This window comes from Phenylobacterium sp. (assembly GCF_030646615.1).
Taxonomy (GTDB): Bacteria; Pseudomonadota; Alphaproteobacteria; order Caulobacterales; family Caulobacteraceae; genus Phenylobacterium.
Window position 1 is genome coordinate 1 of sequence record NZ_JAUSLG010000081.1, and the last position, 41,101, is coordinate 41,101.

General features: G+C 68.7%; 32 protein-coding genes. 12 read left to right on the plus strand and 20 right to left on the minus strand.

The genetic code is table 11. The features are described from left to right. Both Q7S93_RS14650 and Q7S93_RS14655 read left to right on the plus strand, forming a co-directional pair. Window positions 1-1,799: vitamin B12 dependent-methionine synthase activation domain-containing protein (locus Q7S93_RS14650; RefSeq protein WP_304714660.1), on the plus strand; the 1,799-nt coding region annotated here is incomplete at its 5' end. A 122-nt stretch (window positions 1,800-1,921) separates the two neighbouring features. Beyond that, window positions 1,922-2,359 (plus strand): hypothetical protein, encoded by a 438-nt coding sequence (locus Q7S93_RS14655; RefSeq protein WP_304714661.1) that lies wholly within the window; start codon window positions 1,922-1,924, stop codon window positions 2,357-2,359. 68 nt (window positions 2,360-2,427) lie between these two features. Here the strand turns inward: Q7S93_RS14655 and Q7S93_RS14660 are convergent, their stop codons facing one another. From Q7S93_RS14660 to Q7S93_RS14675, 4 genes are all read right to left on the minus strand, one after another. After that, window positions 2,428-5,322: a TonB-dependent receptor gene (locus tag Q7S93_RS14660; RefSeq protein ID WP_304714662.1), complete on the minus strand. Its 2,895-nt coding sequence runs from the start codon at window positions 5,320-5,322 to the stop codon at window positions 2,428-2,430. A 527-nt stretch (window positions 5,323-5,849) separates the two neighbouring features. Beyond that, window positions 5,850-8,834, minus strand: a complete 2,985-nt coding sequence (locus Q7S93_RS14665) for a TonB-dependent receptor domain-containing protein (RefSeq protein WP_304714663.1) — start codon at window positions 8,832-8,834, stop codon at window positions 5,850-5,852. A 484-nt stretch (window positions 8,835-9,318) separates the two neighbouring features. Next, on the minus strand, window positions 9,319-9,960 hold the full coding sequence (locus Q7S93_RS14670) for a hypothetical protein (RefSeq protein WP_304714664.1): 642 nt from the start codon (window positions 9,958-9,960) through the stop codon (window positions 9,319-9,321). Between the two features lie 25 nt (window positions 9,961-9,985). Beyond that, window positions 9,986-13,561, minus strand: coding sequence for a hydantoinase B/oxoprolinase family protein (locus Q7S93_RS14675; protein ID WP_304714666.1), 3,576 nt, complete (start codon window positions 13,559-13,561; stop codon window positions 9,986-9,988). 74 nt (window positions 13,562-13,635) lie between these two features. On the opposite strand from Q7S93_RS14675, the gene Q7S93_RS14680 reads away from it, so the two are divergent. From Q7S93_RS14680 to Q7S93_RS14695, 4 genes are all read left to right on the plus strand, one after another. Beyond that, window positions 13,636-14,328, plus strand: coding sequence for a J domain-containing protein (locus tag Q7S93_RS14680; protein ID WP_304714667.1), 693 nt, complete (start codon window positions 13,636-13,638; stop codon window positions 14,326-14,328). 99 nt (window positions 14,329-14,427) lie between these two features. Then, window positions 14,428-14,727, plus strand: a complete 300-nt coding sequence (locus tag Q7S93_RS14685; RefSeq protein ID WP_304714668.1) for a hypothetical protein — start codon at window positions 14,428-14,430, stop codon at window positions 14,725-14,727. Between the two features lie 94 nt (window positions 14,728-14,821). Beyond that, window positions 14,822-15,112, plus strand: a complete 291-nt coding sequence (locus tag Q7S93_RS14690) for a putative quinol monooxygenase (protein ID WP_304714670.1) — start codon at window positions 14,822-14,824, stop codon at window positions 15,110-15,112. A gap of 159 nt (window positions 15,113-15,271) precedes the next feature. Next, window positions 15,272-16,372, plus strand: a complete 1,101-nt coding sequence (locus tag Q7S93_RS14695; RefSeq protein WP_304714672.1) for an NADH:flavin oxidoreductase — start codon at window positions 15,272-15,274, stop codon at window positions 16,370-16,372. Window positions 16,373-16,430: 58 nt separating this feature from the next. Here Q7S93_RS14695 and Q7S93_RS14700 read toward each other — a convergent pair whose 3' ends face one another. Continuing rightward, window positions 16,431-17,342, minus strand: coding sequence for an SMP-30/gluconolactonase/LRE family protein (locus Q7S93_RS14700; RefSeq protein WP_304714673.1), 912 nt, complete (start codon window positions 17,340-17,342; stop codon window positions 16,431-16,433). 74 nt (window positions 17,343-17,416) lie between these two features. Further along, on the minus strand, window positions 17,417-17,935 hold the full coding sequence (locus Q7S93_RS14705; protein ID WP_304714674.1) for a dihydrofolate reductase: 519 nt from the start codon (window positions 17,933-17,935) through the stop codon (window positions 17,417-17,419). A 184-nt stretch (window positions 17,936-18,119) separates the two neighbouring features. On the opposite strand from Q7S93_RS14705, the gene Q7S93_RS14710 reads away from it, so the two are divergent. Continuing rightward, the gene (locus Q7S93_RS14710; RefSeq protein WP_304714675.1) at window positions 18,120-19,295 is read left to right on the plus strand and encodes a hypothetical protein; all 1,176 of its coding nucleotides are present in this window, start codon (window positions 18,120-18,122) and stop codon (window positions 19,293-19,295) included. Between the two features lie 34 nt (window positions 19,296-19,329). Here Q7S93_RS14710 and Q7S93_RS14715 read toward each other — a convergent pair whose 3' ends face one another. After that, a complete protein-coding gene (locus tag Q7S93_RS14715; protein WP_304714676.1) occupies window positions 19,330-20,160 on the minus strand; it encodes a thymidylate synthase in 831 nt (276 codons plus the stop codon). A 101-nt stretch (window positions 20,161-20,261) separates the two neighbouring features. After that, window positions 20,262-20,816, minus strand: a complete 555-nt coding sequence (locus Q7S93_RS14720; protein WP_304714677.1) for a DUF924 family protein — start codon at window positions 20,814-20,816, stop codon at window positions 20,262-20,264. Between the two features lie 192 nt (window positions 20,817-21,008). Between Q7S93_RS14720 and ilvC the strand changes: the two genes are divergently transcribed. After that, window positions 21,009-22,028 carry a ketol-acid reductoisomerase gene (gene ilvC, locus Q7S93_RS14725; protein ID WP_304714678.1) on the plus strand — a complete coding sequence of 340 codons (1,020 nt, stop codon included), beginning with the start codon at window positions 21,009-21,011 and terminating at the stop codon, window positions 22,026-22,028. Between the two features lie 81 nt (window positions 22,029-22,109). Here the strand turns inward: ilvC and Q7S93_RS14730 are convergent, their stop codons facing one another. Next, complete coding sequence (locus Q7S93_RS14730; RefSeq protein ID WP_304714679.1) at window positions 22,110-22,841, minus strand: M23 family metallopeptidase; 732 nt, start codon at window positions 22,839-22,841, stop codon at window positions 22,110-22,112. 190 nt (window positions 22,842-23,031) lie between these two features. Continuing rightward, window positions 23,032-23,799 carry a tRNA1(Val) (adenine(37)-N6)-methyltransferase gene (locus Q7S93_RS14735; protein WP_304714680.1) on the minus strand — a complete coding sequence of 256 codons (768 nt, stop codon included), beginning with the start codon at window positions 23,797-23,799 and terminating at the stop codon, window positions 23,032-23,034. 109 nt (window positions 23,800-23,908) lie between these two features. Here Q7S93_RS14735 and Q7S93_RS14740 point away from each other — a divergent pair, with 109 nt between their 5' ends. Then, a complete protein-coding gene (locus tag Q7S93_RS14740; RefSeq protein WP_304714681.1) occupies window positions 23,909-24,919 on the plus strand; it encodes a polyprenyl synthetase family protein in 1,011 nt (336 codons plus the stop codon). A gap of 11 nt (window positions 24,920-24,930) precedes the next feature. Here Q7S93_RS14740 and Q7S93_RS14745 read toward each other — a convergent pair whose 3' ends face one another. After that, entirely contained in the window at window positions 24,931-25,536 is a 606-nt protein-coding gene (locus Q7S93_RS14745) for a DUF3617 domain-containing protein (protein ID WP_304714682.1), read from the minus strand. An 80-nt stretch (window positions 25,537-25,616) separates the two neighbouring features. On the opposite strand from Q7S93_RS14745, the gene Q7S93_RS14750 reads away from it, so the two are divergent. After that, window positions 25,617-25,892, plus strand: a complete 276-nt coding sequence (locus Q7S93_RS14750) for a GNAT family N-acetyltransferase (RefSeq protein WP_370652175.1) — start codon at window positions 25,617-25,619, stop codon at window positions 25,890-25,892. Window positions 25,893-26,125: 233 nt separating this feature from the next. On the opposite strand, the gene Q7S93_RS14755 is transcribed toward Q7S93_RS14750, so the two are convergent. The 4 genes from Q7S93_RS14755 to Q7S93_RS14770 form a co-directional block, all read right to left on the minus strand. Next, window positions 26,126-26,422 carry a hypothetical protein gene (locus Q7S93_RS14755; protein ID WP_304714685.1) on the minus strand — a complete coding sequence of 99 codons (297 nt, stop codon included), beginning with the start codon at window positions 26,420-26,422 and terminating at the stop codon, window positions 26,126-26,128. A 277-nt stretch (window positions 26,423-26,699) separates the two neighbouring features. After that, window positions 26,700-29,933, minus strand: a complete 3,234-nt coding sequence (locus Q7S93_RS14760; RefSeq protein WP_304714687.1) for an autotransporter outer membrane beta-barrel domain-containing protein — start codon at window positions 29,931-29,933, stop codon at window positions 26,700-26,702. A 302-nt stretch (window positions 29,934-30,235) separates the two neighbouring features. Next, a complete protein-coding gene (gene uvrB, locus Q7S93_RS14765; protein WP_370652176.1) occupies window positions 30,236-32,488 on the minus strand; it encodes an excinuclease ABC subunit UvrB in 2,253 nt (750 codons plus the stop codon). 262 nt (window positions 32,489-32,750) lie between these two features. Then, window positions 32,751-32,930: a hypothetical protein gene (locus Q7S93_RS14770; RefSeq protein WP_304714690.1), complete on the minus strand. Its 180-nt coding sequence runs from the start codon at window positions 32,928-32,930 to the stop codon at window positions 32,751-32,753. Between the two features lie 382 nt (window positions 32,931-33,312). On the opposite strand from Q7S93_RS14770, the gene Q7S93_RS14775 reads away from it, so the two are divergent. Beyond that, complete coding sequence (locus Q7S93_RS14775) at window positions 33,313-34,383, plus strand: cell wall hydrolase (RefSeq protein WP_304714691.1); 1,071 nt, start codon at window positions 33,313-33,315, stop codon at window positions 34,381-34,383. Here the strand turns inward: Q7S93_RS14775 and Q7S93_RS14780 are convergent. Next, complete coding sequence (locus Q7S93_RS14780) at window positions 34,380-35,345, minus strand: GlxA family transcriptional regulator (protein ID WP_304714692.1); 966 nt, start codon at window positions 35,343-35,345, stop codon at window positions 34,380-34,382. The genes Q7S93_RS14775 and Q7S93_RS14780 overlap by 4 nt on opposite strands. Window positions 35,346-35,428: 83 nt before the next feature. Between Q7S93_RS14780 and Q7S93_RS14785 the strand changes: the two genes are divergently transcribed. Further along, the gene (locus Q7S93_RS14785) at window positions 35,429-36,121 is read left to right on the plus strand and encodes a DJ-1/PfpI family protein (RefSeq protein WP_304714693.1); all 693 of its coding nucleotides are present in this window, start codon (window positions 35,429-35,431) and stop codon (window positions 36,119-36,121) included. Between the two features lie 3 nt (window positions 36,122-36,124). On the opposite strand, the gene Q7S93_RS14790 is transcribed toward Q7S93_RS14785, so the two are convergent. The 4 genes from Q7S93_RS14790 to nadA form a co-directional block, all read right to left on the minus strand. Continuing rightward, complete coding sequence (locus Q7S93_RS14790) at window positions 36,125-37,786, minus strand: glycosyltransferase family 4 protein (protein ID WP_304714694.1); 1,662 nt, start codon at window positions 37,784-37,786, stop codon at window positions 36,125-36,127. A gap of 37 nt (window positions 37,787-37,823) precedes the next feature. Next, a complete protein-coding gene (gene nadC / locus Q7S93_RS14795) occupies window positions 37,824-38,669 on the minus strand; it encodes a carboxylating nicotinate-nucleotide diphosphorylase (protein WP_304714695.1) in 846 nt (281 codons plus the stop codon). Beyond that, window positions 38,666-40,195 carry an L-aspartate oxidase gene (locus Q7S93_RS14800; RefSeq protein WP_370652177.1) on the minus strand — a complete coding sequence of 510 codons (1,530 nt, stop codon included), beginning with the start codon at window positions 40,193-40,195 and terminating at the stop codon, window positions 38,666-38,668. The genes nadC and Q7S93_RS14800 overlap by 4 nt, the downstream gene beginning before the upstream one ends. After that, on the minus strand, window positions 40,192-41,101 hold a 910-nt coding region (gene nadA / locus Q7S93_RS14805), incomplete at its 5' end, for a quinolinate synthase NadA (protein WP_304714697.1). The genes nadA and Q7S93_RS14800, both read right to left, overlap by 4 nt.

Here is a 41,101-nt window from a genome sequence, read left to right on the forward strand (position 1 = left end):
GGCTGGTGGAGCTGGCGCCCAAGTACAAGGGCGGCAAGAGCGAAGCCAAGGGGCCTGACCTCGCCTGGCGTGAAGCCGAGGTGGCCGAGCGGCTGAAGCACGCCCTGGTCAAGGGCGTCACCGAGTTCATTGAGGCTGATACGGAAGAGGCCCGCCAGCAGGCCGAACGGCCCCTGCACGTCATCGAAGGCCCGCTGATGGCCGGGATGGACGTGGTCGGCGACCTGTTCGGCTCAGGCAAGATGTTCCTGCCGCAGGTGGTCAAGTCCGCCCGGGTGATGAAGCAGGCCGTGGCCTATCTGATGCCCTTCATGGAGGCCGAGAAGGAGGGCAAGCCCCGTGAGGCCGCCGGCAAGAGACTGATGGCCACGGTCAAGGGCGACGTCCACGACATCGGCAAGAACATCGTCGGCGTGGTCCTGCAGTGTAACAATTACGAGGTCATCGACCTGGGCGTCATGGTTCAGGCCGACCGCATCCTGGACGAGGCCAAGGCCCACGGGGTCGACATCATCGGCCTGTCGGGCCTGATCACGCCCTCCCTGGACGAAATGGTTTTCGTGGCGAGCGAGATGGAGCGTCGCGGCTTCGACATCCCGCTGCTGATCGGCGGGGCGACCACGTCCAAGACCCATACGGCTGTGAAGATCGCGCCGTCGTACAAGGCCGGCTCCACCACCTATGTGCTGGACGCCAGCCGGGCGGTCGGCGTGGTGTCGGGTCTGCTGTCGCCCACCGAGCGCGACCGCATCCAGGCCGAGACGGCGGCTGAATATGTGAAGGTCCGCGAGCAGTACGCCCGGGGCCTGACCAACCGCGCCCGCTCCAGCCTGGCCGAAGCCCGCGCCAAGGCCTTCTCCATCGACTGGGCCGACTATGATCCGCCTAAGCCGAGTTTCACCGGCCTGCGCAGCTTCGAGGCCTGGGACCTCGGCGACCTGGCCGCCCACATCGACTGGACGCCCTTCTTCGCCTCCTGGCAGCTGGTGGGCCGGTTCCCGCAGATCCTGGAGGACGACGTGGTCGGCGAGGCGGCGCGCAACCTCTATGCCGACGCCCAGGCCATGCTGAAGACCATCGTTGCGGAGAAGTGGTTCACCGCCAAGGGCGTGGTGGGCTTCTGGCCGGCCAATGCCGATGGCGACGATGTAGTGGTCTATGCCGACGAGAGCCGGGTCACCGAACTCGCCCGCTTCCACACCCTGCGCCAGCAGATCGCCAAGACCGGCGACAAGGCCAATGTGGCCCTGGCGGACTTCATCGCGCCCATCGGGACCAAGCCCGACTGGATCGGCGGGTTTGCGGTCACCGCCGGTCACGGGGAGGCGGCCATCGCCGCCCGGTTCAAGGCTGCGGACGACGACTATAACGCCATCCTGGCCGCCGCCCTGGCCGACCGCCTGGCCGAGGCCGTCGCCGAGGCCATGCACCGCAAGGTCCGGACCGAACTGTGGGGTTTCGCGCCGGACGAGCCCTTCGACATCGACGCCCTGATCTCCGAAAAGTACCAGGGCATCCGGCCGGCCGCTGGCTATCCGGCCCAGCCTGACCACACGGAAAAGGAAACCCTGTTCCGCCTGCTGGACGCCACAGGGAAGACCGGCATCGAACTCACCGAGAGCTTCGCCATGACTCCGCCGTCCTCGGTCTCGGGCCTCTATTTCGCCCACCCCCAGTCGCACTATTTCGGGGTTGGGCGGATCGAGAAGGACCAGGTCGAGGACTATGCCCGCCGCAAGGGCTGGGACCTGAAGAAGGCAGAGCGCTGGCTCAGCCCTATCCTGAACTACGAGCCCTAGGCCGGCGTGGCCGCGCGCCCGCAGCCCATCTTTGTGGCCACCACCTGGGCCTTGAGGCGTTGAACTTCACTTGATGGCCCGGCCACCCCAGTGGCGCTCGGGCGCGATCCTGGAGGTTCGACTTGCGACGTCTGATTTATCCCGCGCTCTGCGCCAGCCTTGTGGCTCTCGGCGCCTGCTCCACCGAGCGGGCGGCCAGCGAAGACCCCTATGCCGGCCTGGATGAGGCCATCCGTGTCTGGCGCACCGATCTCGTGGCGAGTTCGGCCTGCCCTGCGCCAGGGCCCGACGCGCAGGTGGCGGGGCCGGGCGCGGCCGAAGGCTGCCGCGCGTTCAGCGTCGCCTGCAAGGTCGAAGCCGAGTTGACGGAGGCCGAGGCCGCTGAAGGCGTGGCCGCAAAGGCCCTGACCGCCATGCGATGGGAAGCCTGGAATCCCAACGACCAGGAGTTTCGCCAGACCTCGGCGGCGGCGGAGTTCGTGCGCACGGGGGAGACGTGGGAACGGACCGAGGCGGCGCCCGTCAACCTCTCGACCTGCAGCCCCCTGACGCCCCCCTGAGCTAGGCCAAGAAAAAGGGGCGGCGCACGCGGCGCCGCCCCAGTTCGTATCGCCGATGGCTTCTGGTCTTAGAAGCGCTTGGTGACGTTCAGCTTGTAGTAGCGGCCCAGCGGATTGGCCGTGAAGGGATCGTAGGAGAGGTCCAGGCGCGCGAACGGCGGGTCCTGGTCGAACGCGTTGATCACAGAGGCGCTGACCGTCGTGTCCCAGGGCAGGAACACGCGATAGGCGATATCGGTGGTCACGAAGGCGTCGATCTTCTGACCGTCCGGACCGTTGGAGAAGGTCGCCGAGCCCGCGCGGGTGTCGACCATGTTGTCGATGTAGCGGATGGTCGCCCGGATGTTGTGAATGTCGCGGGTGTACTCGGTGTAGAACGACCCGCGCCATTGCGGCTGAGAGCCGTAGCCGAGGTAGTCCATCGTACCGACATAGTCGGTGGCCGGCGCAACCTCGATGCCCTCGATGACATTGGCGTCAACGGCGTATTCCAGGACGTAGGTCAGGTCGACGCCGAAGTTCATGTCGCCGCCCAGCACATCCCTGGCCCGGTAGGTGGCCGAGACGTCGATCCCGCTGGTCTTCACGTCCGGCCCGTTGACGTAGTTGATGCGCACCCGGTTGATGGCCGAGGCGCCGCAGGCGCCGGTGAAGGTGATCCGCGACAGCAGGGCCGCAAACTCAGGATTGGCGCAGTTGTTCGCTCCGGCCGACCCGTTGGGGAAGATGGTGTTGACGATATCGGAGCCCGACTCGTTGTCGATCGGACCTTCGAAGTCGAACGCCCAGTAGTCGACCGAAGCTCGGAAGTCGCCGAAGTCGAACAGGGCGCCGAGGTTCAGCGTCACCGCTTCTTCCGGCTCCAGGTTCGGGTTGCCGAAGGTGTCATAGGCACGGTAGCCGCCGGCTGCCGTGGTGTAGGCCAGAGACGTGGTCGAAGACGACGTGATCTGGGTGATCGGCGGGGCGCGGAAGGTGGTGCCGGCTGAGGCGCGGAAGGCGAGCCAGTTCGCCGCCTGCCAGCGGAGCGCCACCTTGGGATTGGTGGTCGAGCCGACATTGCCGCCGTAGTCCTCGTGACGCACCGCCAGGGTGGCGGTGATGTCGTTGGTGATCGGAACGCTCAGCTCACCGAAGGCCGAGACCACCGACTGATCAAGATCGTAGTCAGACAGGGCGCCGAAGAAGCTGAACGGGCCATTCTGGTTCACGCAGGTGGCGGCCGGATTGATCGAGGAGTCGGGGCAGGGGCTGACGGCGACATTGGTGAAGTCGCTGTTCTGACGCTCCAGGCCGCTCCAGCGATACTGGGCGCCGGCCGCCCAGCCGATCTCGCCGCCGCCGAAGTCGATCGGCAGCCGGCCGTTGAACACCAGGTCGGCGGTGTAGAGCTGCGAGCGGATCGAATAGGCGTACTCGTCGAAAATGTAGTCGAGGACTTCGCGGCTGTTGGCCGTGCTGGCCACATAGTTCGGGTTGGTCCGCCCGTCGACCGCATTGGCCTCAATGCCGGAGGAGAAGGGGTTGAACCAGAGGCAGCCATTGGCGCCGGGAGTCGTGCCCGTGCAGTTGAAGCCGCCCAGGCCCTTCAGCGCCTGCTGAAGGCGACCCACCAGGATGTCGGGGGTGGCGACGTCGCTGGTGTCGTCCATGTAGGTCATGGAGGCGTCCCAGCCGATGCCGCTGCCGAACTCGAGTTCGCCCTTCAGGCTGGCCGAGATCCGGTAGGCGTCAAAGCGACGCTTGTCTTCCTTGCCCAGACCCTCGAACAGGTCGTTGCCGTCGACGCCGATCGGACGCCAGGCGACCGAGGTGAAGAGGCCCGCCGTGGCGGCCGAGGCCGGGATCTGGCCCGGATTGGTGGCCAGCAGGGCCTGGAGGCCGGGGTTGGCGGCCGGCACGAAGAAGCCGTTGCCCTGGGCCTTGGTGGTCAGGGTCGAGGACGGGAAGTTGTTCGGCGGATAGGACGGCGACGACGCTTCGTTCGACACGTCATGCCCGGCATAGAGGGCTTCCACGTGGAAGGTCGTGGTGTCGTTGATGTCGAAGTTGAACTCGCCGTACAGCTGCCATTGGTCTTCTTCCTCGATGAGGTTGTTGAAGCCGATGTACTGGAACTGGCAGAGCGTGCCGCCGGTCTGCGGGCCGGAGATGACGTTACACGCCGGGTCGGTGACCGGGCTGGTGTAGCTGGCGCCGCCATTGGTGCTGGCCAGGAACAGGCCGGGATTGCCGAAGGACGACCAGCCGCCCTGCGGGTTTTCCGTGTAGGGCCGGATCGCGAAGTCGCGCTCGGTGGTCGACAGCGGCGAGCGATGGCGATAGCCGGCGGTCAGCAGCATGCTGGACCGGTCGCCGACGTGGCCATAGGCGACGCTGGTGTTGTACTCGCCGTCCGAGCCGTCGATCGCCGAATAGCCGGCCTGGACTTCCAGGCCATCGAAATTCTTGCGGGTGATGAAGTTGACCACGCCGCCGATGGCGTCGGAACCGTAGGTGGCGGCCGCGCCGTCCTTCAGCACTTCGACCCGGCCAATGGCCGCGCTCGGGATCAGGTTGGTGTCCACATAGATGGAGCCAGGCGAGGTGGCCATGCGGCGGCCGTTGAACAGCACCAGGGTGCGCTCGGCGCCGAGACCGCGGAGGTTGGCGCTGCTCGTGCCCGTCGTCTGACCGGCGCCGAACTGGTTGGATTCACCGACGACGCCCTGCATGGCGGGGATCGACTTCATCAGGTCGACGGTCGAGGGGGAGCCTTGCTTCTGCAGTTCGTCATTGCCGATGACGTTGACCGGCAGGGCGGCGTCCTCGGGCGTGCCGGCGATGAACGAGCCGGTGACGACGATCTCTTCGACCACGGTGGGCGAGTTGCCGCCTGTGGCTTGAGCCGCGGCCTGACCGGCCGACAGGGCCGTGGCGACGGCGAGGACCGAAGCGGTCACCAGATAATGCGAGCTTCTCATGCGTTTCCCCGTATTGCTTAATTTAGCGGCAGAGCGATCAAATCTGACCGCCAGCGCGCTTAGTGGCGTGCCCGGCGGATAAAAATCAAGGTTCCTGCGCAGAGCGGCCAGAAAAGCGCGGGAATAAACTGCGCTGCAGCGTCAAAAATACTATGTCACATAGGTATACATAACGACGATCCGTCAAATACGGCCGACGCGCTGTGTGGTGTGATCAAAAAAAGACGCTATAAATCAACGACCGATAATCGTACGCAGCGTCAAAATGGCGACTGACGCCAAACTGTCGCATTGGCGCCACACCCCGCCAGGAAATTGACGCTGCGGCGCCGAAGAGGCCAGATCCGCACCTCAGGCTGGCCATACCCAATCCTCTACAGGTTCGCCAATCCGTGTGCTGCGAAGGAATCGACGCGGGGCAAAGGCCAGAACCCGCCGCCATTCCCATGGTGCGCTGCGCTGTCGCAGGCAAGAAAAAGGGGGCGGCCAGACTGGCCGCCCCCAAAGATCAGCCCGTGTAACCGGACTTAGAACTTCTTGCGCAGACCGAGCTTGAAGTTACGGCCATACACATTCCCGATCGCGGGATCGTAGGAATACTCAATCCGCGAGGCCGACGGATCTTCGTCGGTCACGTTGAGGATCGAGGCGGTCAGGGTGGTGTTCCAGGGCAGGAACACGCGATAGGTCAGGTCGAGGGTCGCGAACGGATCGACCTCCTGGCCGAAGGTGACCAGCTGGCAGCCCGTGGTGGCGGCCGCATTGGCGACCGTGCAGGGGACCGCCGAGAAGCCGGTGTTCACCACGGTCGGGCCGCGGTTGTCGGTCACGCCGTCGATGTAGTTGACCGTGGCGCGCATGTTGTGCGGGCCATTGTCGTACTCGGCATAGAAGGCGCCGCGCCATTCCGGGATGGTGCCGGGCAGGCGATCATAGTTGGCGAAGCCCACAGCCTCGTAGGAGTCGGTCACCATCACGCCATTGAGGATGAAGGCGTCCTGCTCGTATTCGAGGACGTAGCTGACCGTAGCGTTCAGGCTGACCTGGCCGCCGAAGACATCGCCCGGATAGTCATAGTCCAGGGTGACGTCGATGCCCGAGGTGCGCAGTTCCGGACCGTTGACCAGGTCCGACTGGATCCGGGAGATGTCCGACGCCATCGTCACGCCCTGAACGCAGGCGTTGTTGTTGGAGAAGGTCACCAGGTAGCGGAGCGGATCGGCGCAGTCGACGAACTGGGCGCCGTTGCCCGGACCATTGCCGACCGCATTGCCCACCACATTGGCCGGCACGCGGACGATCTGGTCTTCCAGCTTGATGCTCCAGTAGTCGACCAGGGCGCGGAAGTCGCCGAAGTCAGCCACGGCGCCGACGCTGTAGGTGAAGGCCTTTTCCGGGCCGATCGACGGGTTGCCGAAGGCGTCCACGGACTTGAAGGCGTTGCCTGCAGCCTGGATGCCCGCCAGGCCCGTCGCGCCGCCGGGAGCCCGGTCGGTCGGGGTCGGGCCACGGAAGGTGGTGCCGACCGAGCCGCGCAGGGACAGCCAATCGGTGGTGTCCCACTTCATCGACAGCTTGGGGTTGGTCGTGGAGCCGGTCTCGCCGCCGTAGTCCTCGAAGCGCACCGCCAGGGCGGCGTTGAGGGTGTCGAGGATGGGCAGGTTCAACTCGCCGAACACCGCGTAGATCGACTCGTCCACGTAGTAGGGCTGCGACTGCCCCAGGAACATGTAGGGGCCGGTCTGGATCGCGCAGCTCGTGTCGCCCGGCACGGGGCAGGGCGTGATGTTGCGGTCATAGAAGTCGCTGCCCAGGCGACGGGTCTGTTCGGACGAGCGCCATTGGCCGCCGGCCGCCCAGTTGACGACGCCGCCCGGCAGTTCGAAGCCGGTCGTGCCGTTGAACACCAGGTCGAGGACGTAGAGTTCGTTGGTGGTCTCGCCGATCTGGTCGTCATAGAGCCAGCGCGACAGGGCCGGGCTGTTGGCCTGGGCCGGGTTGTAGGTCGGGTTGGCGCCGCCCAGGATCGGGTTGCCCGGATAGGCGGTGGAGAAGGGGTTCAGCCATTCGCAGCCGTTTGCGCCGGGCGTATTGCCGGTGCAGTTCGGGCCGCCCAGGCCGCGCAGGGCGAGGTCCAGACGGTTGATCAGGATGTCGCGGGTGACCCCGTAGGCCTGATTGCGCGAATAGGTGAAGGCCAGATCCCAGCCGATGCCGCCGGCGACATCGAATTCGCCCTTCAGGCCGGTGGCGATGCGGAACAGTTCATAGGACCGCTCGCCCTTCTGGCCGTCATAGCCGAAGCCCGGATTGCCGCCGCTGGCGAAGGGACGCCACAGGGTCAGCTGCAGGCCCGAGCCCGGAAGCGCCGCATAGGCGCCCGCCGCCGCCGCGCTGGCGAAGATCTGCGGGTTGGCCGCCAGGAACGACTGGACATAGGGGTTCGACTTGGGCGCGAAGTACTGGGTGCTGCCCGGGCCGAACGGCCCCTGGGTCGGGGGATAGGACGGCGAGTAGCCGATGTTCGGCACATCGGTCTTCGAGTACATGCCCTCGAGGAAGAACTCGGTCGTCTCGGTGAGGTCGAAGTTCAGTTCACCGTACAGCTGATAGCGGTCGGTCTCTTCGATCAGGTTGGCGAAGGGAACATAGCTGTAATAGCAGGCCGGCAGCTGGCTGGCGCCCGACTGATAGACGCCCTCATAGCCGCCCACCGCGCCGCAGCTGGCTTCGCGGATCGAACCCACGGCGTCGCCGTAGTTGGGATCAGGCGTGCCCGGAATGGTCGGCAGGTCGGCGCCGAGGCGCGCGACATAGAAGCCCGGGTTGGACAGGAAGGACCAGCCGCTCGGGTTGGTGGTGTAGTCCTGGTAAGCCCAGTCCCGCTCCATGGTGTCGAGTTCGGAACGGTGCTGATAGCCGGCGGCGACGAAGGCGCTGCCGCGCTCGCCCTGCCAGCCCCAGGCGGCGCTCATATTGTACTCGCCGTCCGTGCCGTCGACGTAGCGGTACTCGCCCGACACCTCGAAGCCCTCGAAGGTCTTCTTGGTGATGAAGTTGATCACGCCGCCGATGGCGTCGGAGCCGTAGGTGGCCGCGGCGCCGTCCTTCAGCAGCTCAACCCGGCCGATCGCCGCGGTCGGGATCAGGTTGGTGTCGACGCCGGTCAGCGGGTCGGTCGACATGAAGCGGCGGCCGTTGAACAGCACCAGGGTCCGCTGCGGGCCAAGCCCGCGCATGTTGATCGAACCCGCGCCGATGGAGCCCTGGGCCGAGGTCGAGAACTGGTTGGTGTCGCCCAGCACCGGGCCGCTGATCGTCAGCGACTTGATGAGTTCGGTCGTGGAGGGCGAACCCTGCTTTTCCAGTTCCGCAGCGCTGATGACGTCCACCGGCAGGGCGGCGTTCTCAGGCGTACCGGCGATGAATGAGCCGGTGACAACAATTTCCTCGACCTCGGTCTGGGCTGAAGCCTGACCCGCCGCAAGGCTGAGAGCGAGGGCGACAGCCATGGTCGAGGCCGTCGACAAGTATTTTGAACTCCTCACACGTTTCCCCTTTGAGCTTTAGAAGCATCCTGGATCAAAACCGATCCGATGGGGCGTAATGAACGGCTGAAGGATAATAAATCAAGACCGCCATTTGGCGTATTTGCTCAATTACACTGTATATAGAATGCGGTTCCGTCAGATATAAACGAGCCGTTAACGTATATAGCGGTGATACGCCAAAATCGGCCCGACATTCGTCTACCGTTTTCGAAAAACCACAATGAAAACAGAGATGAAAAAAGGTCTCGGCGTCAAAATTCGAGGCGAGTCATGGCGCTGTCACGTTCCCGCCACACCAAGCCCGAAATCGGGCCAAAGGCGGCTTTTTTGCCCGGGATGAGGCCAAATGCGGCGTCGGAGCGTCATCCGCGCAGAAAAAAGCCCCGCGGCGGGACGAATCCGCGCCGACGGGGCGACTTGTCTTGCGAGGGCTGAGGTTTGCGGATCAGCCGCCTGGGGTCTGCTCGACGACGGCGTCGCGGTCTGCGCCGGCGTCTTCAGGCGCGACGTCCGGCTTGCCCGCGCCCGGCGCCTCAGGCTCTGCGGTAAGGTCGAAGGCTGGGCCCATCAGGGCGGCCCGCTGCTCCAGGACCGTGGCTGTGGCCTCGCACCGGGCCGGCAGGGTCCAGCTCATCCATTCCTGCGCCAGGCGCGCCTTGGGCAGGTCCTCGGCCCGGCTCCAGGTGATGCGCCCCCGGCGGATGGCGTCGGCGCCCTGGGCGTTGATCGGCCGCGGGCTCGCCTTCTCAGCGGCCTCCATGGCGCGGCTGAACAGGGCGAGATTCCGGGCGCTCAGTTCGTCGAGCTCGTCGTAGACCCTGAGGTCGTCGGCCAGGGAAGATCCCGGACGGCGGAAGGCGGTTTCGATGCGGGTGACTTCCGGCATCACCTGGTCGCGCAGGCCCTTGTGCGCCGATAGGGCGCCATAGCACCAGGCCACAAGACCGTAGGGATCGCGGGGCGCGCCCGGCGGGAAGGCCGCTTCGACGGTTTCGGCCGCCGCTTCGGGGGGCGCCGCGGCGATGGCTTGGGCGGCGTCGGCGTCCTGCGCCAGGAGCGTCAGAGCAAAAAGGAGCGGGGAAATCACGGAGAGTCACCTCGGAAGATCTGGGTCAGTCGGCCGACGCCGATCCGTATCCCCCGCCCCCGGGAGTCTGGATTTCGATGGCGTCGCCGGGCTCGACCTGAATGGAAAAACAGCCCGGCAGGTCCTTTACCTCGCCCGCCGCGGTGATCAAAGCCTGCCGGCCCGGCCGACCGGGCCCGCCCCCGGCCAGACCCTGCGGCGCATGGGTCCTGCGGGTGGACAGCAGGGCGGCTTCCATGCGGCTCAGGAAACGCAGCCGCCGCACCACGCCGTCGCCCCCGCGGCGGGCGCCCTGGCCGCCGGAATTCGGCGCCAGCGCGAAGGTCTCGAGGCGGACCGGATAGCGGCGCTCCAGGATTTCGGGGTCCGTCAGCCGCGAATTGGTCATGTGGGTGTGGACGCCGCTGGCCCCGTCGTGCGCCGCGCTCGCGCCGGCCCCGCCGCAGATGGTCTCGTAATACTGCCGGGTGGCGTCGCCGAAGGTGAAGTTGTTCATGCTGCCCTGGGCGCAGGCCATGACGCCGAGCGCGGCATAGAGGGCATCCACCACATGCTGGCTGGTCTCCACATTGCCGGCCACCACCGCAGCGCCGGGGGCGGGATCGAGCATGGAGCCAGGGCGGGTGCGGATGTCCAAGGGCGCCAGGCAGCCGGCGTTCAGGGGAATGTCGTCGTCCACCAGGGTGCGGAACACATAGAGCGCCGCCGCATCGACGATGGAGGCGGGCGCATTGAAGTTCGATCCCAGCTGGTCGGCGCTGTCGCGGAAATCCAGGGTGGCGGAACCCGCCTCGGCGTCCACCGACGTCCGAACGACGATCCGGCCGCCGCCATCCATGGGCAGGTCGGCATGGCCGTCGCTGAGACGGCCCAGGGCGCGCCGCACGGCGGCCGTGGCGTTCTCCTGGACGAAGCCCATATACTGGGTGACGAGGCCTGCGCCGAAGGCCGCGATCATCGCCGACACCGCCTCGCCCCCAGCCCGACAGGCGGCGATCTGGGCCTTCAGGTCGGCGATGTTCCGGTCCGGCGCCCGCGCAGGCCAGGGGCCGGCGGCCAGGGCGGCGCGCACGTCGGCCTCCAGAAACGCTCCGCCCTGCATGATCGGCAGGGCGTCCAGCAGCACCCCTTCCTCGGCGATGGTGCGGGAAAAGGGCGGCATGGAGCCGGGCTGGATTCCGCCGATGTCGGCATGGTGGCCGCGGGCCGCCACATAGAAGCTCGGCCTATCCGCGCCGCCGACGAAGATCGGCATGACCACGGTGATGTCGGGCAGGTGGGTGCCCCCGGCATAGGGATTGTTCAGGGCGAAGGCCTGGCCGGGGCGGAGCTGGGTGTGACGGTCGCGCACGGCCCGCACGCTGGCGCCCATGGAGCCCAGGTGGACGGGCATGTGCGGGGCGTTGGCCACCAGGCCGCCCTCGGGATCGAACAGGGCGCAGGAGAAGTCGAGCCGCTCCTTGATGTTCACCGAATGCGCCGTCCGCTCCAGGGCCGCGCCCATGGCCTCGGCCACCCCCATGAAGCGGCGGTTGAACAGTTCAAGGGTGATCGGGTCGGCTTCGTCGGCCCCGGCGAGCGAGAGGCCAGCGTCCCCTTGGCCCTGTTGCTCAAGCTCGACCAGACCCTCGGCCCGCGCCGTGGCCCGCCAACCCGGCAGGACGGCGATCTGGGTGTCGTCGCGGATGATCAGGGCGGGGCCATCCTGTTGGACCAGGGCGTCCGCCTCGATCACCGGGACCTGTTGCGGCGCGCCATCCACGACGAAGGCGGCCTGGGGCGCCGGCAAGCCTGACGGGGGCGCGGCGCCCTCGGACCCAAGCGTGGCGGCCTCCACATGGCGGGCGGCCGCCTCGGCCTCGACGCTGGCGATCAGGATGGCGCGCTCGGCCTCGATGAAACCGAACAGCCGCTGGTGGGCCGTCTCGAAGGCCTGGCGCACCGCAGCCACCGGACCCGGGGCGGCCGGGAGTTCCGCATCGGCCCCGCCATAGCGCAGGCGAAGGGTGATCTGCGTCGCGCCGGCGTCTGCGCCCTGGGCTTCCAGGTCGCAGCGGGCCTGGTCGCTCAGTCGGCTGGCGACGCCCTCGGCTGCAGCAAGACCCGCCTCATCCAGAGGGAGCTCCAGCCCCGCCTGTCGCAGGGCGCTGACCTGGGCCTGGCCGATGCCATAGGCCGACAGCAGGCTGCCGAAGCGGGGGCAGAGCACGCGGGTGACCCCCAGGGCCTGGGCCGTCTGGCAAGCGACCTGGCCCGCCGCGCCGCCAAAGGCCACCAGCCCGTGCTCGCGAGGGTCGAAGCCCCGTTCGGTCGAGATGCGGCGGATCGCCAGGGCCATCTGCTCGACGGCGATGGCGATGAAGCCCTCGGCCGCGGCCTCGGCGCTGGGGGCGCCCATGGCCCGGGCCAGTTCGTCCAGGCGCCGGCGTGCGGCGTCCGGATCGAGTGGAGCGTCGTTCGCCGGGCCGAAGACGGCGGGAAAGCGGCGCGGGTCAAGCCGGCCCAGCACCAGATTGGCGTCCGTCACGGTCGCCGGCCCCCCGCGACCATAGGCGGCCGGGCCTGGATCGGCGCCGGCGCTGTGTGGCCCCACCCGGGCGCGCAGGCCATCAAAGGTGAGGATCGAGCCGCCGCCGGCCGCCACCGTCTCCACATCCAGCATGGGGCTTCGCAGGCGAACGCCCGCCACCTGGGCCTTGTCCCGTCGCTCGAGGCGCCCGGCATAGCGACAGACGTCGGTGGAGGTGCCGCCCATGTCGAAGCCCAGCACGGCCTGCGCGCCGGCCGCTTGGGCGGTGGCGGCCACGCCGACCACGCCGCCGGCCGGGCCCGAGGTCACGGCGTCACGGCCGCGGAAGGCGCTGGCTGGCGCAAGCGCGCCTGCCGAGGTCATGAAGTAAAGCGGGGCGCCCGCCACGGCCTCGGCCACCTGGCGCACATAGGCCTGCAGCACCGGCGTGAGATAGGCGTCGGCCACCGTCGTCTCGGCCCGCGGCAGGAAGCGGGGCAGGGGCGAGACCTCATGGGAGAGGGCGACGAACTCGAAGCCCGCCGCCGCCGCCAACTCGCCGGCCCGTCGCTCGTGGGCGCCGCTGAGGTCCGAATGCATAAAGGCGATGGCTACGGAGACGCAGCCCTGCCCCCGGGCCTTGGCCAGGACCTGGCGGACCTCGTCCTCGTCCAGGGCTGCGACCACCCCGCCTGTGGCGTCCAGGCGCTCGGTCACCTCGGCGGCCATGGCGTAGAGGGGCTCGGGCCGTACGATGTTCAGGGCGAAAAGGTCGGGCCGCGTCTGGTCGCCGAGGCGCAGGGCGTCGCCGAAGCCGCGGGTGGTCAGGAACAGGGTCGGCGCGCCGCGGCGCTCCAGCAGCGCATTGGTCGCCACCGTCGTGCCCATGCGGATCGCGCGGACCATTTCAGCCGGAAAGGCGGCGCCGGGGCTGGCCTTGAGCACCCGGCGCATGGCCTCGACGGCGGCGTCCGCATAGGCGTTCGACGCCGACAAGAGCTTGAGCGTAAGGACCTCGCCGTCGTCCCGGCGGGCGATCACATCGGTGAACGTGCCGCCCCGATCGATCCAGAAGCTCCAGAGTCTGTCCAAAACTTAACCCGCCCCATGCTGGTTTGGCGTTGTCATCAGGACGCCTTCTTCCTAAGGCTTGTGGCATTAGACCAATGAGTTTCTGGCGCAAAATCGCTGGCCTTGCCGTCCGTCTCCCCGACGCGGCAGAGTGCCCCGACTGCCCTGCCGGCCTGCCGGGGCAGGATCCTGCGTTCTCGACCGCTGTCACCGCCCTGGGCGCCAAGCTGGCGCGGGCCGATGGCGAGGTGGGACGTGCGGAGTTTGACGCCTTTTCCGAAGTCTTCCAGTCCGATGAGGCCTCCCGGCCCAATATCCGGCGCCTCTACAATCTGGCCCGCCAGACCACTCGCGGCTTCGAGAGCTATGCTCGGCGTCTGTCGCGGCGCTATCGCAACTGTCCCCAAATCCTTGAGGATGTGCTGGACGGCCTGTTCCACATCGCCGCCTCCGACGGGGCCGTCACCGATGACGAACTCGCCTATCTGGAGCGGGTGGCCGAACTGTTCGGCTTCTCCGAGCTGGTGTTCCGGCGGCTGAAGGCGACGCATCTCGGCCTGGGCGCCGATGATCCCTATGCCGTACTCGGCGCGCCGCACGACGCCAGCGACGATCAGCTGCGGGCGGCCTGGAAGATCGCCCTGATCGAGAACCACCCCGACCGCGCCCGCTCCCGGGGCCTGCCCCAGGAGTTCATCGAGGTCGCCGAGGCCAAGGCCAAGGCGATCAACTCGGCCTTCGAGGCGGCGATGCGAGAACGCCGCGAAATGGCGCTGGTCGGCGCATAAAGCGTCATCCTGTCGCCACCTTCGCTTCGGAGATTGACGTTCGGGAGCGTAAGGCGAACATATTCGTTAGCCCTCCAGATGGAGCGACCAGAGAAGACCATGGCTCAGCAGGACCCTCAGGGCGGCAAGTCGGCCCTTCAAAGCCTCACCGCGGCCGGCGGCGCGATCGCGGCGGCCGTCGCCGTCGTGGTCGGCGTGGTCCTGGCCTTCGTCTTCGCCGCCACAGTGGTGGTCTTCGGCCTGGTGCTCAGCGCCCTGGTGGCGCTGGTCGCCCTGGCGGTGCGGGCCAGTCGTCTGGGCCGACGCAGGTCGAGCGCGCCGGAGGATGACGGGATCCTCGAAGCCCGCCATCTGGGCGGCCACAGCTGGGTGGCCTATGGTTGGAACGAGCGCGCCTAGACTCGCCTGAGACCTGATCTGCGCGCTACGGCGCTTGCCCCTCGCCGGGCCGGCCTCTACCCTCGATTCAAACAATCGTTGGGAGACGAAGCGAATGATCGGCGTAGTGGCGACCCTCAAGGTCCAGGACGGCAAGGGCGACGAGTTCGAGGCGGTGTTCAAGGACCTCATGGCCCAGGTGAAGGCCAACGAGCCGGGCTGCATCGCCTACCAGCTCACCAAGAGCCGCACCGAGGCCGGGACCTACAAGGTGCTGGAGCTCTACGCCAACGAGGATGCGCTCAAGGCCCACGGCCAGAGCGAGTACTTCAAGGCCGCCGGCCCGAAGATGGGCCCCTGCCTCGCCGGCCGTCCGGAAATCGAATACCTCGACGCCGTTCAGTAGGCTCACTCAGAACCCGTTGAAGAGCCCGGGATCCCACCGCAGGTCCCGGGCTTTCGCATGTCTGGGCCGGCCGTGGGGCCGCTGACAGAATTTCTACAGTGACGGCTGGGGTGACTTGTCCTTAGGTTCGGTTCGAACGAACGTTTGAATGGAGTTCCCATGGCCGTCGACGCCCTCTTCCGCCCTTTCAGCTACAAGGGCCTGCACCTCAAGAACCGGATCGTCATGGCGCCCATGACGCGGTCCTTCTCGCCGGGCGGGGTGGCGACCGAAGAGGTGGCGCAGTACTACCGCCGCCGCGCCGAGGCCGATGTCGGCCTGATCATCTCCGAGGGTACGGGGGTCAATCGCCCGGCCTCGGTCAATGACAAGAACGTGCCGCGCTTCCACGGCGAGGCCGAGCTCGCCGCCTGGAAGCGGGTGATCGACTCCGTCCACGAGGTCGGCGGCAAGATGGCCCCCCAGCTGTGGCATGTGGGCGCCGTGCGCACCCGCGATCCGGAGTGGGCGCCGTCCGGTCCCTATGACAGCCCCTCAGGCCTGTCGCGTCCCGGCAAGCAGTTTGGCGAGGCCATGACCGACGAGGAGGTGGCCGACGCCATCGCCGCCTTCGCCCAGGCCGCCGCCGACGCCAAGGCGCTCGGCTTCGACGCCGTCGAACTGCACGGCGCCCACGGCTATCTGATCGACCAGTTCTTCTGGGACGGCACCAATGTCCGCGAGGACGCCTATGGGGCCAAGGATCTGCCTGGCCGCGCCCGCTTCGCCGCCGACATCCTGCGCGCCGTGCGCCAGGCTGTGGGTCCCGACTATCCGGTGATCATCCGGATCAGCCAGTGGAAGCAGCAGGACTATGAGGTGAAGATGGCCGCCAATCCCAAGGAGATGGAAGCCTGGCTCGGGACGCTGACGGCGGCCGGCGCCGACATGCTGCACTGCTCGCAACGGCGCTTCTGGGAGCCGGAATTCGAAGGCTCGGACCTGAACTTCGCCGGCTGGGCCAAGAAGCTCACCGGCGTGCCGACCATCACCGTCGGCTCCGTCGGCCTTGATGGGGAATTCATCGCCGCCTTCGCCGGGGAGGGGTCGCAGCCCGCCTCCCTGGACAAGCTCCTCGACCGCCTGGAGCGGGACGAGTTCGACCTAGTGGGCGTTGGCCGCGCCCTGCTGCAGGACCCCGAATGGGCCAGGAAGGTCAAGGAAGGCCGCACCGCCGAACTGGCGCCCTTCGAACGGGCCGCCATGGCCAAGCTCTACTAGGGCCAGATCGACTGAGGTTCGCAGGCCCGGCGTTCGCCGGGCCTGCAGAGCCCCGTTTTCAGGCGTTGTAGTTGAGCTTCAGGCCGGGCCGTGGCCAGCGGGCCTTGTAGAGCCGCCCGGTGGCCGAGGCGGTGATCCAGGCATCGCGCATATCGGCCCCGCCGAAGCAGATATTGGTCACGATCATATCCGGAACCGGGAAGTGCTCGGTCGCGCCCGAGGGGTCGAAGGCGGTGATCCCGCCGTTGATGATCGTCGCCACGCAGACCTTGCCGCCCGCCTCCACCGCCAGGCTGTCCAACAGCTGATAGCCGGGCAGGTTGGCCACCACCCGCCCAGGGCCGAACCCGGCCTGCGCCTTCAACTGGCCCGGCGCCTCGATATCGAAGGCCCAGAGCCGGCCAAGCTGGGTGTCGGCCAGATAGACCACATCCTCATCCGGCGAGAGACCCACCCCATTGGGCGAGATCAGGTGGTCGCGCAGCCGCGCCACATGGCTGCCATCGGTCTTGGCGTAGTAGAGCGCCCCGAACTTGCGGCCCTCGGGCGTGGAGCAGCCATGGTCGCTGAACCAGAAGCCCCCCTGCCGGTCGAAGACCAGGTCATTGGGGCCGACGAACCGCCGGCCCTCGCAGGCCTCGTAGAGGGTGGTGAGGTCGCCGGTCTTCAGATCGTAGCGCTGGATCAGCCCGCCGGTATGGCTGGCCGGCGTCGGGCCGGGGATGGTCAGGCCATCCTGCTGTGGCCAGGTGAAGGAGCCGCCATTGTTGGTGATGTAGATCGCCCCGTCCGGACCGATGGCCGCGCCATTGGGGCCGCCGCCGGTCTCCACCAGGGTCTCGCGGCGCCCGTCCGGGGTGATGCGCGACAGACGCTGGGCCTTGATTTCGGTCAGCACCACCGAGCCGTCGGCCATGGCGATGGGGCCTTCGGGAAATTCCAGGCCTTCGCAGACCAGTTCGATGTCCATGGGCGTCCTCCTCATTCTTGTTGAGGGGAGTATGGCCGGCGCCGTGGCGTAAGGGCCAGGGGCTTCGAGAGGCCTCAGCGGCGTTCGAGAACCCGCAGGACGAACGGATATTCATCATCCTCGCCGGCCGGATGACGCACCGCGGAGACTTCGGTCCAGGCGCCCTCGTCGAAGGGGGCCAGGACCACGTCGCCCTCCACCTCGGCCTCGACCTCGGTCAGATAGATCCGCTGGGCGCGGGGCAGGGCCAGGGCGAACAGGGAGGCGCCGCCGATCACGCACACCTCCTCGGCCCCGTCATCCTCGGCCATCTCCCGGCCGATCTGCACCGCCTCGGTGAAGTCCTCGCACACCAGGGCGTCCCGCGGTGCGAAGGACCCGTCGCGGCTGAGCACGATATTGGTGCGGCCGGGCAGGGGCTTCTTGGGCAGGCTGTCCCAGGTCTTGCGGCCCATGATGACCGGCTTGCCCAGGGTCAGGGCGCGGAAGTTGACCAGGTCGCTCTTCAGCCGCCAGGGCAGGCCCCCCTCGCGACCGATGACGCCATTGCGGGCGCGGGCGATGGGACCGGCGGTGAGGAGGATGCGAGCCATGGACCGGACCTACCCGACCCACGGCTCGCAGGGAAGGCTCAGGCCGTCGCGATGGCGGGTGGGAGAGCCGCTCACGCCCCAGAGGAGGGGCGCGCGACCCTAAGGGCCCGGGGGAGCTTGATCGGCGTCAATGGGCATGGATGAAACGCGCCCATAAGGTCTCCACACGGGTGGAGGATGGACCATGGATCGACGGCGCTTCCTGCGGACAGCCGGCCTCACGGGGGCGGGCGTGGTCGTGGCCGGCGGCGCTGCCGCCGCTTACCGGGCCAGTAATGTCGGCCTGTTCCCCAGCGATCCGTCGCCGTTCGAGGCCTGGGACGCGCTGGAGGGGCAGAAGCCCGGGGCGGCGGAGGGCCTGCTGGCGGCTGCGATCCTGGCGTCCAATCCTCACAACACCCAACCCTGGCGCCTCGGGGCGGACGAGACCCTGTTCGTGGTCGAGGCAGATCCCAACCGCCATCTCGGCGCCTTCGATCCGTTCCGGCGGGAGATGTGGATAGGACTGGGCGGGGCTGTGGCCTGCGCCGAGGTGGCGGCGCCGGGGCTCGGCTTCCGTCTGGGCGAACCCCAGGTGGTCCAGACCGGGCCGGCCGGCGCCGGGCGGATCGAGGCGGCGATCAGCCGCGTCGATCCCACGCCTCACCCGTTGGCCAGCGGCCTGTCGGCCCGGCGCACCAACCGCGCGTCCTATGATCCGGCCCCCGTGCCGCTGGAAACCCTGCAGCAGGTGTTGAGCCTGGCCGGGGAGGCGCCTGGGGTGCGGCTGGCGATCCACCCTCGGGACTCCGACGCCGGTCAGGCCTTTGCCGCGGCCACCGTGTCGGCCACCGAGGCGATCAACGGCGACGCCGAGATGAGCGGCGACGGCCACAGGTGGTTTCGCCATAACCCCCGGGACGTGGCCCGCCACCGCGACGGCGTCGCCGTGGCCACCTCGGGCCTGTCCCCGGTCATGAGCGCCCTGGGACAGATGCTGCCGCCCATGGATGCCGCCACCGCCGGCGGCTATTGGCTCGACTCCACACGCCGTCAGGTCGAGGGGGCCGGCGGCTTCGGCTGGATGCTGGTGGACGACCTCGATGACCGCAACGCCCAGCTGGCGGTGGGGCGCCTTTGGCAGCGGCTGCACCTGGCCCTCACCGGGGCGGGCCTGGCTGGCCACCCCTTGAACCAGCTGCCGGAAATGGTGGATCGCGACCGCCAGCTCGGCCGCAGCGGACCCTGGGCGGCCCAGGCCGCCGCCCTGGCGCCCGAGGGCGGCCGCCTGACCTTCGGCTTTCGCTTTGGCGGACCCCTTCGCGAGGTCCCGCATTCGGCCCGTCGTCAGCTGGACGCGGTGAGGCTGCAGGCGACTTGAATCAGACCGTCGGCCCAAAGGCCTTAGCGCGTCCTCAGACCGCGATGGGCGCGGCGATCTTGTCGTGGGCCTTGTAGCCAGTGACCTTGAAGTCCTCGTAGTCGAAGGAAAACAGGTCGCGCTTGTCGGCCAGCGTCAGGGTCGGGAAGGGGTAGGGCTCCCGCGTCAGCTGCTCACGGGCCTGGTCCAGGTGGTTCAGATAGAGGTGGGCGTCGCCCAGGGTATGGACGAATTCCCCGGGCTCCAGGCCTGTCACCTTGGCCACCATCATCGTCAGCAGGGCGTAGCTGGCGATGTTGAAGGGCACGCCCAGGAACACGTCGGCCGAGCGCTGATAGAGCTGGCAGGACAGTCGGCCTTCGGCCACGAAGAACTGGAACAGGCAGTGGCACGGCGGCAGGGCCATGTCGTCCACATCGGCCGGGTTCCAGGCGCTGACAATGTGCCGGCGGGAATGCGGCGTGGTCTTCAGGCTTTCGACCACATTGGCCATCTGGTCGATCACCCGGCCGTCCGGGGCGGTCCAGGATCGCCACTGCTTGCCATAGACCGGGCCAAGCTCGCCACCCTCGTCGGCCCATTCGTCCCAGATGCTGACGCCCCGCTCCTGTAGCCAGCCGACATTGGTGTCGCCGCGCAGGAACCACAGCAACTCCAGGATGATCGACTTGCGATGCAGCTTCTTGGTGGTCAGCAGCGGGAAGCCCTGGGCCAGGTCGAAGCGCATCTGGCGGCCGAATACGCCCAGCGTGCCGGTGCCGGTGCGGTCGCCGCGCTGGACGCCGGTTTCCAGAATGTCGGCCAGCAGGTTGAGATACTGGCGCTCAGGATGTTCGGCGCGGGACGGGGAGACGTGAGCGTTCACGGGCGAGGCTTTCGCGTCGAATTCAGAGGGCCAGCTTTCCATGATTCGCGCAGGCTCCGCGCGGGGCGGCAAGGCCCTGCGGCGGTCGGCCCACAGGTGTCTCAACCCGCAAAGCCCCCCTCATCGAGGAAGGCCTGCTCGCTGGGCGTGGTGCGGCGGCCGAGGGCGGCGTTGCGGTGAGGGAAGCGGCCGAAGCGCACGATGATGTCCCGGTGCAGTTCGGCCCACTTCAGGGTTTCGGCGTCGCCCTCGGCCGCCTTGAGGGCCGCGCACAGCCGCACGGCTTCGTCCTGGTCGCCCATGTCCTCGGAATGCTCATAGGGCAGATAGAAGAAGGGGCGCAGGATCGCCTCGCTCGCCTGGTCGTGGCCCGCCGAGATGGCGGCCTTGGCGATGGCCCGGGCCTTGCCGTCGGTGGCGAAGGCGTGGCCGGAGTCGCGGAAGATGTTGCGGGGGATCTGGTCGAGCAGGATCAGCAGGGCCAGCGCGCCGCCGGCGTCTTCGGCCCAGGCGTCGAGTTCGCCCCGGGCGGCGGCATGGTGAGCAGCCTCGAAGTCCCGCGCCAGGGCTCGGTCGAAGGCCTCGTCCTTGGCGAACCACTTGGCCGGGCCGGCTTCCCGCCAGGTGTCGACCACCTGCTTGGCTGTTACGTCCATGGGCTTCTCCAGTGTGGCCGGGGAGTGTCTGCGGGCCGGGCCTGCGGCGCAAGCGGCCTTGATCGTGCAATGAGAGGGCCTGAGTGACGTTGCGCCGCTTGACCTTTGCGCAAAAAAACGGTCGATAGCGCGGCCTTTGCCGCGGCGCCGTTGCTCGGTTCCGTGGCCGAACCCTGTCCCAGGAGAACAATCATGCGCGTCTACTATGATCGCGACGCCGACCTCGCCCGCATCCTGGACAAGAAGATCGCCATCGTAGGCTATGGTTCCCAGGGTCGCGCACATGCGCTCAACCTCGTCGACTCCGGTGTGAAGAACGTGGTGGTCGCCCTGCGCCCCGGTTCGGCCACCGCCAAGAAGGTCGAGGCCGATGGCCTGAAGGTGATGACCGTCGCCGAAGCCGCCGCCTGGGCCGACGCCATGATGGTCCTGGCGCCGGACGAACTGCAGCGGGACATCTACGCCAACGAGATCGCCCCCAATATCCGTGACGGCGCGGCCCTGCTGTTCGCCCACGGCCTGAACGTGCATTTCAACCTGATCGAGCCCAAGACTTCCATCGACGTGCTGATGGTGGCGCCCAAGGGGCCTGGCCATACGGTGCGCGGCGAATACCAGAAGGGCGGCGGCGTCCCCTGCCTGATCGCCATCCACCAGAACCCGACCGGCAACGCCATGGACTTCGGCCTGGCCTATGCCTCGGCCATCGGCGGCGGTCGCTCGGGCGTGATCGAGACCACCTTCCGCGAAGAGTGCGAGACCGACCTGTTCGGCGAACAGGCCGTGCTCTGCGGCGGCCTGGTGGAGCTGATCCGGGCCGGTTTCGAAACCCTGGTCGAGGCCGGCTACGCGCCGGAAATGGCCTATTTCGAGTGCCTCCACGAGGTGAAGCTGATCGTCGACCTCATCTATGAGGGCGGCATCGCCAACATGAACTACTCGATCTCCAACACCGCGGAGTACGGCGAGTACGTCACCGGCCCCCGCATTGTCACGGCCGAAACCAAGGCCGAGATGAAGCGCGTGCTGGAAGACATCCAGTCGGGCCGCTTCGTCCGCGACTTCATGGCCGAAAACCAGGCTGGCCAGCCCAGCTTCAAGGCCACCCGCCGTCGGGGTTCGGAGCACCAGATCGAGGAAGTGGGTCAGCGGCTGCGCGCCATGATGCCCTGGATCACCAAGAACAAGCTGGTGGACCAGGCCCGCAACTAGGGTCCTGCTGCAGATCGCGGCCTAGATCCGGTCGACAAGAAGCCCTCTCCCGACGCCGGGGGAGGGCTTTTTCGTGGGCGATCAGTCGGCGGTGGTCTCGATCGCCTGGTAACGGGCCACGATCACGTCGGAGGCGGCGAAGCGTTCCTTGGCCTGAGCCTTGGTCCTGGCCAGCTCCAGGTGGACGTGGTCGGTCATGCCGCCGGGATAGCGATCCTGCAGGGTGCGCGCCTTGCCGATGGGCGCGCCCAGGGCGACGACCTGGCCCTCTTTCACGTCGGGGTCGATGTAGAAGACGCGGGCCTCGTAACCGAGCGCCGGGTTGGTGATCTCGACGAACTTCAGGTCCGGATCGCTGGCATAGGCGACGCCGATCTTGGTCACATAGCCGGAGATCGGGGCTCTGACGGTCTGGCCGGCCTGGGCGGCATAGTCGACCCCCTCGTGGTGGCGGTGGCCGCCATCGCGGGAGGCGCCGAACGCGCCTGAACCATAGGCGTCGAAGGTGCGCGGCGCCTGGCCTGTGGGGTTGACGAAGTCGGCCGCCCCATCGCCGTCCACATCGCGGCCTTGCCAGACCAGCTGTCGGGCGACGATGGGTTTGATGACCGGACGGGGACCGCGCATGGCGTCGAACAGCGGCGCTGTGACCTGGGCTTGGGACAGCCTCTGGACGATCCCGCCCCCGCCGCCGGCGCTGGCGACGGCGCTGGTGGCCACGGTGGCGCAGAGTGTGGCGGCGGTGAGGGCGAACAGGCGGGTGGCCACGAAGCGCCCGTCCATGCGGGCGATCATCAGGTCAAGCGTCTTCAAACGTCTCGTTCTCTTTGATGTAGCCCGAGGGGAACCCAGGGCGGCTTGATTTGTTATGGGGACAAGGCAAGGGCCGCCGGAGCGGCCGCCCGAGCCAGCCATATCGTTCGTCCGGAGACTATAGACGTCGAATGGGGCGCCCATGCGGCGCATTGTCTCGTGGAATCAGTCTCTTACGGTCACGCTTGCCCTATAGCCAGGGCAGGTCCGCCTCGCCGCGGAGCACGGCCTCGGCTTCGGGCGTATGCTTGGCCGCGCCATCCCGAGGGTGAAGAATGAGCGCCGGAAGCAGGCGTAAAGGCGCCTTTCCGGTCTTGATCGCCCGCACCAGGACGCGTTTGGCTGGGGCGTCGGCGAAGGGGTGAATGGCCCGCACCTGGAACGAACCGGCGCTGGCGCCGAGTCCCGCCAGGAGGTCGGCCAGCCGGTCCGCCCGGTGAATCAGGGTGATGGTCCCGCCTTCACGCACCGCTTTCAGCAGGAAGGTCGTCCACGCCTTGAGGCCCGCTTCGGCCATCCATGCCCCGCGCTTTTCGACCGCCGGCGCCCGGAGCGCGGCGGGATCGTCGAAGAACGGCGGATTGGACAGGGCCGCATCGAAAGGCGTCAGGCCCAGGGCGGCGAAGCCCGCATCGACATCCCCGCTGATCGCCTCGACGCGGTCGGCCAGGTGGTTCAGCGCCGCGTTCTCCTTGGCCAGGGCCAGGGCGCCGACGTCCCGCTCGACGCCGATGAAACACGCCCCGGCGCGGCGCTTGGCCGCAGTCATCAGGACGGCGCCGGCGCCGCATCCCGCCTCGATCACCCGGGCGCCGGGGGCGGCGTCACAGGCCGCCGCCAGCAGGGCCGCGTCCAGCCCCGCCCGATAGCCCCGGCTCGGCTGACGCAAGGTCACCCGTCCCCCCAGGAGGCGGTTCTCCGTGGGGCTTTCGAGCGGGACGACGGGAAGCTCGGACATGAGCCGCTCCAGATGCGCGGGCGCGCCTTGACCGCCCCCTATCGCGTGACCATTGTCCGGACGCAACGGCGGCCCCGCAATGGGCTGTCCTATCTGGAGCACCTTTGTCGTGGACGCCGCCGCCGCAGACCCCCGGACTAAGCCGGTCAGCCTGGATAACCTGCTGAAGCTCGCGGCTGCGGACATGGCCGGCGTCGACGGCCTGATCCGCGACCGCATGCAGAGCCCCGTCTCTGTGATTCCCGCCCTGGCCGAACACCTGATCGGCGGGTCGGCCAAGCGCCTGCGCCCCCTGCTGACCGTGGCCGCAGCCCGCCTGGCCGGCTCGACGGAGGATCATTGCCGCAAGCTGGCGGCGGCCGTGGAGTTCATCCACACCGCCACCCTGCTGCATGACGATGTGGTGGATTCCTCGGAGCTGCGCCGGGGCAAGGTGGCCGCCCACCTGATCTGGGGCGCGCCGTCCAGCGTGCTGGTGGGGGACTTCCTGTTCGCCCGGGCCTTCGAGCTGATGGTCGAGACGGGCTCCATGTCGGCCTTGGAGATCCTGGCCCGCGCCAGCCGGGTGATCGCCGAGGGCGAGGTGCTGCAGCTCACCCGGGCCCACGATCTCGATCTGGACGAAGCCGTCTATCTAGAGATCATCAAGGCCAAGACCGCCGAGCTGTTCGCCGCCGCGGCCGAGGCCGGCGGCGTCTGCGCCGGCGCCTCGCCCGAGCGCGCCGCGGCCCTGCGCCGCTATGGCCAGGAGCTGGGCCTGGCCTTCCAGCTTGTGGATGACGCCCTGGATTATTCCGGGGCCAGCGACACCCTGGGCAAGAACCCCGGCGACGACTTCCGGGAAGGCAAGGCGACCCTGCCGCTGATCCTGGCCATCCATCGCACCGGCGCGCAGGAGCGGGAATTCTGGATGCGGACGGTGGACGCCCGGGACCAGTCCGAGGCCGATTTCGAGCGGGCGCGCACCCTGGTGCACGACTCCGGCGCCCTCGACGTCACCCTTGAGACCGCCGCCGGCTACGCTCAGAGCGCCAAGGCCGCCCTGTCGGTGTTTCCCGCCAACGACTGGCGTGTGGCCATGGAAGACCTCGCCGACTTCGCCGTGGCCCGCCGCAGCTAGTTAACGGCCGCTCAGCTTCCCGCGCCGGCCCCGGCCATATCCAGCAGGTTGAGGCGAATTCCACCGGGCAGCTCCATGTCCCCGGGGCGGAAGCCCTCGGGACAGGCGCCCTGCCAGGCGCTCTCGATATTGATCTGGCGGGTCCCGTTCATCTGCGGCGCTTCGGCCCCGACGGTCGAACTCTGCGCCTGGACCACATATCGGCTGTCAAAATCGCCGGTGGCCACGCCCGAGGTGGTGGTCTTGCCGCCCGTGCCCATGTCGCAGACCGACGAGAACTGCCAGCCGCCGTCGGCGCGAGGGGTGACGAGGTTCTTTTCGCAGCCCTCGGTGGTCGCCTGCTGGCCCCACCAGCTCAGCCGCTGTTCCAGGGCCTGGTCGATGCAGATGCGGCTGACCTGAACCATGCCTTCGGTGGAGACCCGCTGTTCCCAGAGTCCCGGCTTGCGCCTGGGCGGGGTCGGCGTGGCCGCCTGATCGCCAGCCGGGGCGCCCGCCTCGGCGGGACCAGCGGCCTCGGGGGCCTGTTCCGGCGTCTCATCAGCGCCCTTGCGGTTGCAGGCCGCAAGGGCCAGCACGGCCAGGCCCAGGGCCGCCATCGTCGAAAGCCTGCGCATCTTTCCCATCTCCCCCGAAGCCGCCATCATCGTTCAGACTTAGCCGGGATCGAAACCGGGGTTAAGTCCGTTCGGGAGGCATGATGAGTGAACTGAGAAACAACGCCGAGGCCGCCCGCTACGAGTTGGATGAGCAGGGCGAGACCTCCTGGGCCGACTACCGTCTGCAGGGCGAGCGGCTCTATATCGATCACGTGGAAAGCCCGCCCGCCCTTCGGGGTACGGGCGCGGCCGGCCGACTGATGAAGGCCTTGGCGCAGGACGCCCGGGATCGCGGGCTGAAGATCACGCCGATCTGCGGCTACGCGGCGGCCTGGCTTCGTCGCAGCCCGGAATTCAAGGATCTCGTGTCATGAATGACAGATCTCAGCCGGCCCAGCCCCCGCGGGAGCCGGGGTCGGACTCCGACCAGCGTCGCCGTGAGGTGGAAACTAATCCAGCCCTTAGCCCCGTGGGCCCGCAGGGGGGCGCAGCGATCGCCCCTCTCCGGCGGAAATCTGACACGTCAAAGGACTGACAGACAGAAACGGCCCTCCCGACAGGGAGAGCCGTTCTTGATCGCTCCGCCGCAAAAGGGCGCAGATTATGCTCAGGCGCGCGCCATGATGGCTTCGAGCGCCTGGGCCTTGACCTCGGCGTCTTCAGTCAGCCGACGGGCGATTTCCCGCACGCCTGGGGGATAGAGCTCCCCGCCCCCGGCGATCTCGGCGCTGAGTCGCTCGACATCGCCGAGCGCCGCCTCAAGGGCCCGCACATGTTCGCCCACCAAGCTGCGGGCTTCCGATTGCAGCCGGCGCACGCGCTCAGCCACAGCCGTATCTGAATTCATCCGTTCGACAGTCGCCACCTTGCCACCGGCGGCGACCACACTGAGAGACGGTGACATGGATCACCTCATTCTATTGTTGGTGGGGCGGCGGCGAGTGCGAGAAGACGGCTCGTCTAGACCAACCCCTGATCTGTAACATCTACGAATGGCGAGGCCGGAAGTTCCGTCGCCATCTTCATAGATCATCATGTGGGGTTTTTCGGCCACGGTCGCGAGAGGCGCGCCGGGCGACTTAAGCTCTAGGGGCGTGGAGAATTTCTAAGCGTCGGAGCCGGACGCCGACCCGCTCCGGCCAACCCTGGAGGTCGACCGGAGCGGGCGCCATCTCCACGTGTCACCAGGTGACCGACACCGTGGCGGCCAAGGCGTGGCTCTGGGCCTTGTCGTTGTGGTTCAGGCGGTAGTCGAGGCTGATGCGGGTGCGATCCTGCAACTGGGCCTCAAGGCCGGCGCTCAGGCGAAGGCCGGTGCGGCCGGCCGCCGCGGCGCGGGTCTCGAAGCTGGCCCCGTCCAGGCGAGCGTCCAGACGTGCGGCCTCCTCCCCAAGGGCCCGGGTGACGAAGGCCGAGGCCTGGGGCGTCACCCGCCAGCCGCCGAGGGCGGTGGTCTGGGTCAGCCGCACGCCCAGCCGCGCCTCGGCCGCCTCGCGGGTGGCCTCGTCGAAGGCCAGGGCGGCCGAGCCGCCGCGCTCGCTGACGGCGTCCCGTTCGGCGCGTTCGGCCGAGAGGCCGGCGGCCAGGGTCACGGCCATCCCGCGGACGGCCATGTCGCGACCGGCCTCCACATCGGCGAACAGGCTCTGGCCCGCCGCCTTGGCGCTCAGGTTTTCGATCCCGTCGGCCAGGCCGACCCGACGCTGGATCTTGTGCTGGTCCTGGCCGAAGCCCGCCACGGCCTGCACATAGGTCGGACCCTGGCGCCAGCCGCCATAGGCCAGGCCGCGATAGGTGAAGACCTTGGCCTCGCCCATCAGGCCGCCGTCGGTGGTGGCCTCGCCATAGGCCGCGGCGATGCCCAGGGTGAGCGCCGGTCCCACCTGACGATCGGCGCCGACGAGCAGGGTCAGGCCATCGGCCTCATAGCCCTCGGCATAGGCGTCGCCATCCACATCCCATCGGGCGCCGGACACCTGACCCCACGCGCGCCGTTCGGCGCCGGGCGCCTGCCGCAGACGATCCTGGGTCTGGGCCGTCAGGCTGCGGCTGGTGGAGATGAGCGCGTCGAGGCCCACCGCGTGGGTTTCCCCCGCCACCGCGCCCAGGGTCTGGCCGATCTCCGCCAGGTCCAGGCCCGCCAGGCGGCTTGCCACCGGCGTCGCGCCGGCTGCGGGCCGGGCGGCAGGGTCGGGGCGGGTGGTGTCGAGGGCCGCGCCGACGGCCTGCCCGTTCAGCTTGCCGGCGATGAGGGCGAGGCGTTCCGGCGTCACCGCCAGGATGATGCTGCTGGGCCCATAGACCACGTCGAAGCGCGCATTCTCGGGCAGGCCCGCCTCGGGCTGGACCAGTTGGGCGAAGGCGCCGGCCACGCCGCCCTGCGCCGTAACTACCTCGAAACGATCGCCAATCGCCGGGGTGTAGGTGTTGTTGGCTGCGCCGGTGATGCCGCGGGTGATCGGCCTCAGCGTCCCGCCGGCGGTGAAGACGGCGTCGGCGCCCATCAGGACGAGGGTGTCATGGTGGCCCGCGCCGACCCCCGGGGTCGCGCCGTCGATGTCCAAAAGCAGGGCTGCGCCGGCCCCCTGGGTTACGCTTCCGCTGACCACCAGCCGGCCCGGAGAATTGCCGGGCGAGAGGATGCCGTCGGTGATCAGGTTACCGATGATGTGGCCGCCGCCGGACACGATCGCGCCTTCTGCGACCTGAACATTGCCGGTGAACTGGTTGTTGAAGCTCAGCTGGCCGCCCAGGATGCAGGCGCCGCCGAGGCCGCCGCCGGCGCTCATGAGGTTCAGGTGGCCCTCGCCGATCTTCGTGAAGCAGGCGTCCCCGCCCACGGCGCCGGTCATCACCACATTATGGCCGCCGGTGTCGAACAGACCGCCATGGCCCACGAAGCTCTGGGTCAGGGTCATGTCGGCCGTGACGCCGAAGCTGCCGCCCGGGCCGATGCGCACGACACCCGTGGCCGCGCCGACCGAACCGGGCGTCCCGACGATGACCGAACCCTCCTGGACGTCCAGCCCGAACAGGTCGTTGGGGCCTTCCAGAACCAGCGAGCCGGATCCCCGCTTGGCCAGCACGCCGCCCCCGCTCAGCGGCCCGGTCAGGGTCATCGTGTGCCCCCCGGTGTCCACCGCGCCCGTCTGGTCCGGGTCGATCCAGATGCCCGACCCGAGGGCCATGGCCTGGGTGGCCAGGAGGTAACCGGTCTGGGAAAGCGCGATGGGCGCGCCGCCCAGGACGTCTGGGCCGCCCAGGGCCACCCCGCCGCCGGTAATGTTCAGCCCGGCGAAGCTGTTGGTTTCTCCGGCCAGGGTCAGGACGCCGTCTCCGGTCTTGGTCAGGAGGCCGGGGCCGGTCACCGCGCCCGTAAGGGTGAGGTCGTGGCCGGCCGTATCCACCGTGCCGCCCGCGGACAGAATGGTGAAGTTGTTATCCAGGACCCCGGAACTGGCCATGGTCAGGACGCCGCCGTCGAACACGGGCGTCACGAGGCCGGATTTCAGCTGATCGATCGTATAGGGGGCGCTGGTGTCGATGGTCGAAGGCGGGGGCGGGGCCGAGCTTCCACCGCCGCCGCCGCCGCCGCCGCCGGCCTCAACGGCCGCGCCGATGTCGGTGCCGAAGATGTAGCGATAGGTCAGGAGGATCTTCGAGCCGGCGAGAAGAGCGCCGATATCGAAGCCCAGGCCGATGGTGTTGTCGCCGTCGCCGACATTCGTGCCGGCGAGATAGGAGGCCGTGTCTTCCGTCCAGTAGGTGACGGCCGAATTGTGGGTCACGGCGCTGTTCGTATAGAGGCCGATGACATATTTCGAAGCCAAGGCTTCGGCATAGACGAGGTCTTCTTCCGGGACACCGTCGGCGCCCCGCACATTGGTCGTCGAGCTTGAATCCCCGGGGGCCGCCGTGGCGTCCGGGTCGATATAGCGCGAGAAGGTGAGGTCGGTGAGGTCGGTCAGGGCCTCGATGGTCGTGCTGATGTTCAGCTGCTGGCCGTCCGCGTTGAACGCATAGTCGTGGGTGATGTTCAGCACCCCGGCCAGGACCCCGCTCCAGACGGCGCGCAGATCATAGGTCTGCCCGTCGTATTCGACGCCGTTGTAGCTGGTCAGAATGCCGGTGAATCCGGTTGCGCCATCGTTGTTGTTGCTGGCGCTGAAGACAGAACCCGCCGAGCCGCTGACGGTGAAGCCTTCGAAAGCGGATCCCGGGGTCAGATAGTCATAGGCGTCGTTGAACACGCCCGAGCCCGTGCCGTCATAGAGAACGCCGGGCGCGGCGTTGCCGCCGACCCCCAGCGTTCCCTTGTTGCTGAGACCGATCTTCAGATAGTCGCCGGCGAGAATTTCGCTTGAGGACCCAGCAGCGTGGGCCGGCGAGGCGGCCAGGGCCGCGAGTCCCGCCACCAGGGCGAGAACCGAGATTTCCGCGCCCGAACGACGGGACGCAGAGCAAATGCGATTAAAAATGACTGACACAAAAACCCCCCGAAATGAGGGTTTGCGAGCTACGGCCCAGCTGTCATCGCCACAACAACCGCCCGGGGCAGATGTGCGCGATCTGGGCGCCAGGGCGCCGAAGCTGGGCAGTCAGCTCTGGCGCCGGCCTGGCTTGGCTCACCTATGCGGGCGCCTCCCAACCCAGGCGGGCGTAGGGGCGCGGAGCGGCCCGCGTCTGGCGAGGCCAGGCCGCTGGGCGCTGAGTCTCCCTACAGCTTCCCCTTCCGGAACCGCTCCTGGGCCTCGGCGCGGGCTTCGGCCTTCACCCGCTTCACCGCTGAGCGGTCCACCGTCTCGCCTTCGCCGGTGAGGGCTTCGTTGGCGAATTCCAGGTCCATCAGCTTCAGGCGCTTGATCTCGTCGCGCAGGCGGGCGGCGGTCTCAAATTCCAGGTCGGCGGCGGCCTGGCGCATCTTGCCTTCCAGGTCGCGCAGGGTGGCCTTGAAGTTGTCGCCCATGAAGGGCTTGGCCTCCTCGGCCAGCTCCGTGCGAACCAGGGGACGGTCCTTTTCATAGGCGCTGGCGAGGATCTCCTTGATCTGGCTCTTCACGCTCTCGGGCGTGATGCCATGGGCGGTGTTGTATTCCTCCTGCCGCTCGCGCCGGCGCTGGGTCTCGGCCATGGCGCGTTCCATGGAGCCGGTGATGCGGTCGGCATAGAGGATGACCCGGCCGTCGATGTTCCGCGCCGCCCGGCCGATGGTCTGGATCAGGGAGGTTTCAGAGCGCAGGAAGCCCTCCTTGTCGGCGTCCAGGATGGCCACCAGGCCCACCTCCGGGATGTCCAGACCCTCGCGCAGCAGGTTGATGCCCACAAGCACGTCGAAGACGCCCAGGCGCAGGTCGCGGATGATCTCGATACGCTCGATGGTGTCGATGTCGGAGTGCATGTAGCGGACCTTCAGGCCCTGCTCGTGCATGTACTCCGTCAGGTCCTCGGCCATCTTCTTGGTCAGGACCGTGATCAGGCCGCGATAGCCCTGGGCGATGGTCTGGCGGACCTCGTCGATGACGTCATCCACCTGGGAGAAGCCGTCCTTGGAGACTGGGCGGACCTCGACCGGCGGGTCGATCAGGCCGGTGGGGCGGATCACCTGCTCGACGAAGACCCCGCCGGTGCGCTCCATCTCCCACGACCCCGGCGTGGCCGAGACATGGACGGTGTCGGGCCGCATGGCGTCCCACTCCTCGAACTTGAGCGGGCGGTTGTCGAGGCAGGAGGGCAGGCGGAAGCCGTACTCGGCCAGGGTGAACTTGCGCCGATAGTCCCCGCGGTACATGCCGCCGATCTGCGGCACGGCCTGGTGGCTCTCGTCCACGAACAGCAGCGCGTTCTCGGGAATGTATTCGAAGAAGGTCGGCGGCGGCTCGCCCGGCCGGCGGCCCGACAGATAGCGGCTATAGTTCTCGATCCCGGCGCAGGAGCCGGTGGCCTGGATCATCTCGATGTCGAAGGTGGTGCGCTGCTCCAGACGCTGGGCCTCCAGCAGCTTGCCATTGGCCACCATCCATTCCAGCCGCTCCTTGAGCTCGGCCTTGATCTGCACCACGGCCTGGTTGAGCGTCGGCCGGGGCGTGACGTGGTGGCTGTTGGCGTAGATCTTGATCCCGTCCAGGTCGGCGATCTTCTTGCCGGTCAGCGGATCGAACTCGACGATGGTCTCCACTTCGTCGCCGAACAGGCTGACCCGCCAGGCGCGATCCTCGTAGTGGGCCGGAAAGATCTCGATGGTGTCGCCCCGGCGGCGGAAGGTCCCGCGCTCGAAGGCCTGATCGTTGCGCTTGTACTGCAGGGCCACGAGGTCAGCCATCAGCTGCTTCTCGTCGATCCGCTCCCCCGGCGCGAGGGTGAAGGTCATGGCCGTATAGGTCTCCACCGACCCGATGCCGTAGATGCAGGAGACCGAGGCCACGACGATGACGTCGTCCCGCTCCAGGATCGCCCGGGTGGCCGAGTGGCGCATCCGGTCGATCTGCTCGTTGATGGAGCTGTCCTTCTCGATGTAGGTGTCCGTCCGCGGGACGTAGGCCTCCGGCTGGTAATAGTCGTAGTAGGAGACGAAGAACTCGACCGCGTTGTCCGGGAAGAAGGCTTTGAACTCGGAATAGAGCTGGGCGGCCAGGGTCTTGTTGGGGGCCAGGATCAGGGCCGGACGCTGGGTCTCGGCGATGACCTGGGCCATCGTATAGGTCTTGCCCGAACCGGTGACGCCGAGCAGCACCTGATCATGCTCGCGCCCCTCAAGACCCGCCACCAGCTCCTTGATCGCCTGCGGCTGGTCGCCGGCGGGCTTGTAGTCCGAGACCAGATTGAAGCGCTTGCCGCCCTCCGACTTGGCCGGCCGCGCCGGGCGGTGGGGCTTCCACAGCATCGGCATGGCGGTTTCGTCATAGTCGAACGCCCCCGACATGTCGGCGACGCCCTGAACGGACGGGGGAGGAGCGGTCTTTGAACGCGGCATGTCGCAGAAGGTAGGCGTGCGAGGGGCTGGGCGCCAGCGTGGCTGCTGACACCGTGGCGCCAGCAGTCCGCGCAGCCTCTAGAAGAGGCCCCCGCCGCTATAGGCCACGGCGCAGGCGGCGGCGAGCACACCGAGCGAGAAAAAGAGGTGGCGCATCGCCTTGTCCCCGAAGTTCCTGTTGAGGACTCCAGGCGATAGGGCGATGCGTCGGCTCCGGCATGATCCAGACGGACTAGGCCGGGAGACCTTCTGGGGGCTGCGCCTAGTTGTCGACGCCCTTGCTGACCGCGGTGCCGACCGCCGCGCCTGCTGCGGCGCCCACAGGGCCGCCGACCACGGCCCCGGCCACGGCGCCGGTCGCCGCCCGCTGCTCCACATTGTGGCCACAGCCAGCCAGTAGAAGGCCCGCCGAAACGAGGCAAACGCCAAGGACCTTACTCATGTTGATCTCTCCGAGAGTTGTTCCCGACAAACGGTCGCCAACGGCCAAGGTTCCCACAGCATTGATTGAGTCTCGCTCGCATCAGCCATGGTGCGGCGCAATAACCGCTTGCGAATCCTTCACGGACCCGTCATAAGCCACGCCACTTTGTCGTAGACCCGTCCTGATCAGTGCGGACGGGCTTCGTTTCGAGACTTCGGTTTGCATGAGGCGACCGGCTCTCAAGCGATGATGTCGGAGGGCGTATCGCCCTCGCCGCACAGGACAGGACGTTTTGCAGAATGATAAGAGGGTGCGCGCCGATTGGCGTGCCCTGACCGGAGCCGCCCTTCTGGGCTCGACGGTTGGAATTGCGCTCGGCGGCGCATACATGGCTGGCGGCATGGCCAGCGCGGCCACCGACCACGCCCGCGCCGCCCGCCTGGCGGCCGGCGCGGCGGACGGCTATTCGGAGCAGGCGCTCCAGGATGCCGCCGCGCGCATGGACCCCGGCGTGCTCCGCATCGCCCGGCGCCATGATCCCTTCACCGTGGCTGGAGCCGCAGAACGGGATCGTCAGAGCGCGATCCTGGTGGCCCGTCTGGAGCGCGGCGCCAGCGCCGCCTCCCAACCGCCGCTTCTTCGGGCCAGCCTCAACGTAACGCCTTATCCGGCCGCCCCGTTCCGCCTTGGTGGCGCTCTGGAGGCCTCCCGCGAAGTCGAGTGCCTGACCCAGGCGGTCTATTACGAGGCCCGCGGCGAGACCCCGGCCGGCCAGGCGGCCGTGGCCCAGGTGGTGATCAACCGGGCCCGCCATCCGGCCTTCCCCAAGACCGTCTGCGGCGTCGTCTTCCAGGGCGCCAATAGCCGGGTCTGCCAGTTCAGCTTCGCCTGCAACGGCGTGATGCGCCGCCCCGTGGAGCCCGCCGCCTGGCGCCGGGCCGAACGGGTGGCCAATCGCGCCCTCTCGGGCGATGTCATGGGGGACGTGGGCCTCGCGACCCATTTCCACACGACGGCTGTGGCCCCGGGCTGGGGACAGCGCCTGACCCGGGTGACCCAGGTCGGCCAGCACATCTTCTATCGCTTCGGCCGCAACCCGGCGGCGAGCCGGATGCTGGCCAGCGCCCACGAAATCACCCAGGAACAGGCCGAAGCGCCGGTCTATGCCCGCGTCGGCGAGGCCCCCCGGCACGCCGGGACCCAACAGGACCCGACCGACGACATCCGTCTGACCTCGGCCGTGCTGGTCCCCACGGGGGACAAGCCCATGGGGATGGGCGGGCCGGCGGAACCTCCCGTCGAGCCGGCTTCGGCGCCGGCGATGGGACGCAAGGACACTGGCAAGGTCGAGGCTCAGACCAAGGACGCCGACGCCAAGCCGTCGGCGTCCAAGGGCGAGACCAAGACGCCCCGGGACGCGACTTCGGCCGAGAAACCTGCCGACAAGACCAAGGCCGGCCAGTCCGCCTAACGCCCTAAGGCGGCCGCCGTGCTTCGCGCGGCCCGCCGGAGGGCCTGGGGCGGTTGGCCGAAGGCCCGCAGGACCGCCCGGCGCATGCGCTCGGCGTCGCCGAAGCCGACGGCTGCGGCCACCTGCTCGACAGACTCGTCAGCGGTTTCCAGGCGCGACCGGGCGGCCTCCACCCGCAGGTGCTCCACGACCTTGGCGGGTGTCATGCCCATCTCCCGCACGAAGGCGCGGGCGAAGTTGCGTGGGCTCATGGCCGCCTGATCGGCCAGGCGCTCCACCCCCAGCGGTTCATTCAGGCGCGCCCGCGCCCAGTCGAGAAGATCGGCGAACCGGCCTGACGCCCCGCCCATGTCCACCAGCGCCGAGAACTGGGACTGGCCGCCGGGTCGCCGGCGGGGCACGACCAGTTGCTGCGCGGTGGCGCGGGCCACGGCTTCTCCCAGGTCCTCCGCGATCAGGGCCAGGGCGAGGTCGATGCCCGCTGTAATTCCCGCCGATGTCCAGATCGCGCCGTCCCGCACAAAGATGCGGTCGGGCTCAAGCCGCACGGCGGGAAACCGGCGGCGGAAGTCTGCGGTTCGGCTCCAATGGGTTGTGGCGGCCCGGCCGTCCAGCAAGCCCGCCTCCGCCAGGATATAGGCGCCAGAGCAGACGCTGGCGGCGCGCCGCGAGCGGGCGGCGGTCGCCCGCACCCAATCGATCAGCGGCGCTTCAAGCAGGGCCGGCCGGGTTCCCTCGCCGCCGGCCACGACAAGCGTGTCGAGATCGGCGTCGTCCAAGGCCTCGGCGTTCATCGTCGCGCCCGACGAACTCGCCACCGCCCCGGCCCGGGCGGCGACCACCCGCAGCCGGTAGCTGCCCGGCGCATGCCGTTCGGCGATCTCGAAGGCCGCGATCGGCCCGGCCGCATCCAGAAGCTGGAAGTCGGGAAAGAGGAGAAAGTCGACCGGGCGCGGTGTCATGGCGGAATCCGAGGGATAAATGTCATTTCGGCCAGGATCAGGCGTTGGCATGGTGCCGCTGTCAACCACCTGCGAGGTCCGCCATGTCCGCCCCCTGCCGCATCGTCTTCCCCCTCTATGCCGGGGTGACCCAGCTCGACTTCACCGCGCCCCACCAGTTCTTCAATCGCATGCCGGGCGCCGAGACGATCGTCGCCTCGGTGGGCGCGGTCGATGTGGAGGCCGATGGCCTGGTCTTCGCCAAACTGGCGGATCTGGCGGCGATCGAAAGCTGCGACGTGCTCTGCGTGCCGGGCGGCTTCGGGACCACGGCGGCCATGCTGGACGAGGCTTACATGGCGGCGATCATGCGCCTGGGGGCCAGCGCCCGCTATGTGACCTCGGTCTGCACCGGCTCGCTGATCCTGGCGGCGGCCGGCCTGTTGAAGGGCCGCCGGGCCGCCTGTCACTGGGCCTGGCGCGACCTGCTGCCGCTGTTCGACGTAGAGGTCGACGAGTCCCGGGTCTGCCGGGACGGAAATGTCATCACCGGCGGCGGCGTGACCGCTGGCCTCGACTTCGCCCTGGTGGCCGGCGCCGAGATTTTCGGGGAAGACGCCGCCCGGCGGGTCCAGCTGGGATTGGAATATGCGCCGGCGCCGCCGTTCGAAGGCGGTCGTCCGGAACTCGCGCCGCCCCACATCCTGGCGCAGGTCCAGACGGTGATGAACGCTGCGGTGGCCGACCGGCGTGCCGCCGCGATGGAGGCCGCCACCCGGCTCAGGGCGCGGGCCTGAGCCTTAGCGCCAGTCCAGGACGCCGATCTTGCACAGCCAGAGCAGGCCATAGGTGACGCGCGCCCGGCGATCAGGCGGGAAGGCGCCGACCAGATCGCTCAGCCGAATGTCGGGGCTCTCGGCGATCTGGGCGGCCAGCCGGGCCAGTTCCGGCCGCGGCGCCCGCCAGGCCTCGCCGAAGCTGTCGAGCTCCACCACGCTGGTCAGGGCGGGATCGTGGGCCAGATCGACGCCTGCCCGCACCGACAGGCGAAGATCGGGGCCGGCGACGGCGGTGGCGAAGCTGCGGTGGTCGGCGAAGGGGTCGCCGTGCAGGGGATTGAGGCGGGGATCAGACGCGGGGGCCGGTGCGGCCCGGCGGATCTCGGCCAGCTCATCGAACAGGGCGCGGTAGCCCAGGATGACCTGGCGCCAGTCGAAGGTCTCCCGTACCCGCTGACGGCCCGCAGCCCCCATGCGGGCCCGAAGCTCAGGCGAACGGGCGAGCTCGGCCAGGGCGCGGGCGGCTGCGCCCACATCGACGGCGGTGTATTGCGCTGCCTGGCCCACATAGGCCTGGTAGGTGTCGATCCGCCCCAGATGTCGACGCAGCAGGGCCTCGCTCGGCGGCCCGGCCCCGGGGATCAGGGTGGGGACGAGAAAGCCGTCCTGGCCATGGCGGATGGTGAAGCGATAGCCGTCCCAGTCGCTGGCCACGATCGGGAGGCCGGCCGCCATGGCCTCTACCGGCGCCAAGCCGAAGGTCTCCTGGATGTTGTCCACCAGGGACAGGAAGATGTCCGACGCCGCCCACATCTGGCCGAGCTGGTCGGCGTCATTGCCGTTGACCCAGTGGATGGTCGCGCTAGGGGCGTAGGCCCGGGCGGCGGCTTCGAAGTGGCCACGGTCGGCCTCTCGCGCAAACCAGCCCGCCAGGGCGAAGTGCAGCGGTCGCCCAGCCAGACGTCCCGCCTCCTCGACGGCGCGGAACATGGGCTGGGGCGCGGCCTTCTCGAAGAAGGACAGACGGCCCACCCAGAGCGCCAGTACGTCGTCTTCGGCCAGGCCCAGGCGCTCGCGGGTCTGGCGGCGGACGTCGGGACGGTCGGCCAGGGCTGTGATTTCGTCGAGCTCGACGCCAAGCGGCAGGACCGGGAGATGGGGCATGGGCCGGCGCGCACCGCCGAACCTGTCTCCCAGATAGTCGGTCCAGCCCTCGAACATGGTCCTGATGGCGGCGTGCACTGAGGGCGAGGTGCAGATGATGGCGTCCCAGGGATGGACAGGCGCCAGGCTCGCCTGGGCGATCTCCTCGCGGGTCAGGGGCGGGGCGATGGTGTGGATCAGGCCGACCAGGCTATAGGCGCTGTCGTTCATGAGGCCTCGCCGGGCCCAGGCCATTTCCGACAGATCAGCCTTGCCGCGGAACAGGGTCCCGGCCTGGCGCGCCCGGCCGAGGTCGAGCAGCGGCCCAGCCTCGATGGCGGTGGTCAGGGGGACGGGGCCCGCCAGAGCGGCGGTTATGCTGGCGGCGTCGGTCCGCGCCGAGGTCAGCATGTGGAGGCGCTCATAGCCGCCGTGGCGGGCGAAGGCGCGATAGATGGCGAGGTTGGCCACGTCGCGGCCAAAGGCGTTGGGACCGAGCCCAAGCCCGCCGAGGTGGTGGATCGCCAACTCGCCCGACATGTCTTTCACCATCGCGCCACACGGCGGTCGGCATTTATCAGACGGCGTCGAGGCCGATGTCCAGCGCTGCGGCGGAGTGGGTGAGGGCGCCGACGCTGATGACGTCCACGCCGGTCTCTGCGATGGCCCGCACGCTCTGCAGATGGACCCCGCCAGACGCCTCCAGGGTCGCCCGACCCCTGGCGGCGGCGACGGCGGCGCGCAGATCCTCCAGCGAGAAGTTGTCCAGCATCACCACGTCGGGGCCGTGGCGCAGGGCGTCCTCCAGCTGGTCCAGGCCATCGACCTCCACCTCGACCTTCATCAGATGGCCGGCGAAGGCGCGGGCCCGGCGGACCGCCTCGGCGACCCCGCCGCAGGCGGCGATGTGGTTGTCCTTGATCAGGATGGCGTCATCCAGGCCGAAGCGGTGATTGACCCCGCCGCCGCAGCGCACGGCGTATTTCTCCAGATGGCGCAGGCCCGGCGTCGTCTTGCGGGTGTCGACGATCCGCGCGCCCGTCCCCTCGACGGCGTCCACATAGGCCCGGGTGAGGGTGGCGACGCCGCAGAGCCGGCCCAGCAGGTTCAGCCCCGTCCGCTCCGCCGACAGGACGGCTCGGGCGTTCCCCTGGGCGCGGGCCAGTACGGTTCCGGCGGCCAGGGGTTCGCCGTCTGCGATGAGGGTCTCGAACCTGGCGGCCGGATCAAGGGCGGCCAACGCCAACCTCGCACACGCCAAGCCCGCCGCCACGCCCGGTTTGCGGGCGACAAAGGCCACAGCAAGCGTGGCGTCGGCGTCGATGCAAGCCATGGCCGTGACGTCGCCGGCCCGGCCCAGGTCTTCGGCCAGGGCGGCCCGGACGACGGGCTCAATCAGAAGGTCGGGCAGGGGCTCGGTCATTCGGCGGCGATGCTGGTCGGCGAGGGGGGCTGGGCGCTGAGGGTCACGAAGGTGCGCTTGGGCTGCGCCGGCGCCTGCGGGGCGTCAGCGCGGAAATGGGCGCCCAGGCTCTCCGCCCGGGTCAGGGCGCAGGTCGCCGTCAGCCGAGCGGCTGTGAGGTCGGGGCAGGCGCCGTGGACCGCCTGCAGATCATCGATCAGGCTGATCAGCCGGCCAAGACCCGGGCCGTCGCGCACGACGCCAGCCTCGGCGCTCATGGCGATCCGCAGGCCTGCGAGCGCAGCGTCCGGAAGGATGGGGGCGGGCGCGCCGCGGACGATGCGGCTGCGGGTCTCGGCGGCCTCGCGGGCGGCGGCTCCGGCCCGGGTCCCGAACACGGCGGCCTCCAGCAGGGAGTTCGACGCCAGGCGGTTGGCGCCGTGCACGCCGGTGGAGGCGCACTCGCCGGCGGCATAGAGGCCTGGCAGGTTCGTCGCCCCGTGCTCATCGGTGACGATCCCGCCCATATGGTAGTGGCAGGCCGGCGCCACCGGGATCGGCTGCACCCGCGGATCGATTCCGCCGGACAGGCAGGCGGCGAACACCGCAGGGAAGGCTTCGGGGAAGTGGTCGCCGACGGCGGCGCGGGCGTCGAGGAAGGCGCCGCGGCCGGCCGCCCGCTCGGCATGGATGGCGCGGGCCACCACATCCCGCGGCGCCAGTTCGGCGGCGGGGTGATAGGCCGCCATAAAGGCCTCGCCGGCGCCGTTGATCAGCAGGGCGCCCTCGCCGCGCAGGGCCTCTGTGGCCAGCGGGGCGGGATCGCGACCGATATCGATGGCCGTGGGGTGGAACTGGACGAACTCCGGATCGCCGATCATGGCGCCGGCCGACGCCGCCAGGCCCAGGCCTTCGCCCCGCAGTTCCGGCGGCGTGGTGGTGACGGCGTAGAGGCCGCCGATGCCGCCCGTGGCGAGAATCACGGCCGGGGCGGCGATCTCGTGGATCTGGCCGGCCTGCTCGACGACGACGCCGCGGACATGCCCTTCGGCGTCCTGCAGCAGGCCGCGCAGGCGCGTGCCGGCGCGGACCTCGATATGGGGTTGGGCGAGGGTCGCTGCGGTGACGGCGGCCATGATGGCGCGGCCGGCCTGGTCGCCCTTGACCCGGGCGACCCGGGCGCGGCTGTGGGCGGCTTCCAGGCTGAGGGAAAAGGCGCCGGCCTCGTCCCGGTCGAAGGGGGCGCCCAGGGTCGCCAGGGTGCGCACGGCGGCGGCGCCTTCCCGGGCCAGCAGGGCGGCGCGTTCGGGATCCACCAGGCCCGCCCCGGCCGCCACGGTGTCGGCGGCGTGCAGCGCCCAGTCGTCCTCGTCCGACAGGGCCGCCGCCATGCCCCCCTGGGCCCAGGCCGAGGAGCAGCCGTGGTTCAGGGGCGCGCCGGTGAGGACCAGGGCCTTGCGGGGGGCGGCGGCCAGGGCCGCCGACAGTCCGGCCAGACCCGCACCGACGACGAGGACACCGTCGTGCTGGGTGCGATGGGCCATCAGATCAGCTCCACATCCACATGGTGGCGGGCCTTGACCAGGTCATAGCGGGCCGGAACGGCCGGGGGCGGCAGATCGATCATCCGCTGGACGGCCAGCCGGGCGCGATCGGCGATCACCGGATCGACGGTCACCTCGTACTGCTCCTTGACCAGGGCCTCATAAATGTTCTCGAGGGTGATCCGCTTCATGTAGGGGCAGAGGTTGCAGGGGCGCAGGAACTCGGTGTCGACGGCGTCCACCGCCACATTGTCGGCCATGGAGCATTCGGTGATCAGGATCACCTGCTTGGGCTTCTTGGTCAGGACATAGTCGTTCATCGCTGCGGTCGAGCCAGCGAAGTCGGAGACCTCCAGCACCTCGGCGGGGCATTCGGGGTGGGCCAGCACCTGGGCGCCCGGATAGGCGGCCTTCAGGTCCAGGATGTCCTGGGCCTCGAAGCGCTCATGCACCTCGCAGCGGCCCTGCCAGGCGATGATCTTGACCTCGGTCTGGCGCGCCACGTTGCGGGCGAGGAATTCATCGGGGATCAGGATCACCCGATCGACGCCCCATTCCTTCGCGGCCCATTCGACCACCTGGACGGCGTTGGCGCTGGTGCAGCAGATGTCGGTCTCGGCCTTCACGTCGGCGGTGGTGTTGACGTAGGTGACCACCGGCAGGCCGGGATAGCGCTGCTTGATCAGCCGCACGTCGGCGCCGGTGATCGAGCTGGCCAGGCTGCAGCCGGCGCGCAGGTCGGGAATCAGGACGCGCTTGTCCGGCGACAGGATCTTGGAGGTCTCGGCCATGAAGTGCACGCCGGCCTGGACGATGCTGGCGGCGTCGGACCGGGCGGCCTCCTTCGCCAGGCCCAGGCTGTCGCCCACATAGTCGCCGACCCCGTGGAAAAGTTCCGGCGTCATGTAG

Bases quoted from the DNA above. Each gene is read 5' to 3' on its own strand.
- Q7S93_RS14745 (WP_304714682.1), bottom strand. From the start codon at position 25,536: ATGCGCAGGCTTTCGACGATGGCGGCCCTGGGCCTGGCCGTGCTGGCC.
- Q7S93_RS14690 (WP_304714670.1), top strand. From the start codon at position 14,822: ATGATCGGCGTAGTGGCGACCCTCAAGGTCCAGGACGGCAAGGGCGAC.
- Q7S93_RS14660 (WP_304714662.1), bottom strand. From the start codon at position 5,322: ATGAGAAGCTCGCATTATCTGGTGACCGCTTCGGTCCTCGCCGTCGCC.
- uvrB (WP_370652176.1), bottom strand. From the start codon at position 32,488: ATGCCGCGTTCAAAGACCGCTCCTCCCCCGTCCGTTCAGGGCGTCGCC.
- Q7S93_RS14780 (WP_304714692.1), bottom strand. From the start codon at position 35,345: ATGACACCGCGCCCGGTCGACTTTCTCCTCTTTCCCGACTTCCAGCTT.
- Q7S93_RS14680 (WP_304714667.1), top strand. From the start codon at position 13,636: ATGAGTTTCTGGCGCAAAATCGCTGGCCTTGCCGTCCGTCTCCCCGAC.
- Q7S93_RS14695 (WP_304714672.1), top strand. From the start codon at position 15,272: ATGGCCGTCGACGCCCTCTTCCGCCCTTTCAGCTACAAGGGCCTGCAC.
- Q7S93_RS14750 (WP_370652175.1), top strand. From the start codon at position 25,617: ATGATGAGTGAACTGAGAAACAACGCCGAGGCCGCCCGCTACGAGTTG.
- ilvC (WP_304714678.1), top strand. From the start codon at position 21,009: ATGCGCGTCTACTATGATCGCGACGCCGACCTCGCCCGCATCCTGGAC.
- nadC (WP_304714695.1), bottom strand. From the start codon at position 38,669: ATGACCGAGCCCCTGCCCGACCTTCTGATTGAGCCCGTCGTCCGGGCC.
- Q7S93_RS14705 (WP_304714674.1), bottom strand. From the start codon at position 17,935: ATGGCTCGCATCCTCCTCACCGCCGGTCCCATCGCCCGCGCCCGCAAT.
- Q7S93_RS14755 (WP_304714685.1), bottom strand. From the start codon at position 26,422: ATGTCACCGTCTCTCAGTGTGGTCGCCGCCGGTGGCAAGGTGGCGACT.
- Q7S93_RS14790 (WP_304714694.1), bottom strand. From the start codon at position 37,786: ATGTCGGGCGAGTTGGCGATCCACCACCTCGGCGGGCTTGGGCTCGGT.
- Q7S93_RS14775 (WP_304714691.1), top strand. From the start codon at position 33,313: ATGGCCAGCGCGGCCACCGACCACGCCCGCGCCGCCCGCCTGGCGGCC.
- Q7S93_RS14665 (WP_304714663.1), bottom strand. From the start codon at position 8,834: ATGGCTGTCGCCCTCGCTCTCAGCCTTGCGGCGGGTCAGGCTTCAGCC.
- Q7S93_RS14700 (WP_304714673.1), bottom strand. From the start codon at position 17,342: ATGGACATCGAACTGGTCTGCGAAGGCCTGGAATTTCCCGAAGGCCCC.
- Q7S93_RS14710 (WP_304714675.1), top strand. From the start codon at position 18,120: ATGGATCGACGGCGCTTCCTGCGGACAGCCGGCCTCACGGGGGCGGGC.
- Q7S93_RS14720 (WP_304714677.1), bottom strand. From the start codon at position 20,816: ATGGACGTAACAGCCAAGCAGGTGGTCGACACCTGGCGGGAAGCCGGC.
- Q7S93_RS14770 (WP_304714690.1), bottom strand. From the start codon at position 32,930: ATGAGTAAGGTCCTTGGCGTTTGCCTCGTTTCGGCGGGCCTTCTACTG.
- Q7S93_RS14685 (WP_304714668.1), top strand. From the start codon at position 14,428: ATGGCTCAGCAGGACCCTCAGGGCGGCAAGTCGGCCCTTCAAAGCCTC.
- Q7S93_RS14785 (WP_304714693.1), top strand. From the start codon at position 35,429: ATGTCCGCCCCCTGCCGCATCGTCTTCCCCCTCTATGCCGGGGTGACC.
- Q7S93_RS14735 (WP_304714680.1), bottom strand. From the start codon at position 23,799: ATGTCCGAGCTTCCCGTCGTCCCGCTCGAAAGCCCCACGGAGAACCGC.